Genomic DNA, 43,264 nt, shown 5'->3' on the forward strand with positions numbered 1-43,264 from the left:
GCGGGGGATAAAGCCCATGCCTGTGTCACGAATGGTCACGAGATCCACACCTGAAATCAGATTCGCTTCACTATAGAAATGTAAAATGAGTCCCTCTGCATTCCCGTACCAGCTGACATCAAAACCACGAAAGCGCTTCAGCAACTCCAACGCCAGTCGGTTTTCCTTAGGTATGTGCGGATTCACCGGAAAAACGACGTTAGCTTCGGGCATCTTCGGCGTCAGTCGATAACGCAGCTGAGCCTCACTATAGTCATACATAGTGACACCACTAGGACAAACCAGCACTTGACCACCGTTGCCAACTTCCTGCCAGTCGCTAAGTGCCAGCGCTTGAGTTACCGGGAAAACCAATAACAAAGGCATCAGCACAAAAAATCTCAGGTATATCATGTTATTCCTCCGTTTCCACATTGTGAGTCAATGGGAACAATTGAATGTTCAACGAATAAACTTCTGTGCATTTGCCAGTGTTCCCCAAACGACGGGCGACTTTGCGGCGAAACGCCGTGATCATCTTTTTAACCTCAGGCAACAGGGCTGGATTGGCCGGCATCGTAATAGCGCTGATATCGCGTATGCTCACAGGATCCTTCTTCAGACTCTTCAAGGCCAGACCGATTCTCTGGGTGTGAGACTGACGAATCACTTCCGACGGAATATCTTGCGTGGTCGTGATGTTGCCTTCAAGACTGGAGAGCTTACCTGCGCTTCGTTTGATTAGACCTGCCTGCTCAAGCTGGTTTAGAATCTGGCTGACTCGGGACCTGGAAATCTCAAGACGTTCAGCAATCCATTGTTCGTCGGCCCTGAAGCCTTTGGTTTTCATCAGAGAGACCAAAGCAAAGTGCTCCCAATCCGCAACAATCGAAAATTGCTCGGGCTCCAATACAACAGGAAGCTTGCGCTGAACTTTGCGTTTTTTCGAGTCCGCTGCCGCTTCGATGAAACGATCAACATCGACACCATTCAGCCCCAGCTTTCTTATCAACTGTGTCATGGTCGTTTTATTGGGCAGACGCTTGTCACTCAGAAGCTCGGAAAGATGCCCAGAAGAAAGCCCCAAATCTCTGGCGAAAGCCCTTTGGGAATAGCGGGGATTCTGCGTGCGTCTTTTGTTGTAAATTTGCATTAGAAGCTGAGAAACTGATTTTTCTGACATAGGTTTATTTAAGATAATAAATACTGAAATTCAGCAGTTTTTAAACCTTCAGACAGGAAAGATGCTCCGGAGAGTTCTAGAGGAGCAAGCTCCTTAGCAGTTTTTAGCCAGCCTTACAGCGCCAGCTCCACAGCTCCACCTAATGCTGTGTTTTACGAGAGAAGAACATGAGTTATAGTCACTTTGTGCTCCTGATTAAGTTGTCACGAGCACTATGTCGCCCGACCGAATAAAGATGCCTCTCGCATTTACCGATCAAGCTGATATGAAGTCATCATTTATATGCCTACTGTTCGTTATTGTGTTTACAGGCTTAAAGTCCTGGGGGGCTCCTGACTCTTTCACCTATCAAGGGCGCATCCTAAAGGTGGATGGAACTCCGCTGGAATACAATAATGTCAGCTTTGCCTTTTCAATCACAAATCAATCCGGCAATTGCACATTCTATCAGGAGCAGCGCAACGGCGTTAATATGCAGGGATCTGGCGGGGTCTTTGATGTACCTATCGGCACAGGCACTCGCAGCTTCCCGACGGGCCCCACTGCGAGCATTCAGGATGCTTTCAAGAACTCTATCGACCTTCCCTGCGCTGCGGGTGGAACTTACAAACCGGCTGAAAATGAAACACGCATCTTAAAAGTTCAATTCCATGATGGCTCCGGCTGGAAAGCCATCACCCCGCCGTCTGAAATTCGTTCAGTTCCCTTTGCATCATTCTCTTATTCCGCAGCACGCCTTGGCGACAGCCTGCCCACTGATTTTGTTTTGAAAGACAACCTGGCTTCATGTGCCGTGGGTCAGTATTTGACCTACAACGGAACAGCCTTTACCTGTCAAAATGATTCCGGTGGTGCTGGCACCATCAGTGATATCAATGTGTCGGCTCCTCTCGTTAAAGGCGGTACCGCTTCCATTCCCACTTTGAGTATCACTGTAGGGACAGGAGCAGGTAGTGTGGCTGCCGGAAATGATGCGCGCTTCGGCGATGCTACCAAGATCCAGAACGTGGCGGTGGATGCGACAGCTCCGACGGCGAATCAAGTTCTTAAATACAATGGGACAAGTTCTTGGGTCCCAAGCTCCCTGGCCATTGCTGATGTCGCCGGTCTTTCGACACAGCTGACGAACAAAGTCGATGCAACCATGTTCCCAACCAGCTGTACGGCAGGTCAGTCTTTGGTGTTTGTCACACCAGCCAATAAATTTGACTGCTACAATATTCAGATCACGGAAAGCCAGATAACCGGCACCATCGCGGGCGCCAAGATCAATGGCAATATCGCAGGCAATGCTGCGGGATTCACCGGAGCACTGACTGGTGACGTTAGCGGCACTCAAGCCGCAACCGTAGTGGACAAGATCAAAGGCGTTGCAATCGATGCCACCGCACCAACAACAGGTCAGGTTCTAAAGTTTGATGGCACTAAATGGGCGCCTGCCGCGGACACCACCAATTCCGGCACCATCACGAATGTGATTGCTGGTACCGGGTTAACCGGTGGAGGTACTTCTGGTGCAGTGACACTTAATGTGGATGGTTCTGCAGTTACGAACTTAAATCCGGCCAATCTTTCTGCTGCTGTTCCTGTGAATAAAGGCGGTACCGGACAAACTACAGCGGCTGCGGGCTTTAATGCTCTAAGTCCTTTGACGACTAAAGGTGATATCCTTGCTCGCGATGGCACTAGTTCCACCCGCCTGGGCGTTGGCAGCAATGGACAGATCCTTGCCGCTGACAGTGCTGAAACTACGGGACTTAAATGGATCACCCCGAACGCCGGGACAGTCACCACTGTATCAGCAACAGCTCCGCTAAGTGTGGCTACAGGTTCCAGCACTCCTGCAATTTCAATTTCTGCAGGGACAATCAATGGACAAACACTGCGCTGGGACACTGGTGCGTGGACCGCGAATAAGCTTTTTTATACTGACTTGTTGAATGTGAATTCATTGAGCCCTTGGCCCACCACCGACTGTACTGCCGGCCAAGCCCTTATTTGGCTGTCAGGATCTGATTCGTTCGCTTGTTCTACCATCACAGTTTCTGGCAGCAACTTTGCTGTGCAATCCGCAAACACATTCTTTGCTGGCCCGACCACGGGTTCTGCGGCACCAGCTTTCCGTGCGATTGCATCTTCAGACCTTCCTGTCACTGGCGCCGGTGGCATTTACACCAATGGCGGTAACAGCTTCGGTGTAGCGGCCTCTCTGGGCACAAATGACAACCAAAGCCTGACACTTAAAACCAACAACTCTGCAAAGATGACAATACTGCCAAACGGGTCCGTCGGCATTGGAACACCCACACCAGACACCAAGCTTGTTTTGGATCTTGGCAGCACTCCACTGGACGGTGATCAATCTGTATTAAAAATGAAAGTTGCCGGTGACTTTGGCGTTATCGGTGGAAATGTCGAAACCTCTCAGGCACAGATTGGATTCTTGGGGATTGATGACTTCGGAGGCATCGGAACTGGCGCTGCAATGTACTTCAAGCATACGACGCCTGCAGATCTAAGTTCAGCGGGCTTGCCTTCAGGCGGGCACTATATTTTCCGAGGAACAGCGACCAACAAAGATATCGTTCTTATGAATGGAAAGGTCGGCATAGGCAAAATCTATCCAAATGCATCCTTGGATGTTAATGGAAACCTGATGTTGGGTGACGAAAACGTGGCTTGCAGCAGCACCAATGTCGGCGCCATTCGCCGTAATGCCAGCACATCAATAATAGAGACCTGCCGGGCCAATCGCTGGATCGCCATGGAAAACAGCAGCGCGATTCCTCAGGGCACAACAGCGGTTATGACCTCTTGCCCGACGGGTTGGACCCAAGTCGGTATGTTCACTTTGACAACGACGGCCACTTCATACGTTTGTCAAGCCGACGCAGCTGGTGCTAATATTCCTGCCGGGACTGAGGTCTTCATGGAGTCCTGCCCGACTGGTTGGACTGCAACTGGATCTGCAGGGATCAAATTCAATGCCGTTAGCTCCTATACATTTTTCCGTGGGCGCATTGCGTATCAAAAGTGTTCGACGTCTGTCACCGCAACAATCCCAGCCAGTGCTAGAATCATCTCTCAGGCCACTTGTCCCGCCACGATGTCTCAGTTGCCCGGGTTTTTGGGGTACATAGTAGGTACCACTTACGGCAAACTGGACACCGCATGCGCTGGTGCAGCGTGTGTGATTTGTAGCGGCAATAACCAAGTTGGAGTCAACTCAATTGAGGGTGGCTATGTTGGTGACAGTTCTAACGGTTTAAATACATACGTCTCAGGCGGCTTAGGCGGCAGAACTTCCGGTTCAGGCGGAATAGCATATATTTATGGTGGCCATCCCACAGAGGGACATGGAGGAAGCGTATCAATTGAAGGTGCCCCTGGTATCACAGCATCAGCCACTGCAAGAAACGGCGGAGCGGTCAGCATTAAAGGCGGCGCAAGTGCCGCTGGTGGTAGCGCTGGAGCCGTCAACATTAATGGTGGCACCGGCAACTCCTCGTCTGGTGGTAATGTCATGATTACTTCGGGAAGCGGCACCGCCGGCGCCGGCTACGTGGTCATCAATGCAGGACAGAATACCACAGATTCAACTTATGGACATGTCCTGCTAAATACGTCTCCACTTGGTGGTGGTGTTGCTATCGGCATCAATGATCCACTGACTTATCGTCTGCGTGTCAATGGCAGTACCCGCGTTGAAGGAACTCTATCAGCGACAGGAGTTACAGATTTCCCGTCTGGGATCAGAGTTATGGGCGGAAATGTTTCTATCGGCACCACCTCCCCCAGCGCCAACTTCCATGTTATCGGCAGCACTCTATTTCAGGGAGGTACTTTTGAAATAATCGGAAACCCCAACATTGCAGGTGACGTTAATGTTACTGGAAATATTACGGCGACAGGCAGTATCACGCCTTCCGACTTACGTTTAAAAAGAAACATCTCCTCTCTATCACATCCACTGGCAAAAATTATGCAGCTTCGCGGGGTCACCTACGACTGGCGAAGCGAAGAGTTCCCAGAACGTCACTTCACCGACTCCCGCCAACTGGGGGTGATCGCACAAGAGGTCGAGGTGCAATTCCCCGAAGCCGTAGTGACTCGCCCTGATGGATTTAAAGGTGTTAACTATTCCCTTCTGGTGGCACCACTGATTGAGGCTGTCAAAGAGCTCTATGCTCAGTTCAATCAGGAAACCGCAAACCTCAAGGCTGAAAATCTGCGCCTTCGTCAGGAAAACGAAGACATCAAAGCACGTCTGGACAGAATTGAAAAACAACTGAACGGAGCCAAATAAAAAAAGGCCCGCTTTGAGCGAGCCTTCTAAAACCTATTTTGGAACAACATTGGTGAGGCTCTCTGCCTCACCTTTTGTGATCAGGATGTCATCTTCCAGACGAACCCCGCCAAAGGACTTCCACTTTTCAGCCTCAGACCACTGGATGTGGTCCTTGTACTTTTCGCGGATTTCTTTGTCTTCGATAAAGGCGCGGGCGAAATAACACCCTGGTTCCACCGTGATCAGGTAATTTTCCTTTAATTCCAGATCCACACGCAGACGAGCTCCGTAATAGCGTTGTGGATTCACGTTTTCCGGATTGCCGGTGTCACGCACTTTCAAGCCCACCAAGTGGCCTACGCCGTGCGGATAGAACACAGAGATCGCGCCGGATTCCAAAGCCGCATCGACGGAACTTTTCCAAATGCCCCACTGCTGCAAACCTTCTGCTATTACGCGAGCGGACTTCATATGCACTTCACGCCATTGCACTCCGGGACGGCACATGGCCACAGAAGATTTGTAAGCTTCGTGAACCAGATCATAGACGTCTTTTTGTTGCTGCGTGAATTTGCCATCCACCGCGTACACACGAGTGATGTCGACACAATAATCCTCAACATCGGCACCGGCATCGACCAAAACCAATTCGCCAGAACCAACTTTCTTTTTTGTTGGTACTGCATGCAGGATCGCCGCATTTTCACCACTACCCACAATTGATCCATAAGGCATCTTGTCAGCGCCCGCCATCAACACGGCGTTTTCATAATGCAACTGCAGTTCACGCTCGGTGATTCCCGGTCTTAATGCATTTTGCAACGCCTGATAACCTTTATTGGCCATCGCAGCGATCTGACGAATCAACTGAACTTCGTGCGAATCCTTGCAACGACGAACCTGATCCAGCTTGATCGAAAGTTCGCGGGTTTCAGCTTCGAATGTTCGTTCTGAAGTCTGTCCCAGATGGAACACCCGCTTGTACGCCCCGCCCTGCAGTTTCTTTTGCAGATCCACCAGAGTGTGTTCGCACTCAAAGTTTCCTTCAGCGCCTTCCCAAACGATGTCCACGGGACTGAGTGGGCGTTGATGTTCAATCCAGCCTTCGCTCACAGAATAAGCCATGACACCTTCGTCACGGCGATGTCCGGTCAGCCAGAAATAAGAAGGATGAGGCAGGAAATCATATGTTTGATCCAAGCCACCTGGCTTTTGCACGGCCTCACCACTGTGAACCAGGACCAGATCCTGGGGACCTAACAGGCCTTTCCAGGCGTCGGCCACTTTCCCCTGACGGGTCTTATAAACACTTTCAGCAAACAACATAGCGACCACCTATAAAACAAAGGCAGCTCGGGGCTGCCTTCGTCGTTTGAATTTTCAATTTCTTAGTGACTTGATGCCAGTTCGACAACCCGGTTGAACACCAGCGCCCCTGGCTTGGAGTCCTTACTGTCCAGGCAGAAGTAACCCACACGTTCAAACTGGTAACGGTTTTCAAGTTTCGCATCCTTCAAACCTTTTTCCAGCTTCGCATTCTTGATCACCTTCAAAGAGTCCGGATTCAGGTTCACTTTAAAGTCCTGACCATCCGGAACATTCTCCGGATCCGCCACTTTGAACAGACGCCCGTACACACGCACTTCCGCATCCACACAATCCGTTGCAGAAACCCAGTGAACGATACCTTTCACTTTGCGGCCATCGGCTGTCGGCTTACCACCCAAAGTTACTGGATCGTATTCGCAACGCAGTTCAACCACTTTGCCGGAAGCATCTTTGATCACGTCCTTGCACTTGATCACATAAGCATTGCGCAGACGAACTTCCTTGCCCGGAGACAGACGGAAGTAATCGTCGGGCGGATTTTCCATGAAGTCTGCCGCATCGATGTACACTTCTTTGGTGAACGGCAAAGAACGGTTCCCCAACTCTGTGTTTTTCGGATGCACAGAAGTTTCAATCAGCTCTTTATGACCATCCGGCAGATTTTCGATCACAACCTTGATTGGATCCAAAACTGCCATCGCACGATGAGCTGTTTCATCCAGATGATCACGCACACAGCTTTCCAGGATATCGTATTCGATAATGCTTTCCGATTTCGCAACACCAATGCGTTTTGCAAAACGACGGATGGATTCCGGAGTGTAACCACGACGGCGAACACCGGAAATGGTTGGCATGCGCGGATCATCCCATCCGGAAACCAGCTTTTCTTTTACCAGTTGCAAAAGCTTGCGCTTGCTCATCACCAGGTACGTCATGTTCATGCGCGCAAACTCATACTGATGAGGTTCTGCCGGCACCGGAACATTCTGAACGCACCAGTCATAGAAAGGACGGTGATCCTGGAACTCCAAAGTACAGATGGAATGCGTGATGTGCTCCATCGCATCAGACAAGGGGTGAGCATAATCGTACATCGGATAGATGCACCACTTGTCACCCGTGCGGTGGTGATGCGCTTTGCGGATACGGTACAACAACGGATCACGCATGTTCATGTTCGGAGACTGCATGTCGATTTTCGCACGCAGAATGTGCTGACCTTCCTCAAATTCCCCAGCACGCATACGACGGAACAAATCCAGGTTCTCTTCAACAGAACGATTGCGGTAGGGAGAGTCCTTGCCCGGAGTCGTGAAGTCACCACGGTTCTTGCGCACTTCTTCTTCATTCTGGGAGTCAACATAGGCCTTGCCGTCTTTGATCAGCTGCTCAGCCCACTGATAGATCTGCTCGAAGTAATCAGACGCGTAATACAGGTGTTGGCCCCAGTCATAGCCCAGCCACTTGACGTCTTCCTGGATGGATTCAACGTATTCGGTTTCTTCCGTCTCAGGATTGGTGTCGTCAAAACGCAGATGGCAGCGACCCTGGTATTCCTGAGCCAGACCAAAATTCAAACAGATCGACTTGGCGTGCCCCAAGTGCAGGTATCCGTTCGGCTCTGGAGGGAAGCGTGTGACCACTTCGCCTTTGACTTTGCCAGTCTCAAGGTCTTTTTCGATGATTTGTTTCAGGAAATTAGGCGCATCTACAGGTGTTTTATTGGGCTTGCTCATAGTGTACCAGTACACTCCTCGCCCTGATTTCTGTCAAGTCTGGGAGGGCCTTATCTGGCTCTGAAAAAGCCGGAAAGACCCCCTGCTGCTATGCGCAAGTTAGCGCTTTTTTTGTCCCATGGATTTTGAGTATCCGGACTTGCCCTTGGCGTCTTTAAAACGTGTCGTGGAGCCGACCCGAGGCTTGCCCAAATGATCAGTCTTTTTCTCCAATGACGGTGGCTTATTGCCTTCCAAAGCCGCAATCAGACGACCATCACGTTCCGTGACCAGATTCACTACCAATCCCGAACGACCAGCCCGTGCAGTACGACCGGCCCGGTGCAGATAGTTTTCCATCTCTTTCGGCAGATGATAGTTGATCACGCGTGCGATATTGGACACATCCAAACCCCGCCCCGCCAGATCGGTGGCTACCAGCAGACTCACCTGACCGTCACGGAACTTCTTCAGATTCGTGCGACGCTCATTTTTGTCCATTTCTCCGCGATAGACCACGCAAGCATGGCCCTTGTCCGTCAATTCCTTGGCGATCTTGTCACATTGTTCACGGGTATTGGCAAAAACGATGGTGCCCCCGTCCACTTTCTGCGCCAGAACTTTTTCAAACAATGGCCAGCGTTTGCCGTCTTCCACCGTCAGATTTTTGGTTTTCAAAGTGGACACCACTTTACCGCTGTTCTTGCTGCGAATGACTTCGGCTTTCGCGAATAAATCATTCATCAGTTTTTCAACCGTTTTGGATACCGTGGCTGAAAACAGCGCCAGATTCACGTCTTCGGGGCAGCAATCAACAATGCGATTCGTGTCAGGCAAGAAACCCTGATCCAGCATTTGATCGGCTTCATCAAAAACCAGAAAGCGCACATCACGCAAACTGATCAGATCCTTGTTCAACATCTGCACCAGGCGGCCCGGAGTCGCCAACAGAACCTCAAAAGCGCCAGAGGTGTTACGACGGGCTTGCTCCAGGCTCATCCCGCCCAATGCCGGACGCACACGCAGTCTTGTATCGTGAGTCATGGACTTAAACACCTTGGCCACTTGTTCGCCCAGTTCACGGGAAGGCACCATGACAACAGCACGAGGTGCATTTTCTTCTTTTACCGGGTCGCCTGCGTCTTCCAAAGACTTTAGATAATTCAAAATCGGCAGCACGTACGCCAAAGTTTTGCCACTGCCCGTTTCAGAAACTCCGACCACGGCCTGATGACTCATGATCAACGGAATGGCCTGCTTTTGAATCTCAGTGGGCTTGGAAATTTTCAAAGTCTTGAGGGTTTTCAAAAGAGAAGGCAACAGCTCAAAATCAGCAAAGGTATTCATACGGGCTCCCGGATAATGCGAGGGCCCACTATAGCTTATTTCGCCCCGGAAGGACACCAGAATGGCAGAAGTCCCCCTGCCGCCCTTCCGGCACCCACCGATCCCCCGGCAATAAGGTCTGCCGGGAACCCGGCAGGGACTGGCTCAGCTCAAAATTAGCGCCTCTAGAGGCCCATTTCCCCTCGGCACGGCTGATGCTTTTATATTCAGGCATAACAATCAAACTGGAGTTAACAATGAAAAAATCCACCCTGCTTTCCCTGCTGATCCTGATGTCAAACACCGGCGCTATGGCGAATGTTCTTCATGTCACCACCGGCAAGGACTCGGTCCCGGGTTCTTTGCGATCTGTGGTTTCTGAAGCCCAATCCGGCGACACCATTGAAATCGATGAAAATGTGCCCCTGTTGACTTTGGACGAAGGCGAAATCGTGATTCAAAAAAATCTGACCCTGCAAGGGATGAATAAAACTTCCCGCCCCGTTGTCGATGCTCAGAACAAAAGCCGCATTTTCATGATCCACGGTTTGAATTTGAACGTGAACATTTCAAACATGAACTTCACCCATGGAAATTCCAACAAGGCCACCCTGACGAACTACCCTGCTGGCGGAGCGATCAACATCCTCAGTGAAGGCTCCAGAATTGGGATCACCAATGTGGACTTCTATGAAAACAACTCTATGTCTCATGGTGGTGCTATTGAAGCTACAGGCCCTGCGGCTCCACACTACAGCATGCTGACTTTGAATCATGTGAATTTCCACGACAACAGATCCTTGCATGGTGGTGCAGCTTTGTTCCACTGGGGCACTTCCGTAAAAGCCACTGACACCGTGTTTGAACACAACACTTCCTTAGAAGGCGATGGTGCTATCTGGTCCTCGACCGGTTGTCTGGATCTGAATCATGTATCGATCACTGAAAATCAAAGCCAGATCCAGAGTGGCATCAATTCATCTTCCTTCATGAAGCTGGTCGACGTATTGGTGGATCACAATACCTCTGTGGAAAATGCGGCGGCTGTCGAGGGCGGATTCATCCTGAAAATGCAAGACAGCCAGATCCAAAGCCTGGCAAAACCACTTTCTTTGCGCAGTGAAGGAAACAATGTGATCGGTGAATTCACGCCCTCCCGAAACAAACCGCTTTCTTCTGTCGTTTTCCATCCCAGTGATAAAGTGGGGAACACAGAAAAAGTCACAAGTCTTAACGTCAACGTACCCCACCAGCCAACCTACGGCCCATGTGTATGGGAGATGATGAATTAAACGCAACGCTGCCGGACTTCCCTGGCAACAATTTTTTATTTACCCTGAAACCCACGTTTCAACCAAGGAGCACTTATGAAATACAATTTTAAACCCGGCCCACGCAACAGCATCACCGACATCGACTCTATCCGTGTCGGCCAGGCTGAAGATCCCAACGTCTGGACCGGTGTTTCTGTGATGCTTCTGGATAACGGCGCCGTCGCCGGTGTTGATGTGCGTGGCGGAGCCCCTGGCACGCGCGACACTGATGCCTTGAATCCCAGCTGTCTGGTGGATCGCATTGATGCCATTGTTCTAAGTGGGGGCTCGGTATTTGGATTGGGAGCCTCTTCTGCCGTGACAGACATTCTGGCTTCACGTGGCATCGGCTTTCCGATCGGGCCGGCACGTGCACCGATTGTTCCCAGCGCAGTTCTGTTTGACCTGCTAAATGGCGGCGACAAAAACTGGGGCGACAAATCCCCTTACTGGGAACTGGGACGCACGGCTTTAAACAATGCTTCTTTGGATTTCAAACTGGGGAATGCCGGTGCTGGCTTTGGCGCTAAAGCCGGTCCGTTAAAAGGCGGCCTGGGCACAGCTTCTTCAGTTTCCGGTGATGGTCTGCAAATTGGTGCGTTGGTTGCCGTGAACTGCGTGGGAAGCCCGATCATGCCAGGTCAGTCCGCATTCTGGGCTTGGCCTTTTGAGCAAAACAACGAAATGGGTGGCCAGCCCATTCCAAGTTCTGCCATTGATTTTAATTCTGCTCAGGAAGCCTGGACGGGGTCACCTCTGGACAGTCTGATCCCCCGGGCGGGCGAAAACACCACCATTGGAGTTGTGGCGACCAATGCCCGTTTGACCAAGGCAGAAGCACAGCGCATTGCGATCATGGCCCAAGATGGCTATGCCCGATCCATTCGCCCGGTGCACACGCCGTTTGACGGCGACACCGTGTTTGCCGTTGCAACCGGCACTTGGGGGCTGGATATCGAAAACCGCGCGGATCTGGTGAATCGAATTGGCTTGGTGGCGGCTGACGTTCTGGCTCGCGCGGTGGCCCGCGGGGTCTATGAAGCCTCTGCCCTTGGCGCACTTCCCGCCTATAAGGAAGTCCACGGAAAGAATTTGCGCAAAAAATAAAAAAAGGCCCGTCACCACGACGGGCCTTTTTCATTTTTGCAATCTAGCGATAGATGCGGAACAAAGTACCACTCTCAGAAAGAATGATGAGGTACTTCATCATGATCTCTGCCGGATAGTTTGCGGCATCGTTGTATTTTGCCTGATACTCCACGATCAGCTCATAGCGCTGGTCACTGGTCATCGTTTTCACTTCACGAGTCAGTGCAGCTTCTGCCACGGTATAAGCCGATGCGCTCATATCCTGGTGAGTCGTTTTGAGGAAGTTGTCCGGTTTGCTTGTCGTCACAAGTTTATGGTACTTGTGGCCTTCAGCATCTGCCTGACGGAACGTCAGGTTTTTTGCCGCAAGCTCTTTGCGGTACTGATTCGGGATCAGTTTACCAACGCCCAATACGAACACTTCGTAAAGTTTACGGGCACGGCTGTCAGGCTTGTTGCCTTCCAGACGTTTTTGGAAGTCCGTCGCAATTTTGATCATGCCCTCACTGCCAATGTTATAGCAGGTCTGATCACTTTGCAGTGCCAGCAAAAATGCATTGAACGTTTCCATCGCCATATTTTTATAAGCAACATCCGCCGCACTTTCCGCACGAGCGGTATTGTGGCGCTCAGCGAAGAAATTCAGCAGCGTCACTGTGTATTCGGTGGAGGCAAACGCAGTTTTATCCGATTTCAGAACCGAGATAAACTCGTTCACATAGCGGTTGAATTCTTTCGTGGCATATTTTTCCTGGATGGACCCTGGGGCACTGACTTCAGCACGACCGGCCCAAACCTGAACCACTTCCAGATGTTCTTTCAGCGTGGCATCAATATTCTTTTTACAAGCCACTTCCTCGACACGCAGATTCAGTTTCGGAATTTCGCTGTTAGAGATGGCATTGATATCCAGGGCCGCTTTACCACCCATGGCTTCCGCCTGCACTTCGATCACAGAAATCGGCGCTGGACTATTCAAAAGCTCGGATGCCAAAGGCTGATCCGTGCTGGCAATGACAACATTGTTATACGCCTTGACCGGAATGCGATCACCCTTGTCAGTCACCAGTGTCACCGCAACGATTTTCACTTTACCTGCGCTGGGTTTTGCCTTCAGACTGGTCAGCGGAAGCGCTTTAACCAGATCCAGCTTATACGTACTGCCACCCGTCTGACGGGTAACATCGCCAATACGGCCAATACCTTCAAACGGCGGTTTGTTCTGAGTTTCATTAAACAAATCCGCACCATTGGTGTAGGCCGGGATTTGGACTTCCGCATGCGCAACGGCGGCAAACTGCAGCGCCAGAACCGAAGCAACTATTCGTTGAGACCAATAACGTTCCATTGAGATTCCTTTCTCTCGTTTTTTTGGAGTGTGACTTTAGCCCGAATTGAGATTCTGAATCGAGGCAGACGAAAGCACGACTAATAAAAAAGACAGCTGCATAAATGCATGGTGACGCAAACACACTTCACGGCGAGTGACAGTGTGTTGCGAGATGGAAATTAAGATCAATGACTAATGCTTGTCAGATGGACCGCTCAAATACTTCTGAAGCTTGTCAAAAGATTGGGACCAACCCTGAATACAGTCGGCCTGCAGTTCGTTGGGGATACCCTCTTGAGAAAGCTTAAATCCGCTGCGCTCTTTGCCGTGGGATTCAAACTCGAAAGTGATGTAACCTTTTTCCGGCCACTCCCCGGGCATATTGGCTTCTTTGGCGGATATCGGCTGCCCCCGTTCATTGGCAAACTGATCGGTCATGACGATGCGTTCGTTTTTGACGACCTCTTCAATTGATCCGGCCATGCCGCTGCCGCCCTGGTCGTACCCCTTCATGTTGATATAGTACCTGCCACCGTTGCGAAATTCCCATTCGACATGATCGGTATATATACCCTCCGGCCACCACCATTGTTTCAAGGCTTCAGGACTTGAGAAGGCGGCGAACAGTTTTTCCAATGGGACATCATACTGCCGATCGATCACCAGCAGCTTCGAGTGCGGAGATGAACCTTTGTGTTTGGCAGATTGTTGGCTGCCGCTTTTAATTGGCTCCATAAAAACTCCTTTTTTTGGGTTTAGCCCACCTTGAGTCTATAGGATCAAATTCGGTATTTAAGATTAATGGGTATTCAATGTTAAAAATGTACTTGCCTGTCTTTCAAAAAACATCATGACAAATCTATTCTATGCCGCCTTTTTAATAGGAGTACGGCCATTTGCGACCCAGTTCAAAAACTCGTTTAAGTCAGCTGATTTTCTCGAACCGGACTTTTCATATAAAGCTTTACTAAACAAACAGTAAAATCTGGATCTAGCCCGGGTAATGGATACATTTAGCCTTCTAGCATCCGCCAAAAAACTCAGATCTCCAGAAGAATTTGCAGATGTTCCAAACGACAGGAATATCGCTTCTCGCTCCTGTCCTTGAAATCGCTCGACCGTATCTACAAGCACTTTGGAGGCTTCTCCAACTCCCAATTTATCTTGAAGAGCAGCATTTATTTTACCTGCCTGTGCTCGGTAGGGGCATATGACTCCAACCGTTCTAAGATCTTCTTTGTTTCTCACCATCCGAGCAACCTTCTCTGCAATGAAATTAGCTTCGTCCTGCGAGACCTTGCCGTACGAATCAGAATCGAACCGCTTAGAAACCACTGCGCTGTCAGTAAAATACGTCGGACTGCAAGAGAAGTAGTCCCGATTCGCTACTGAAACATGTGGGCGTAACTTCCCTCGATAAAACTTTTCAGATGACCAACCCTGAATCTCTCTTCTCATTCGATATTGAGTTTCGAGCATTGGGGTATCTCTATTAACAAATAGAGAAAACAGGTTATCAAAAGGCAGGTTCGAATGTTCAGCGGTTAAAACCGGGGGCAACTGAAATTGATCACCAACCAAAACCAGTCTTTTTGTAATTCGCTGAATAAATGGCCAGAAGTAAACCGGCACCTGTCCCGCCTCATCAACGACCAATAAGTCAAACATCTGCGAGGAACCACCGAAAGCAAGTTTATGAAGAGTTGATCCTATTAACTTAGCTTCGCTTACATCCCCAAATGTGGGTGCCCTAAAACCGCCAAATTCCACATGACTGCGATAGAACTCTTTCCTAACCCTGTCCGAATTACCTACTCTAACCCAAGGATAAGGAAACTCGTCACCGACGATTTTACCAAGTAAATTGTCAACGGCTGAATGAGTAAAAGAAGTTACACACACACGCATGTTAGAACTTAAAGCCAAAGCAACAACTGCCTGCAGCAAATGAGTCTTTCCAGTGCCGGGAGGTCCCTGAATCGCCCCACTAAGATTATTACCAACCAGATCATGCAGAGCGCTCTTTTGTGTGTCATTAAGTTGATCGTAATGTACTTTGAATTCCGGTTCATCTACGGACAATACAAACTTTTCGGTGCCCAAAACCAAAGACTCAAAACTTGAAGGCAATCTTTGTATCTGGGAAATCAGAAAATTACTAAACACCTCGGTAGAACTCTTAAAAAGAAAAACCTCGATAGCCCGGTCATCATCAAGCGGTTTAACCCCACAAATGACAACTTCAATTTCCCCTGGAACTGGATATCTCACTGACTCCACCAACCAGCCATCACTGAAGCGTTCCGAAATATCTGAACCGTTTTTGTTAACTCTCAACTCAACTCTTTCTCCCGGTCTAAATCGAGAAAAAAAGGCACGTCCCGTTAACTTCCAACGTGCAACACCAAGCTTTGCATTCAGAACCAAAGGTCCAAGAGCATCACCACTATCACAGATATGACTTAGCGGAGACTCGGTCTCGTGCAAATACTGATGGTATTGAGCTCGCCTCTCAGCCTGTATCATTTTGATAAGCGGAGCTCGATCAAGTTTAGTATTAGGTTTCATCCGATAAACATTTCGGAGTTTTCATAAGAACCTTAATACCAAAGACGAGTTCCGGCTAAATTTCAGCCCACTCCACTGCATTCTGGCTGTCGATGAATGTGCGCATAAAGATAATTTTACCGTTACGGACAATAAAGCCATCGGCGATGTTGCCTTCGATCCAATCCGATCGGTCTTTCAAGCGTACGTGGACTTTGACGAAGACCACGTACTTGTCACCGGCATTCAGGATCTTTTCCGGCTTGCAGGTGCCTTCGGCCCAGGTGGCACGCGCAGTGGCGAAGTGCTTCATCATCGCATCGATGCCCTTGTAGGTTCCGGACATAGGAAAGCCTTCGGGCTCAATTCGTTCCACCTCGGGGTCAAAATACTGGCGAAGGGCGGGGATGTCGTCACTGTTAAGCAGTGCATAGACTTCGCGAACAATGGATTCGTCCGTCATTTTTTCTTTTCCTTTTTATACTTCGGGAAAAGAGACAAATACTTGCCATATCCTTTGGCTTCCATTTCTTCGACCGGGATAAAATTCAGCGCGGCAGAATTGATGCAATAGCGTTTGCCGCCCTTGTCCGCCGGGCCATCGTCAAATAAATGCCCCAGATGGGAATCGGCTTTTTTAGAACGCAGCTCGATGCGCTCCACCGACATTTCATAATCAGGTTTTGTTACCAATGAACCGTCATCAATAGGTTTGGTGAAGCTGGGCCAGCCGGTTCCTGAGTCGTATTTGTCTGTGGAGCTGAACAAAGGTTCGCCGCTGACAATATCAACATAGATGCCTTCCCTTTTATTGTTCCAATAAAGGTTGTCGAAAGGCTTTTCCGTAGCTGACTGCTGTGTGCATTGATACTGCATCGGCGTCAGCTTTTTCTTCAGCTCCGCATCCGAAGGTTTCTTGTAATCACTGGTCTTGGCCAACAGAACACCGGCAAATAGAAAACTGAGAATAAAAATCCCGAACCTCATAAGAGACTCCCTTATATTTGCATTTATTCTTTCATCTTCCTCTTATCCCCTGCCGTCATCAAGTCCAGCGAGGGGGGCCTCCATAAGATTCGTAGCCAAAGTCATTTTTCTGTTTTGACAACAGTTTTCCCTTTCCAGTGCCTCCTAACAGGTTCATACTGGCGACACTCCCATGGAGTGAGTCTTGTCATGAACACAAATTCTCTGAAATCCTGGCTTCCCACCGTCAGCATCAGTCTGGCTAGTTTTATCTTCGTGACCAGCGAATTTATCCCTGTTGGTTTGCTGCCAGAGATTTCGGCAGGGCTTGGTAAAAGCGAGGCCTTCACCGGCCTGTTGATGACCATCTATGCGTGGATTGTCGCGACGATGTCTTTGCCGATGACGGTGGTGAGTTCTCACTGGGATCGCCGTCGCCTGATGCTGATCCTGCTGGGCACGTTTGTCGTGGCAAACCTTGCCTCGGGCCTGGCGGCAAGTTTCGGTATGCTGCTGGTATGCCGGATCATCGTGGCCTTTGCTCACGCGGTGTTTTGGTCTATCGCAATTCCATTAGCAATTCGCCTGGGTCCTGCGGGGGGCCGCGCCAAAGCCCTTTCGATTATTGCGATGGGGGCTTCACTGGGTAATATCCTAGGGATCCCTTTTGGTACATTCCTGGGTCAAAGCTTTGGCTGGCGTATGGCTTTTTCCGTGATCGCCCTTGTGGCCTTCGTCATTTACATTATTCTGTGTCGTATGCTGCCCGCTTTACCAAGTCAGAGTGTGACCACATTTAAGAATGTGCCTTCGTTGTTCAAACGAAAATCCCTGGTGCTGGTTTACCTAATGACCGCGCTGACCGTCACTGGACACTTCACCGCGTTTACTTATATTAAACCGTTCCTGCTGGCCGTTGGTGGGATTTCAACTGATTTCGTTGTCGTGTTGCTGTTGGTCTTTGGCGCTTCCGGTATTTTTGGCAGCATTCTGGGCAGCAAGATAATCTACAAGCACCCGAAGAATTCGCTCTGGATTGCCTTGGGGATCGTCCTAGGAAGTTTGATGTTGATGGCGCTGGCTGTGCATTCGCAGATCTGGCTCATGCTGCTGGCATTTATCTGGGGCACGGCATTGACCGTCCTCTGCCTGATCTTCCAGTCTGCAGTTTTGAAGGAAGCTCCTGATGTGCAGGACGTGGCGATGTCGCTCTATTCCGGTATTTTCAATATTGGTATTGGCGGAGGCGCTTTGCTGGGCAGTATTTCATCCACGAACCATATTGGTTCCGTCGGCTATGTCGGGGCGGTTTTTGTCCTGGTGTCGCTGATTGTATCAACCCAGTTCCAGATTTCAGAGCTGAAGCAAACTGAAGGGGCTGTCGGCCACTAAGTCACAACCAAAAAAAAAAGCCCCGAACTCCGGGGCTTTTCTTTTTCAGCACTTAAACGTAAGAACCCAGTTCCTTGCTCATAAAACGCTTGCGCATTTTGATGGTGCTTTTTGTCTCCAAAACACCCAGTCTGCGTGCGATCAATTGTTTGCTGGACACTTTTTTCGTCAGAACTTCCGTGGAAGCAAACAGTTCTACACCGCTTTCCAGAGTTTCATAAAGTTCAAACACATCACAAGCCTTCAAGTATTCAGTGCGTACCGCCTGGCCTTCGAAGTTTGTGTAAGTGTACTGGCTGTATTCTTTGGCATCTTTTTCAGCCGCTTTCACCGCTGCATTTGCATTGGCGGCCTGGAACAACACCACACGCTCTTCAAGCAGTTCCGCGAAGGTCTGTTTACCTTTGGCGCTGGATTTACCCACAGCACGAGTTACATAAAGGGTCTTAACGGCGAACCATTTTTTATTTTTCATTACCAAATCCTATACATGAAGTGTTCAGAGCTGATCCCCAGCTCCCCGCAGAAACTATACTGAAAAGATTGAAGAAGCGTCAATAGAAAGGACCTTGGGGCCGAGGGATCGGGCCACGCCCATAGAATCAACAGTCGATTGCCCAAAAATGTTAGGGCTGCATAAAAAAGTGATCAAATTAAAATAAAGGACCTCTTATTTGGTTCTGTCATTGCATTGACACCTCTTAGGAAGAGGTGTCCCCCATGCGAAGCCTGGTAGTTTCAGCCTTCATGATCCTGCTAGCATTGCCTGCAGCCGCGCAAATTGCGTGTGGCGGTGCTTTCCTGGACACCCGCACGTCTCACTTTGAGTCACTTTGGCGTCAATCACGAGTCACGGAAACTCAAGTCTATCAAGCTGCCAAATCCGATGTTCTGGGGGACCGCAACTTATCCACGAAAGCCAAAATGGCTGCGGCTGAGTTCTTTAACATTTTTCAGCTAAATAAAGACTATCGACAAGAACTGACCATTGAAATCCAGCGCCGCGACTACAAACGCGCCTTGGAAAAAATGGGTGTCCAAGTCAAGTTGGACCCGATGACACTTCTGCGCCACAATGCTCACTACTTCCGCCTTTTGTTTTCTCTTGGGGCCAATGCCGGTCTTAATTACCTCAGCTATCAGTATCTCGGGTCTGCCGGGTTTATTGTATCTGTCCCGCACTTCAAATTCTTCCGCCCAGAAAAAATTCCTGATGCGGTCCTTGTGGAAATCCTGACCCAGCCCGAAGGCGGTCCGTTGACAAAGGCCTATGTCAGTTCCCGGGTTCGCCACGGGGCCGACGTTGTCGTTTCCAGTCTGAATAAGTATATATTCGTAGGCCTGCTTTCCTGGCTGACCGTCTTTCATCATCAAGTCATTACTGATCCCACTGCTTACATCGAGAATCAGGCACTCATGTCCGCCTCAATCATGACCAAAGCAGTTTACGAACAAAACATAAAAACCATTGCTGGTCTTGAGTTCAAGCTTCACGAGTTCCAGACAACCGGCCAAAGCGAAAAGGCCGAAAAAGCTCTGCTGCTGATCGAAAATATAAAGAAACAAAATTTTGAAATTTTAAATATAAAGTAAAAAAGGAGATTAAGATGAGAAAAGCAATGTTGATGGTTCTGGCCAGTGCGATGATGGCTCAATCCGTTCAAGCTCAGGCCTACGCGGCGACGCCCCAGAGAAGTATCGCCTCTGAGGAAGCCATGAGCCCTCAGGCACTTGCCGCCGTGAAAGCAATTAAAAGCCAATCGCTGACACTTCTGCAGTCCGGCAAGTCAGAAGTGTCCCCTGAAGACCTGCAGGCCCTTTCAGCAGCGACGGCTGGATTAACCGCTGAACAGCGTCTGGAAGTTCTTCAGGCAGCCCTCGTGCAGCTGCAACGACTTCACTACTATCTGTCTATACAGGCAGGAGAAGGCAACGAATCCACGATTGGAGGCGCGCTGGTGTTGAACACCGTGATCTCGGGATGCCTGACTGCGATCATGTTTGTCAATGACGATGCAGCCAAGCCCAGCATGCTAAAGTGGATTGGTGTCGTCGTTGCTGCAGCCAGCGTCGGTGGTCTTGTCACAATGATAGTCAAAGGCAACCCAGAGCTGGATCGTCTGGAAAATATGACAAAAGAACTGACCAATGCACTGATGCAGGCAAGCAGATCCACGATGATGCAAATCGATGCCGAAGCCTTGAACTAACAGAAAATTATTTGTTGCAAGAGGGTTGGCGCTCCTGAGCCCAACCCTCAAGGCCTCTACTGAGAAACAAAAAGGAGCCCGGCTCATTTTTGTCGAAATTTCCAAGTTCCTGTCGGTAAAAGCAGCCAACGTTACCAATATGTATTCAAGGGTCGTTCATAGTATACCGAAATATACATCATGATTACCCTGGTACGTGTCTCACTCTGGAACGCCATACTTATACTGGTATCTCTCGTGATAACGGGCTGCACGCTTGATTTGCAGCTTGTCCCTACCAGCATCGCATTGCCGTCAGAGGCTCCTCCGATCAACCCGTCTCCAACTCCGACTGGCCCTTCTTTAAGTGTCACAGCCCCCCCTGAAACTAATGGCACCGTTGCAACAAGCTTTGTCTATACAGTCACCTATTCAGACGCCACAGCTGTCGATCTAAAGAACACTGACATCACTCTGAATGGGCCCGAGACCGCGGGCTGCGGTGTGGTTGTAACCAACGGAACTACGATGACACCGACTGTGACCATCAGTGGTTGCAGCGGCGATGGACCTCTGAATATCTCCATCGCTGCCGGCACAGCTGAAGATGGCGACGGGACTCTGGCTCCGGCATTTGGCCCCTCAACCAATGTTTTTATTAAAAACTCTTTCATCATGACAATCGATACCAGCAAAGGGAATGGCGCAAATTCGATGGAGCTGCCCCTGAATGGCTGGTCCGGATACGATTTCATGGTTTATTGGGGTGACGGCAGTTCAGATCCTGTTGATTCAGCCACATGGAATCCAATGGACCCGCCGATTTCACATAACTACTCAGCCGGCGGTGTTTACGACATCAAAATCAAAGGTGAGATGCCTTGGTTCCGCTTTGCCGGTGGCGGTGACTATCTGAAAGTCATCGATGTGAAGCAATGGGGCATCAATCAGTGGGGTTCGATGCAGATGATGTTTGCTGGATGTGAGAATCTGCAGATTACCGCCACAGACAAACCGGATCTGACGAACGTGACCGACATGCGTGGTTTATTTATGATGGCAACAAACTTCAACAGCCCGATCAACCACTGGGAAACAGGTACTGTTGAAGACATGAGCAATATGTTCATGGGTGCCGAGTCCTTCAATCAGCCCATCGGAAACTGGGACACATCCAGCGTGATCACAATGAACAGCATGTTCAGCGATGCCCTGGCCTTCAATCAGAACATCAGTAACTGGAATACTGCCAACGTCACAGACATGGCTAGAATGTTTATGGGGGCCCTGACCTTCAATCAGCCTCTGACTAAATCTGGAAGTTATTGGGATACGTCCAAAGTCACGGATATGACATCCATGTTCCAAAATGCGGATGCCTTCAATCAGCCATTGGCAAGCTGGGTCTTTGCAACGCCAGGCTTGACGACAATGGAGCAGATGTTCTTCGGAGCGGATTCTTTCAATCAGGATATCAGCGGGTGGGTCCTGCCTGCGGGCGTGAACAACACCCTCTTCGATCACCAATCCAATCCAGCCTGGGACGGCAGTAAAAAGCCGACATTCCCTTAACTAATTGGCGTAAGGGACCAAGGACTTAGCCAGCTCCACGATCATGCCAAATTGCTTCTGAACGCTGATATAAATACCCTCGTCGGTGCAGCGTTCAGTGTCAGCCGTCGCGGATTCTGACGATCGTGTTGTTTTCGAAGCGATCCCCACCACATAGGTCTGCCCCTTGATACGGGCAAAGGCCGGCCCTCCGGAATCCCCCTGACAAAAACCTTTGCCCTGAGACTGCAGTACCCGGAAACGGTTTTCATTCTTTGCAAATGCCGACACCGTCAATTGAACCGACCTCAGTGTGTTCCCGCCATCACCATTAATGTCAGACCAAACACCATTGGTGCGCCCATAGCCGGCCGCAAGTACAGACCGTAAATCCGCCAGAGAGTGATCCATCAGGGGGGTGATAATGATGTCCTGGGGCAGCTGCTTTTTAAGCTTCAAAATCCCAAAGTCATAATCCTGATCTCCGGTTTTGTACGGTTCCGCCACAACAAAAGTTTCTTCGGCATAGGCCAGATGCTCTCCGGCTTTGGTTTTAAATTCAACCGTGCGTAAATATCCATCGGGAGTCTTCAGACAATGAGCGGCCGTCAAAACCAGCTGTCGACTAAGTGGAATCCCCGTGCACTGAAACACGTCATTCATTTCCACCTTCTGCCCGTTTATAACCTCGATCCGGGTGTTATAGTAAGTGCGCACACTGACAACCATCTGGGACAGGTCACTTTGAAAAGAAGCCGAAGTCCCACCGATTATACCCTGCCCTGGTTCTGATTCCACGACGGACGCCTGAAAGCTTTCCGGGCTTTCCTGGCAGTTGATTAAAAGAAGTGAAAGAAGCATTAACAGTTTTTTCATAGGTTGCCTTCGTGAGGCTTATAACATCCTTGCCAGTCTCGTGCCCGCGCGCCCGGATCTTAGAAGAACTATAAGCCGCTTTTGGCAACCCCTGGCTGTCCAGCAACTGAGCGAGGCACCAGAAGTGTCACCGCCTGACAGATTTATGTGAAGATATTTCTCAAATAGCCTCTAAATCACATTCAGTTCTATTCCTGCGTTGGCAGAGTTCTTGTACTACCCGTTGCCACGAGGTGAATGGAAATGGATACACAACCTGTTCGCATATTCCTTGCGATCACATCCTTGATTTTGGCAGGCGGGCTTTCGACGGCAAAGGCGCAAAGTCCTCCTTATTCTGGAGCGATGCCGACACAAGGCCCAAGTACGCTTGATTATTTAACGGCAGTCGACAGCCTTAGTGCGGCTTCCATCCGTGAAGCTCTGCTAACCGTTTGGCAGCATGGGCTGAATCCATCTGTCTATTGGAGCAATGAACTGGAGCAATCCTTCCTGCGAGGAACTCTGGATGCGGACTTCGACCGCCGTCAGATTCTGGCCGTCTATGTAAAGGCCCTGCGTGACGTTTATGCCGGTTCGGTCAACCCAACAGGCCTGGCTTCAGATATTAAAGTCAAAAAGAAGGACTTCCTGACAGCCGAGCAGGTTCGTCTTGTTGTTTTGAGCAGCCAGAGCAATGCAAGACTGGCCCTTGATAAATTGGCTCCGCAGTTTTCAGTCTATCAGTCCCTGAAGATGGCGATGCAAAAGCTGTATCCGTTGATGGAAGCCGGTTTGTGGGAATCCATCACTCCGGCCAGGAAGCCGTTGTCCCTGGGCAAAAAAGATCCCGTCATTATCAAACTGAAAGAACGTCTGCGTCAGTTGGGTTATCGCATCGACAGCATGAACGACACTTTTGATCAGGACATGCTGATAGCGATCAATGACATTCAACTCAATCTGAAAATGAAACCCGACGGAGTGATTTCACCCGGCGGCCGCACCTGGAAGTTCTTCAGCGTTTCCCTGCCGGACCGCCTCAGGCAGTTGCAGGCGGACATGGAACAACTTCGCTGGTTCCCGCAGCATCTTGAAGACCGTCATATTTTTGTAAATACGGCGTTTTCACACTTCATGATGACCGACAAAAAGAACAATATCTCGATGAGCTTCAAAGCGATCAACGGAACCGCGGAACGAAAAACTCCAACGCTTCGGGATCGTATCACCTTCCTGGTTATGAACCCGACGTGGACCATTCCACCCACAGTGTTCCTGAATGACAAGGTTGAAATCCTGAAGAAACTCGACACCAAAGGCATTCGCAAGTATTTCACTGATAACAGATTTGAGGTGTACACGGCTGACTTCAGTCGAACCATTGACCCGACCAGCATTGACTGGAAGTCGATCAAGTCCTCGAGCGTGAACTTCTATATCAGGCAGAAACCGAGCTACAACAATGCTCTGGGTGTTGTGAAATTCATGATGACCAACCCCTATGCGATTTATCTGCACGACACCAATCAGCGCGACTTGTTCGGCGAAGCCCAGCGCCTGCGCAGCTCAGGGTGTGTGCGCTTGGAAAAACCGCTGGATCTGGCCGAATATCTGCTTGCAGGAACGCAATGGTCGCGGCCGCAGATTGAAAACTTCGTGGTTAAAGAAGGTCAATTGGTCGATCAAGAAACCCGTGTGGATCTTAAAGAGCCCATGCCGGTTTATTTAGTACCTGTAACTTCCCAAATGAACTCGGACGGTGTTATCCGTTTTGTGGAAGATGTTTACGGACACAATCAGTTAATTCTATCTCAAGTAAAAGGATTAGGACGGTAATTATGGCAAAATTTCTTTTCATCGCGAGTCTATTTGTAGCTTTCAATGTTGTGACGTCACAAGCAAGCGCCACTGTCAGCGCCGGCGCGGCCTCGCAACTGTACGTTACTGGAGTGGTTGAACACGTCGAAGCCATTGAAAATGAGGCCATGGTAAAACTGGTGGGCCTGCCAAAGCTTCTGATCATCAAGAATCTGATGAGTTTTCCTGAAGCAAAGCTGCACCTGTTGACGGAATCTCAAGAAACCCGCGTGCCTTTGAAGCTTAAAATCAACGGCAACAACCAGATTCTTGACGTTATCAATCCATAACGGAGGACCTGATGAAGACCATTTATTTCACAGCGGCCAGCTTGGATGGGTATATTGCTGATCCCAACGACTCTCTGGAATGGCTCTTCAAAAACGGCCCCACGGACATCAGTTTCATCGACACTTTTGTAAATACGGTGGGCGCCCTGGCCATGGGCACATCAACGTACAAGTGGATGCAACAGCATGCCGACGAGTGGCCTTATAAAGTCCCCTGCTTTGTCTTTACCCATCAGAATCTTAAACCTTTCCCCAACGCTGACATCCGTTTTGTTCAAGGGGATGTCGCCAGCCACCACAAAGAAATGCAGAAATTAGCGAATGGAAAAAACATCTGGGTTGTGGGCGGTGGAGATCTGGCCGGACAATTTTACGACCACGGACTTTTGAACGAGATGCACATACAAACTGTAGCCGTCTTTTTGAATGCGGGAAAAAAGCTTTTCGCTCGCCAGACGGACACAGCATTTAAGATCAAAGAAATACGCCAGCACGGAGACACTTGTGTCGAGGTCATTTACTCTGTGATACCTTAAAAACCAATCGGTTAAGAGGGGCCTCCGCCAGCCTCAGCCTCGGAGACAGACAGCTTCTCAGATTCCACGACAGTTCCATCCTGCCTTACCTCGCGAATCACTGCCGCATCAGAACCCTGCGTGGTCACGACCCCGTGAAGATTGCCATTGTATTTAAAGAGGCCCACAGCTTTAGTGCCGGCCTGGCTGCTTAGAAGCTTCGTTTCAAACGTCATATCCGGCTTAAGCTCGGCGTAAGAAGCTTTATCACTGCCTGAATCCCAGACCGAGAAATAGATTTTACCACCGGACTCCACCACTCCAGAGACACTTTCGTAATCTCCTGGATCCTCAGGCAGCGGTGTTCCGATCAAAGTTCCCTGATGATCCAGCACAGCGAAATCCCAGTACTCACTGCCCTCGTGACTGATCACGAAGTAGCCACCGATATAGATTCCACTCTGATTGACGTATAAGGTGTAAATGTCGTCATTGCCAATATCAACAACGACCTCGTTGGAAAGCACCGAATCCAGCAAACCGGTATTTAAATCCAGAGCCACCAGTTTTGACGCAGAACTGACCGACATGGGCTCTATATCTCCCGCCCCGCCATCTTCGGCATCTTCGCCAACGACGAGATTATTGCCGATCATGTACAGCTTATTGTTATAAAGGCTCAGGCCCGAGACATTTCCCGAAACCGCAACCGGCAAGGCCAATGATTTAAATTCATCATTGATATCAAGAACAACAAGGCCTTGTTGTTGAACTCCGTTGACCTTCCCAAAGAAGCCCCCTGCATAAAGCTTATTTCCATGAACGGCCAATCCGCGAATACTAACTATGTCATTGGGGCCATCACTCTCACCGTCAAGGCTTAACACAGTCGAGATTTCAAGTTCCTGTCGGGTTGCCATTGACTCGGCATAAAGACCGCTATGAGCCGCCGACCCAGCGACTCCGTTGCCCGCAGCACCTAAAGCGAAGAATCCATCTGAAACGGCGGCCAACGTTTCCGAGCTAAGAACGCTCTGATAATACGTTTCCGTTAAATCACTACGTTTCAGCTCCAAGAACTGCGAACCCACCGCCAAAGCGATTCTTTCCTCGTTCACCGCCCAACCAATCTGGCTCGGTGGGATTCGATCGGTGTCCCAAGGCATAACTCTGGTCACCTGATTGGTGGAAAGATCATAGGAACAGATGTTCACCAAATTATTCTCGAATTCCACTAAGGCCAGGAGGTAAAGCATATTGCCATAGGCCTTCACATTGGGTGACCCAAGAACACCGCAGGCCGAGATATCAAATGCCCGAGGGGTTAAAACGCCACTATTGATTGTATACAGCTCAGAAGACTCTGAACCCATGTGATATGCCAGAGGCTGGCCTGCACCATCCACCAACAAGCTGGCTGGAGAGTCAAAACCCGTTGGCTCAACAAAGACTGTCTGATTCACATAATCCAAATCCACAACAATACGTTCAGTGCCATCCTTGGTTCCAACCAGGACAACCTTGGTACCCGCCACGATGACATCATCCACGGACAGCAGATCCAATCCATCTGCAACAATACTAGCCGGCAACAATGAGCCATTCTCCAAATTCAGAATCGCAACATTTCTGCCATCTTCCATGGCCATTGGGACGCCACCTTCTTCTTCTTCTTCTTCTTCGGAAGGCTGTGTGTAATAGAGGGGACCAGCTAAAATCAGCTTGTCATTTTTAATGTGCAACCAAGCGATCTGCCGTTTTTGTTCAAGAAGGGAAGGATCATAGTAAAACGCAGGCGCAACAAAGGAATTATCCAAAGCCCAGTCAGTCGTAAATCTTTTGATATGCATTTCACCAGAATTAGCCACCGTCATAGCGACATAGAAACGTCCAGCAGAATCCTGCACCAGGGCGTGGGCCTCTTTCAACGAGACGGGCAAAGAGACCGCCTGACCACGAGGATCCGAAGACAAGTTCGTCACGCCACTCTGACAGGGGCCTACCTTAGTAAAGTCACCGCCGTAATAGCGAATTCCGTCCGCTTCAAGAACAGTGCGAATGGCACCGCCCTCGAAACAAAGCTTTCCATCAAAGGACTGGATGGGATTCTCAGTGTCCGGCGAGTTCGGCAACAAAGAAGGATGTTGAGTTAAATTCAGGTCAAGACTGCAACCGGATAGAAGTGCCGCTAGAAGAAATACAAAAGATGAGTACACATACGTTCTGATCATGAAGAACTGTTCGGCATTTCAGTAGGCCTACTAAATCCCCCATGAAGGCTATTATATGAAACATGCCGATTACTCATGTTCCAAACGGAATGACAAGGGTCCGCTTTGCGCTATTGTCCTGTGGCTAGCGCGACAGCCACAAATTCACAGCTTATTCAGCGTATAAAACGCTATAACCCACAAGGTTGCAGTCTAAATCCAATGCAAAGGCTTCCTGAAACCAGCCGCTGTGCAGGGAACCGCTGTTAACATAAAGATAGGCATCCTTGGAAAATGGACCAATTTGCCCTTGTGCTCCCCGACGAGCATCCCCTGCCTGCAGAGTACCTACCAGAACCGGAGACGAGGGACGATCGCTCGGGTGTCCGTGCTGGGCTGCGATCTCAGAAATTTGTAAATCACAGTTGGCCGTAGCAGCCTGAGATGCCAGGACCAGAGAGAAAGACAAAAAAGCAAAAGCGACTTTGTTCATCATGTTCTTACCTTTGTTAAGGAGCTATTAGCCTCTGGATTTAACTGACTTTCGGGCACCCCTCAAGTCAGGAGATTGTTCAGAGACTTCTGCCTATAAGAAGTTCAGGGGACCGGCTTTTTAAAATACATATCTTTAGCCAGGTTCTCCAACCCCGCTGGAGATTCCTGCCAGACTTTGAACATCGCCTGACCTATCTTGTCCGGAACAATATCCAAAACCTCTTTTTCGACATGGGCCAAGATACTGTCTGCAACCTCGGCCGGAGAGGTCATATCCATCTCGGCACCTTTATTCATGTCCGTATCGATGGCACCCGGATTCACAGCATGAACGGCAATACCGTACGGACTAAGTTCGATACGAGCCGCCTGAGTCATCGAATAAAGTGCCGCTTTGGAAGCCGAATATCCCGCGATAAAGGGAAAATTCACGAACTTGGCTATCGACACGATGTTCACGATGCGACCGTCGCTGTTGCGCTTAAGCACAGGAACGAAGGCCGTCATCACATCCATCGTCGAGAAATAATTCACCTGCATGTCACGGAGGAAGCCGTCCCTATTCCCTTCCAAAAAACTTCCGGCATGAAGAGTGCCGGCATTGTTAATCAGGATCTGCACGTCGGCGGCGGCAGACACGGCTTCGTTTATTTGCTCCCGGTTGGTGATATCCAGTTGAACGGGAACGACACGCGGGTCATCGTTTTTCGGTAATTTGTTTTTATCTCTGGCGGCTGCGTAAACCTTGGCGACACCCCGACGGAGGCAGGCCTTGACTAAAGCGGCACCGATTCCGCGGTTGGCTCCGGTGATAAAAACATTCTTTCCTTTGAAATCCATAAAACCTCCTGGTAGATCCAAGGCAGGCTAGGATATTTCAACTTAAAATACTGGCCATTTACGGACATTGTCGTCCTTCTGTTCGGACCAGAACTACTTCCCGGTGGACACGACGTAATAGATGCCGCACAAAGTGATCAGCACCGGCAATATGAAGGTCAATCCTATCACCCAAAGGGTTTTACGACGTACTTCTCTTTCTGCGATTTCGGAATCTTGAGGCGTGTCCATATCAGTCCTTTACAAAAGACAGGTCTAATTTCGGGGAATTGTAACGACACCATTATCGGAAGACAAATAAAAAGCCCCCGCTCCTTAACCTGATCCAAGTGTACAAAATGTTGCTGTCACTCAGCAGGAGCCTTGAGTTCGGCTCGTATTTCCTTGGAAGGCGCAATAAACAGTTCATCAGCAACTCAGCAATCGTAAAGGAATAAACGATGAAACAGCTTATATCTTCAATAGCGATTATTTCAATGACAGCTCTGACGGCCTTCGCCGGGGAAAGCCAGCAAGTCACCATTGGCAGTGTGTTTACCAATCTAACCACGGAGTGTGTTGAAGTCAGCGCGGCAAACCAACAATCCCCGATTGATTTCTATAATGCCGAATGCAAGGGCTTTGGCGGGTATCAATTAAACATCTCTGGGGGCGACCTTCGCTATCATCCGGAACTGACTTACGGCGGCCAGCAAATTGCCCTTAAAAACCCGTACTCGTTCCATGACGTGGCTTCAACTGAGGTGGAATGGATGTACCGCAAAACGAATTCCTTAGAGGACGGCAGCGGATCGTTGCAGTGGATTGGCTTTATCTATCGCCTGTCTGAAGCCACTGAAGATGGAATGTCGGATGTGGAAGTGGTGTATGCGGTTCGTTTGGATGGGGCGGACACCTGCTCGATTGGCACCGCCGCCACTGAAGAACAAGCACGGGCGCTTGTTCTGAGCTCAAAGGCTCGCTGCAAATAGTCTGACTCTTATTTTGTATTGTCGTGAACGCAAAAGGCCGGAAGCTTATCAAGGGGTCGATCCTGATAGTCGACGGCCCCTAGCTCTTTCAGTTCTTTGAGGGTTGTTTCTCTGACGACTCCGTCGCCGCCGCGAATTCTAAGTACCAGATGAGTATCAACGTTCGCTGAATTTTCTTTGTCGATTTTGATCTTTTTCTTGTTATCCCAAGCTACGATAGCTGTATCAACAGAGCCATCTTTCTTTTTAATCTGCACCATCATGCTGTCCAATTGCGGTTTACCAAATGCAGCAACCTGAATAACCTCTTCAAGGTCCGCCAGCTTCATGTTCAAGCCAAGTTGTTTTCCCAGAGTATAACAGAAGGAACCGGCCTCAGCTCGTTTACTGAATTTAACTTTTGAAACAGCGACAGAGTGCTCTCCGACACTGACATCCTGAGTGAATGGCAGCAGGTTCGCATGGGCGTGGAAAGCAGAGAAGTTCAAAATTAAGACAGTTGCCAACAAGACTCTTTTCATAGGGCACCTCTGCCCATTTACACTGCGAGAGTCATTCCAGCGTCAACTGCAATAAAGCTTGTTTATACAAAGCAAGCACTGTCGAAGGCGCCAAAAGGCGCCTTCCAAATTTGTTATGTCTTAAATTGAAATACGAAGCTTCTGTTGCAAAGTGAGACGCGGGTATTAAGGATTGTCTCGAGCTTTAGCTGGCAATGAGGCCACATACGCCTCTGGCAAACCCGAAGCCCGGGCTCCTCTTATCAAGGCCTCGAGATAACGTTCACTGACAGGACCATCAAGACTGCGACGACTCGGTGACGTCACAAAGGCCGTCGCCTCAAACTCTTGCCCGTCGACGGAAACACGCAGAATCGTCTCAACTGACATCCCAGTCACGACACCTTCTTTGTGCTGAATAATGGGCCATTCTTTTTCCGGAATCTCAAATAACCTTCCAAAGACAGACGAGTCTTCTTTGGCGACCAACCCGGCAACACGCCCACCCCACCAACGCGAAGGAAAATCAAAAATCAAATCGACATTTTTTGCTTCAGCCACCAGCCCCTCGGGCAGTACGAAAAACTGGTAGCTATGCTCTTCCGCCCAAACCTCGAAGGCCTGGCGATCCAAAACCCCCGAGTATGCAAAATACAATTTGCTTCCGGTTCCTTGAATTTGATTTCTTGCTTGCATCACTTTTCCGTAATGGGCGTCCATATTTGATTTCCTTCTGCTTCTAAGTATCAGGTCTTGGCTCAAAGCTCTTGCAGTGTATCCCGGATCCAAGTCATTTGGCTTTTAATATCGCCTGATTTTGGCCCATTCTTGAAAAAAATGGCGGCCCGGAGACGAGTTCAAAACGCCTTTGTGACAACAACATTCTGTTGTTTATCGCAATCAAATGTCTAAAAAAAAAGACGTGGTATCCTTCAAATTAAACCTTGCGACATCTCAACTGTCTAATAAACTTGGAGTATGAAAACGAAGCTGCTGTACTTCCTATCTTTTTTTATCTTGGCACATTCAGCGCAGGCAAAAACGGAGACTGAATTTCGCGCCGCAATTCCTGCGGGTCTGGCACCACCTCTTTTGATTGAAAAAGAAGGAAAAGTGGACGGCCTTATCGTCGACTATGTCAATGCTTTGGCAGAGGCTATGGGACGTACCGTAAGCTTCAGTGTCGTGACTCGTTATCGACTCAACAGATACATGCTGACAGGCCAGATGGATGTCCTCTGCTATACAAGCAAAATCTGGGATGACGGAGTTAAAAAATTAGATTTCTCTGAAGTTCTTTTTAACAAAAAAGAAGTTATTATTGGCCCGGCACCGATGCCAAAAAAAATAAGCGATCTGCAAGGCAAAAAAATCGGAACGATGCTTCAGTACGTTTACCCCAAGCTCGATCCCTACTTTGCGTCCGGCAAAATTCTACGCGAAGACAGCTTATCCGAAGAAGGAAATCTGAAAAAACTGCTCAATGGCCGTATCCAGTACGTCGTCACAGATCAAATTTTTTTCGATTATTTCCGTCTTGAAAATCCCGGCATTGCAAAAAACCGCGAAGCACTTTTTCTGAGAGACTACCCCATTGTCTGTTCAATCAGTCGCAAAGGGCGAATCACGAAGAAGGAAGTAGACAAAGCCATCGCTGATATTAAAAGTTCGGGAAAAATGAAGGCCTTGTTTAAAAAATACGGCAGCACGTATGTTGATTGATTTTGGGCATAAAAAAACCGAAGACTCAGCTTCGGTGATTTTGGCCATGTTTTCGGAGAAAAAATGGCGGGGTGGACGGGACTCGAACCCGCGGCCTTCCGCGTGACAGGCGGACGTTATAACCAACTTAACTACCACCCCAGTGGCGTTTCGGAGAATCTTTTATAGCCAAGTCGGACACCCCTGACAACATTATTTTTAAAAAAACTTAATATCATGGTGTCCTATGCCCTCTTTTTGGGCAAATAAAGCCCTAGCCTGCCGGTTTTGACGGGTATAATGTCTTTGCACCATCAAGGAGACCCCAAAATGAAGAATCTTTTGGCTGTAACTGCCCTGCTACTGTCCCAAACGGCCCTGGCTGAAACCATCACCTATGACGTTGAAGGCATGCATTGCGCTTCCTGCGCGAAATCCATCAAGGCTCAGGTGTGCAAAATGGACGGCCTGGAAAAATGCGATGTTACTGTCGGCAAAGTGATTGTCTCACCTAAAGCCGGTTCAACGATTTCTCAAGATCAGATTCAAGCGGCGATTTCAAAAGCCGGTGAATACAAGATCATCAACTCTTCAAAGTCCAAGTAAGATTGTGGAATCATCGAATCCCCTGATCAGGGGGTTCGATTAAAAAAAATTGACCATAGAGCGCGATGACCTGGCCGCACTTCTTTGGCATAATGATCCCATGATTAACACAGTTTCCGCATCCCCTAAGGGTCGCCTGCTTATTATCGATGATGAATTTGAACTTCTGGAAGTCCTGGCGGCCATCCTTGAAGGCAGCACCTCTGAAATCCACCGCGCCAACAACGGCATCGAAGGCATTGATCTGCTGAAAACTCGACAATTCGACGCGGTTCTTTCTGATGAAAAGATGCCAAAGAAATCCGGCCTGGAAGTTCTGAAGTGGATGCGTGAAAACGGCTTGCAGATCCCTTTTATCATTCACACCGGCTATGGTCAGAAGGACATGGTGCTGGAAGCTCAAAGATTGGGCGTGTATGCCTTTATTGACAAGCCGTGGGATGAAAACTCCCTCATTTCCACCGTGGAACGTGCCCTAAAAACTGGGATGGAGCAAAAGAAGGCCTAAAGGCCTTGTCTCCCCCACCCAAATCCCTCATCATAGAGAGCATCCGGGCCTGTGGCGCCCTAGAATAGGAACTCTCATGAACAAGCTCTTTTGGATCGACATGGAGATGACCGGTCTTGATGTCGAGAAGGAAGTGATCATCGAAGTGGCGGCCATCGTCACGGATCTGAACTTCAAGGAACTCGAAACATTTGAAACCGTGGTGAAGCAGCCCCAGAAATATCTGGACAGCATGGACGCCTGGAACACGGAACATCACAGGAAATCCGGCCTGACCGCTAAGGTGCCTAACGGAATGGATCCGGATCAGGTGGAAGCCAAACTTGTGGACATGGTGAAGAAGCACTTCCCGGATCCGAAGGACAAGCCGGTACTTGCGGGGAATTCCATCATGCAAGACCGCCTTTTCATCAACAAGTACATGCCGGAATTTGCCGGTCGCCTGCACTACCGCATGGTGGATGTGTCTTCCTGGAAGGTCATCATCAACAATAAGTTCAAATACGTGTACCAGAAGGCCAATAAGCACCGTGCCCTGGAAGACATCCGCGAAAGCATCCAGGAACTGCGCCACTATACCGATAAAATGCACTTCACGAAATAACGCCCAAACATGCGTCCACTGCGGATCTTAAGGCAGCGGACGCATGCTCATTTCTTTTGACTCGAAAATCAAAGGCCCCTACTTTCTTGTGCAGGAGCTGAATGATGCGCAAAAGTCTGCTGTTTTTGCTATGTCTGTTTCTTCCTCTGGCCAGCATTGCGGCCGAGATGGTTTACATTTACCATCCGCCGGAATCTGAAATGGATCGTCGTTACGCCTACCACTGGGATCTCTTAAAGGCGGCGTTGGAAATCACCAAGGATAAATATGGGCCCTATGTTTTAAAGCCCAGCGTGCGCATGACGGAAGACCGTCAGATGCGCGAGCTTTTGTCGAACTCGCAAAAGCTGACTGTCATGATCCGCGAAACATCCATCAAGCGCGAGCATCAGCTTGAGACCGTGCGGATCCCCATCGACAAAAGCCTGATTTCTTATCGCGTTTTGCTGATCAATAAAAAAGACAAGGCCACTTTTGCCAAGATCACCACACTGGATCAGCTAAAAAAAATCCCCATGCGCCAGGGCGAAGGATGGGGGGACAATGCCATTCTTGAAAGCGCCGGATTCCGCGTGCTGGAAGAAGTCTACTATGATCGTATCTTTGAAAATCTGGTGTTCAGCGCTCACACCACGGCCTTTCCCCGCGGCGTAACTGAGGTGCTCGAAGAATACCATGCACGCAAAGAACGCCTGCCTCAGTTGATGATCGAAGAAAATCTTTTGTTGTATTATCCCCTGCCGACTTATTTCTGGTTTCCGCAGACAGCAGAGGGAAAAAAGCTCGCCCTCCGAACCAAAGAGGGTTTGGAAAAGCTGATCCAGACCGGTGAATTTGACCGGATGTTCAACAAAGCCTATGGCAAAGTTATTGCCGATCTGAATCTTAAGAACAGAAAACTGTTCAGAATCGACAATCCCATGTTGCCAACAACGGTTCCCTTCGACGATAAGAAGCTGTGGTTTGATCCGACCAAATAAATTCGGATCAGACGGAAGGGCTGCCTTATGCCGCAGAAGAAAACCGCTGAAAACGAATCGGCCTTTAAAAACTGGATCAACGAAGCACTGGTGCGCCGTATGGCTGAACACCTGCAATATCACCACTCTGATTTCGACAGCAAAAGCTTTCAAAAGCTCAGCCGCGAACTTTCTGCGCTTGAGATGAAACCCCGTGTTCAGCTGATCCGCGGGCGCTTGCAGTCTCATCTTCCCGAAGACTACACCAAAGCCTTAAATATTTTACTCAAAGCTGTAACGAAGCCCAAACCCGGCGTTGAGCCGCTGTCAGGCTTTGACCTTTGGGCTTTCACTGAATTTGTCCAAGCTTACGGCCTGGAACATTTTGATGAATCCATGAAGGGTCTGCACACGCTGACCCAGAAATTCACCGCCGAATGGGCTGTGCGCCCGTTCCTGATCCACCGTCAGGAAGAAACACTGAAACAGCTGATGGCCTGGACACAGGATGAAAGCCATCACGTACGCCGTTGGGTTTCAGAAGGCTCCCGTCCCCGTCTGCCGTGGGGCGAACTGCTGCGCGAATTTATCAAAGACCCGGCACCGACATTAAAACTGTTGGAAAAACTGAAATACGATGAAGAGCTTTACGTGCGCAAGTCCGTGGCCAATCATCTGAATGACATCACCAAAACCCATCCAGATGTGGTGATCAAAACCCTGAAGCGCTGGCAGAAAGAGGCTCCGAAAGAGCATAAAACCAAAATTGACTGGATCACACGCCACGCTCTGAGAACGCAAGTAAAGGCCGGAAACCCGGAGGCCTTAAAGCTTTTGGGTTATCATACCGAAGCCACAGTGAAGCTGCATGATCTGACGTTGAAGCCAAAGACCGTGAAAACCGGCGGCCACCTTGAAATGTCGTTTGCTCTTACCAGCCCGAAGGATGCGACGGTTGTGGTGGACTATGCGATTCACTATAAAAAAGCCAACGGCACAAATTCAGCCAAGGTGTTCAAGCTTGCCAATAAAGAGCTGAAAGCCAAAAAGCGGATGGAGTTCACGAAAAAGCATTCCTTCCGCCCGGTGACCACGCGAGTCCTTTACCCGGGCTCGCATGTTGTCGAGATCTTTGTGAATGGAAAGAGCTTGGGGAAGGCCACTTTCCTTTTGAAGGATTAAAGGTCTTTCTTCAACTGCTCCAGGGATTTTAGAACTTCCTTGAAGCGTTCCTCTTTCACTTCCGGATGAGCCAAAGCGATCTCAATGGTCTTTTTGGCTTCATCCTTTTGTTTTAGTTCTTTCTGGATCTCGGCCAAAGTTTGCAGGTTATGAAGACGAAGGTCTTCACCCAACTCCACTGCCAGCTTGGCCTGCGGCAGGGCTTTTTCATAAGACTTGTTACGCACATAGTAGTTTGCAAGCTTCATGTGTGGCACGTAGCTGTTGGGATCAGCCTTTTCAAGCTTCAGCAGCCAGGATTCTTCAATTTCAGGAAGTCCGGCCTGACGGAAGTAATACAACGTCGCCATCACTTCGCCCGGTCGTGTTTCTGAAAGTTTCAAAGAACGCACTTCTTCCTGCAGTTCCTTTTGGATTTTTGCGACTTCCTCTTTTTGCCCCAAAGCTTCGGCAGATGTTTTCCACATGGAAAGGGCTTCCGCCCGCTCTACCGGCGCCATTGGACTGACATCCCACGCCGCCACCCATTTGACGGTGTCAGCTTTGGATTTGGTCAGGTTCTGCAGGAACTCGCAGTTGGCCTTCAGGCGTTCTTTCAAATCAGCCGGAAGTTCTTTCTTTTCATTTAGCAGGAACTCGGCCCATTCGTTGGTGGCTGTCACGCCGGTGAAACTTTGCGGCTTCAGGTCGGCCCATTTTTTCAGGATGGTAAAATACTCGTCCGTTTTTTTGTCGGCACGGGCCTTTTTTGCAGCCATTGAAGTTTCAGCCGAAGCAAAACGATCGGACTTGGAATCAATCTGACGATACCACTTTACCGAACTTTCCATATCCAGAGCATTGTAGGCATTTTCGGCCAGGGTTTCGATGGCCTTTGGATCTCCGGCCTGCGCCAGCTTTTCAAGATCCGCAGCCGACTGAAGATTCTTTTTCGCGTCTTTGATGCGTTTGGCGTAAACATCAGCGGGCGCAAAATCCAGCGCACGATAAAGCTCGGTGCCGTCGGGTTTTAAGATCAACACTGTGGGAATAGCTTTAATATTGTACTGCTTCCCGAAGGATTTATTGACGGTCATGTCAGCATTCAAAGCGACAAGCACGAAATCTTTCGTGACGTTTTTAAAGGCCTTGGTGCCAAACACCTCGGTTTCAAGACGAACACAGGCTGGACACCAAGGGGCGCCGTAATCAACCAGCAGATTCTTTTTGGACTTAGCCGCCAAAACTTTGGCAGCTTCCAGATCATTTTCGATAAAGCCGTGGTGGTTCTTGTGAACTTTGCCCGCGGAAGCTTTCACTTCCGGCTTGGCAAGGTCGACTTTTTTGACTTCACTAGCTGACTTTAATTTTCCCCCGGAAAGCACGTAAGTGATTTTATGCTCTTCACAGACGGTTTTCTTGTCGTCGCAGACATAGAAGCCAAGTTCGAATGGCTCATTTTCTTTTGCCGGCATTGCAAAGATCAGCTGAGACTCTTCTTTAACCAAAGGAGCGATCTCCGCGCCTTTCATGGCAAAAGCCGCCGGAGCTTCTTTGTTGAAATGAAAGCCTTTTTGAATGGCGCCGACAATTTTTCCGTCTTTCACGGTGAATGTGGCTTTGCCGTCCGAAAGACGACCGAATGCGGATGCCACGATGAACAGGGTTAAGATAAAACCAAGAACCTTCATAAGTCCTCCTGAATATCTTAAAACCCTATCACGGCGAAGGCAGATAACAACGCCTACACCGCCGATGCTGCGGCGTAGATGTAAAAAGTCACCAGGCACCTTTTTTAGAAGCCTTCGGTGGTTCCTACTTTGCCCCAGTCGTCCATGGAATCGGTTGCGGGGGCTTTGCGTGGAGCTGCGGCGACCGGTGCCGGGCGTTTCTTGGCGGACTTGATGTCGATGGTCTTGGCCTTTTCCTGCACACTGCTCACAGCGGCTGCAATTTCACGGCGCACGCCTTTGATGGTGTAGGTCAACAGGTCCACGACTTTATCCAGCTGCTGGGCTTGCGCTGACAGCTCTTGTGAAGCGGCGGCAGCTTCTTCCGAAGTCGCTGCGTTCACTTGAGTCACCTGATCCAATTGGTTCATGGCCTTACTGATCTGAGCAACCCCGTTGGACTGCTCTTCACTGGCACTGGCAATTTCAGCGTTCAGGCTGGAAACCTTCTGGGCTGACTGCACAATTTCACCCAGCACTTTACCACTTTGCTGCGCCTGATTGGCACCACGGTCGATTTTCTCGACACTGCCTTTGATAAGCTCGGTGATATCCTTGGCCGCTGAAGAACTGCGCTGAGCCAGATTGCGAACCGCTTCCGCCACAACCGCAAAGCCTTTCCCCTGCTCGCCCGCACGCGCCGCTTCGACTGCCGCGTTCAGCGCCAGCAAATTCGTCTGGAAGGCGATGTCGTCGATCACATTGATGATCTCTTCAATACGTTTGGAATCCTGGGAAATCGCCTGCATGGAGTCCATCAGGGAATGAATCTCTTTGTCGCCCCGGCTGGCAACCTGACTGGTTTCGCCAGACAAACGCGCGGCCTCACGTGCATTGTCCGCGTTGATTTTGATCATGGATGTCAGCTCTTCCAGTGTTGCCACGGTTTCTTCCAAAGACGCCGCCTGTTCGGATGAAGCTTCCGCCAATTGCTCTGAAGAAACCGAAATCTGCTGGGACGCCCCGGACACTTGTGTGGAGTTTTCAGTCAGATCCGAAATCACACGGTTGATACTCACACTCAAAGCACGCAGCACCACGAACGCACAAGCAATCCCAAACAACAATGCACCCAGCACCGTCCCCACAAGGATATTGCGGGATTGGACATAAGAAGCCGTGGACGCTTTTTGTTCAGCCTGCATGCGCTCGTTATTGCTTTTCACCATGCCGTCGACAATCTCAGTTCCACGCACACGAACATCACGGCCTTTGGTGACCAGGATGTTAAGAGCTTCCTTGTCGTGTCCCTGATCATAAAGTTCAGTGACTTGCTGGTTCAGTTCAGTCCATTCCTTATATACAGCTTCAAACTCAGCAATATGCTTTAGCCCCGCTTCATCCGCCAGTGCTTTACGCTCTTCAAGAATCCCGGCCATCTCTTTATGACGTTCACCAATAAACTTACGAGCCGCATCCCGAGCAGGACTGCCGGCCGGATTCAAAGCAAAGTTTCTTTCATTAATGACTTGAGTAAGGAAGACTTCCTTCATCATGTGATCCCGATCAATTCGAGGCACCGTGATGTTCGTAATATGAGTCAAAGTAGAATTCAGATTCCCAAGACTGCGCCAGCTCATCACCGCAATCAAAGCAGAACAAATCACAAGGATCCCAACAATCACAGACACTTTAAAATTCAAACTTCGTACGTTCATGATTTCCCCTTAATGGGGGAATGTATCGGGCCCGGATTAAATAAACCTAAGGAACAAACCCGTTAAATTATTTTGATTTCGATTCTGAAATCTCAAGATCTTCAATAAATTCCAATTTCAAAACACCACAAAAATTCTTAACAACACAAAAAAAATTCTACTCTACTCCCCCATCCCCACACAACCAAGCTGGTCACCAGCAAGGGAAGAGGGGCTGTCAGAGCCGGAAACCGAGTTCCACAGCGCATGTCAAAAATGCATATAAGAAGTAGATCGTAAGAGAACAAAAAAAAGGGAGCCATGATGGCTCCCTTTGCGCGAGGACTGTCTGAGCGTTTCCGGCTCTGACAGCCCCTCTTCCCTTGCGGGTTGATTAGTAACGGTAGTGCTCAGGCTTGAACGGGCCTTGAGGACTCATGTGCAGGTACTTGGCTTGTTTGGAGGAAAGTTTAGTCAACTTCACACCCAATTTATCCAAGTGCAATGCCGCCACTTTTTCGTCCAGGTGTTTAGGCAAGCGGTAAACTGCGATGTCCTGGTACTTGTCACGGTTCATGAACAATTCCATTTGCGCCAACACCTGATTGGTGAAGGAGTTGGACATAACGAAGCTTGGGTGGCCCGTAGCGCAACCCAAATTCACCAAACGGCCTTTAGCCAGGATGATGACTTGTTTGCCGTTTTTCAAAGTGTGGATGTCCACTTGAGGCTTCACTTCACGCATTTTGGAGTTCTTGTTCAACCAAGCCATGTCGATTTCGATATCGAAGTGACCGATGTTGCACACGATCGCGTTGTTTTTCATTTTCATGAAGTGCTTGTCAGTGATGATGTCGCAGCAGCCAGTCGCTGTTACGAAGATGTCACCCAATGGAGCTGCATCTTCCATAGTCGTCACTTCGAAACCTTCCATTGCCGCCTGAAGCGCGCAGATTGGATCGATTTCAGTCACAAGAACGCGGGCGCCCAGTCCACGCAAAGAGTGCGCAGAACCTTTACCCACATCGCCGTAACCTGCAACAACGCAGATCTTACCGGCAACCATCACGTCCGTTGCACGTTTAATACCGTCAGCCAAAGATTCGCGGCAACCGTACAGGTTGTCGAATTTGGATTTGGTTACAGAGTCATTGATGTTGATCGCTGGAACTTTCAGCTTACCTTGTTTTACAAGGACTTCCAGGTTGTGAACACCGGTGGTTGTCTCTTCAGAGATACCGATGATTTTCTTCATTTCTTTGGCGAAACGAGGCTCGTGCATCATGTTCGTCAAGTCACCACCATCGTCAAGGATCATGTTGTAGCCTTCTTTGCCCCAACCCACGATGGTTTGTTCGATACACCAGTTGAATTCTTCTTCAGTCAGACCTTTCCAGGCAAATACTGGAATACCCGCTGCCGCGATAGCCGCTGCTGCGTGATCCTGAGTAGAGAAGATGTTGCAAGAAGACCAGCGGATTTCCGCACCCAGCTCTACAAGCGTTTCGATCAGAACCGCTGTCTGGATAGTCATGTGAAGGCAACCAGCGATACGAGCGCCTTTCAAAGGCTGCTGTTTTTTGTACTCTTTACGAAGAGCCATCAAACCTGGCATTTCAGTTTCAGCAATCTTGATTTCTTCACGACCCCATTTAGCAAGCTTTGCGAAAACCTCTGGGTTTTCCATCGCTTCTTTGCAGACTCTGTAGTCAACAGCAGGAGTTTTAGCAGCAGTTTTAGCTGCAGCAGGAGCTTTCATTTTAGCATTTTTCTTCATAGCGGTTTTTCCGTTCGTCGTAGTCAATGACATTTGATTGAAGTCCTTGTCTTAGGTTTTAAAAATTATGGTAAAGTTAAGATTTCATATCCAGTATCCGTCACAAGAACTGTATGTTCAAATTGTGCGGACAGTAGACTATCTGCAGTATGATAGTACTTAATGCTGCTTCCTGGAATGTCGAATTCGATGATTTCGTCAGTCCCTTGGTTCACCATCGGTTCGACGGTGATACAGTGGAACGGCACCAGGCGCTCGCCCTTGCCCTTTTTGCCATAGGACGGAACAAACGGCTCTTCATGGAACTTGCGGCCCACACCGTGCCCGCCGATCTCTTTCACGGCCACATAACCCTTGCGGGTCACAAGCTTGTTGGTTTCAAAACCGATGTCCCCGGTATAACCGTTCGGTCGAATCGCTTCGATACCGATATCACGCGCCATACGGGCGGTTTCCACCAGGTCCTTGGCTTCTTCAGAAACGTTACCGATCATGTACATCTTGGAAGTGTCCCCAAAGAAACCATCAATCCAAGCAGTCACGTCGACATTGATAATGTCCCCATCTTTCAAGATAGTTTTGTCATCAGGAACGCCATGGCAGACAACTTCGTTGATGGAAGTACAAGTGTACTTAGGATAGCCGTGATACCCCAGACATGCGGACTTGGCACCTTTGGTCGCCATAAAATCGAAGCAAAGCTGATCGATCTCGTTCGTGGTCATACCAATTTTGATATATTTATCCAGGTAAGTGAGCGTGTCGGCCGCAATACGGCAGGCAACAGTCATCTTTTTGATTTCTTCCAAAGAAAGCGGATTAATTCCCATAGAGGATGGTATAGCACAGCCCCCCACCCTTGAACAGACCAAAACCCCAACTCCCAGCAGGGAAAATCCAAGCCCACCTTGGATAAAATCAGCCGTTTCCCCTCTAAATTCGAGCTAATAACCCACCCCCACCAAGGCGACGGCGAAAGCCCAGCCAAAAGCGAACCCGCAAAGCGGAAGCAATACCCGCAACGACAAAGTCGAGCCCAAAAGGCGACCCCGCGAAGCGGAAGCCCACAGTACACGACGGGACGAGGGGCTGGTCAAAAAGGTCCATATACAAGGCGGAGGGCTGCCCTCGCAGCGGAGGCGTACCCATGGTACGTCGGAGCGAGAAGGCAGTCCGACAACGCAGGAGATGGGCCTTTTTCACCAGCCCCGAAAAGAAGGCAAAAAAAAAGCCTAGGTTTTACCTAGGCTTTTTTCCCCGTTTTAAACGACCTACTACTTAAGGTGTTTAGAAACTAGTTTAGTCATGTCGAACATAGAAACTTGAGTTTTGCCGCCGAAAACTTCTTTCAGTTTTGCATCAGCATTGATGTTTCTTTTGTTCTTAGTGTCTTGAAGGTTGTTCTTCTTGATGTAAGCCCAAAGTTTTTTAACAACTTCAGTACGTGGAAGTGGAGAAGCACCAACAACTGCTGCCAAAGCTGCAGATGGAGTCAACGCTTTCATGAAAGCTGCGTTTGGTTTACGAGCAGTTTTTGCTTTTTTAGGAGCTGCTGCTTTTTTTGGAGCTGCTTTTTTAGCTGCTGCTTTAGGAGCGGCTTTTTTAGCTGCTTTTGGAGCTGCTTTTTTTGCTGCTGCTTTTTTAGGAGCTGCTTTCTTAGTTGTAGCTTTTTTTGTAGCTTTTGCTTTTGCCATTCGAAATTCCTCCGTTAGGTTTTTAGTCTTGTTTATCTCGAATGAGCTTAGTGTGTATCCAAGTCCAGTCGTTTGTCTAAAGAAAAATGCAGGGGAAATCATTTTTTTTTCGCACAGGAAGCGGAAAAGACCCCGTTTTCCCCTCTAAGAC

Annotated in this window: 39 protein-coding genes and 1 tRNA gene (1 of these 40 only partly in view); 17 read left to right on the forward strand and 23 right to left on the reverse strand. The window is 49.2% G+C overall.

Going from position 1 to position 43,264, the window contains the following annotated elements; translation table 11 throughout:
- Together ACNQKP_RS12615 and ACNQKP_RS12620 are read right to left on the reverse strand one after the other, a co-directional pair.
- A protein-coding gene (locus tag ACNQKP_RS12615) for a hypothetical protein (RefSeq protein WP_374032499.1) crosses the window boundary here: on the reverse strand, positions 1–393 show its 5' portion. Its footprint begins 279 nt before the window's first position; the window shows 393 of its 672 coding nt (coding positions 1–393); the start codon lies at positions 391–393; its stop codon lies off the left edge, out of view.
- A 1-nt stretch (position 394) separates the two neighbouring features.
- Positions 395–1,162: a TIGR02147 family protein gene (locus tag ACNQKP_RS12620; protein ID WP_374032498.1), complete on the reverse strand. Its 768-nt coding sequence runs from the start codon at positions 1,160–1,162 to the stop codon at positions 395–397.
- A 265-nt stretch (positions 1,163–1,427) separates the two neighbouring features.
- Between ACNQKP_RS12620 and ACNQKP_RS12625 the strand changes: the two genes are divergently transcribed.
- The gene (locus tag ACNQKP_RS12625; protein WP_417865033.1) at positions 1,428–5,468 is read left to right on the forward strand and encodes a tail fiber domain-containing protein; all 4,041 of its coding nucleotides are present in this window, start codon (positions 1,428–1,430) and stop codon (positions 5,466–5,468) included.
- A gap of 33 nt (positions 5,469–5,501) precedes the next feature.
- Here the strand turns inward: ACNQKP_RS12625 and ACNQKP_RS12630 are convergent, their stop codons facing one another.
- From ACNQKP_RS12630 to ACNQKP_RS12640, 3 genes are all read right to left on the reverse strand, one after another.
- Complete coding sequence (locus tag ACNQKP_RS12630; protein ID WP_417865034.1) at positions 5,502–6,776, reverse strand: aminopeptidase P family protein; 1,275 nt, start codon at positions 6,774–6,776, stop codon at positions 5,502–5,504.
- A 62-nt stretch (positions 6,777–6,838) separates the two neighbouring features.
- On the reverse strand, positions 6,839–8,518 hold the full coding sequence (locus tag ACNQKP_RS12635) for a glutamine--tRNA ligase/YqeY domain fusion protein (RefSeq protein ID WP_417865035.1): 1,680 nt from the start codon (positions 8,516–8,518) through the stop codon (positions 6,839–6,841).
- A gap of 99 nt (positions 8,519–8,617) precedes the next feature.
- The gene (locus tag ACNQKP_RS12640) at positions 8,618–9,844 is read right to left on the reverse strand and encodes a DEAD/DEAH box helicase (RefSeq protein WP_417865036.1); all 1,227 of its coding nucleotides are present in this window, start codon (positions 9,842–9,844) and stop codon (positions 8,618–8,620) included.
- A gap of 236 nt (positions 9,845–10,080) precedes the next feature.
- Here ACNQKP_RS12640 and ACNQKP_RS12645 point away from each other — a divergent pair, with 236 nt between their 5' ends.
- Positions 10,081–11,115, forward strand: a complete 1,035-nt coding sequence (locus ACNQKP_RS12645; protein WP_417865037.1) for a hypothetical protein — start codon at positions 10,081–10,083, stop codon at positions 11,113–11,115.
- Between the two features lie 75 nt (positions 11,116–11,190).
- Positions 11,191–12,243 carry a P1 family peptidase gene (locus ACNQKP_RS12650; RefSeq protein WP_417865038.1) on the forward strand — a complete coding sequence of 351 codons (1,053 nt, stop codon included), beginning with the start codon at positions 11,191–11,193 and terminating at the stop codon, positions 12,241–12,243.
- 43 nt (positions 12,244–12,286) lie between these two features.
- Here the strand turns inward: ACNQKP_RS12650 and ACNQKP_RS12655 are convergent, their stop codons facing one another.
- The 5 genes from ACNQKP_RS12655 to msrB all read right to left on the reverse strand — a co-directional run bounded on the left by ACNQKP_RS12655 (position 12,287) and on the right by msrB (position 17,089).
- Positions 12,287–13,573: a beta-sandwich domain-containing protein gene (locus tag ACNQKP_RS12655; RefSeq protein ID WP_417865039.1), complete on the reverse strand. Its 1,287-nt coding sequence runs from the start codon at positions 13,571–13,573 to the stop codon at positions 12,287–12,289.
- 174 nt (positions 13,574–13,747) lie between these two features.
- The gene (locus ACNQKP_RS12660; protein WP_417865040.1) at positions 13,748–14,290 is read right to left on the reverse strand and encodes an SRPBCC family protein; all 543 of its coding nucleotides are present in this window, start codon (positions 14,288–14,290) and stop codon (positions 13,748–13,750) included.
- A 129-nt stretch (positions 14,291–14,419) separates the two neighbouring features.
- Positions 14,420–16,123, reverse strand: coding sequence for a DEAD/DEAH box helicase (locus tag ACNQKP_RS12665; protein ID WP_417865041.1), 1,704 nt, complete (start codon positions 16,121–16,123; stop codon positions 14,420–14,422).
- 55 nt (positions 16,124–16,178) lie between these two features.
- Entirely contained in the window at positions 16,179–16,565 is a 387-nt protein-coding gene (locus ACNQKP_RS12670) for a nuclear transport factor 2 family protein (RefSeq protein ID WP_417865042.1), read from the reverse strand.
- Positions 16,562–17,089 carry a peptide-methionine (R)-S-oxide reductase MsrB gene (msrB, locus tag ACNQKP_RS12675; RefSeq protein WP_417865043.1) on the reverse strand — a complete coding sequence of 176 codons (528 nt, stop codon included), beginning with the start codon at positions 17,087–17,089 and terminating at the stop codon, positions 16,562–16,564. Before msrB ends, ACNQKP_RS12670 begins: the two co-directional genes overlap by 4 nt.
- Positions 17,090–17,278: 189 nt before the next feature.
- Here msrB and ACNQKP_RS12680 point away from each other — a divergent pair, with 189 nt between their 5' ends.
- The gene (locus tag ACNQKP_RS12680; RefSeq protein ID WP_417865044.1) at positions 17,279–18,460 is read left to right on the forward strand and encodes a sugar transporter; all 1,182 of its coding nucleotides are present in this window, start codon (positions 17,279–17,281) and stop codon (positions 18,458–18,460) included.
- 52 nt (positions 18,461–18,512) lie between these two features.
- On the opposite strand, the gene ACNQKP_RS12685 is transcribed toward ACNQKP_RS12680, so the two are convergent.
- A complete protein-coding gene (locus tag ACNQKP_RS12685) occupies positions 18,513–18,935 on the reverse strand; it encodes a DUF4288 domain-containing protein (protein WP_417865046.1) in 423 nt (140 codons plus the stop codon).
- Positions 18,936–19,180: 245 nt separating this feature from the next.
- Here ACNQKP_RS12685 and ACNQKP_RS12690 point away from each other — a divergent pair, with 245 nt between their 5' ends.
- The 3 genes from ACNQKP_RS12690 (at position 19,181) to ACNQKP_RS12700 (ending at position 22,221) form a co-directional block, all read left to right on the forward strand.
- A complete protein-coding gene (locus tag ACNQKP_RS12690; protein WP_417865047.1) occupies positions 19,181–20,053 on the forward strand; it encodes a hypothetical protein in 873 nt (290 codons plus the stop codon).
- A 14-nt stretch (positions 20,054–20,067) separates the two neighbouring features.
- Positions 20,068–20,670 carry a hypothetical protein gene (locus tag ACNQKP_RS12695; RefSeq protein ID WP_417865048.1) on the forward strand — a complete coding sequence of 201 codons (603 nt, stop codon included), beginning with the start codon at positions 20,068–20,070 and terminating at the stop codon, positions 20,668–20,670.
- A 237-nt stretch (positions 20,671–20,907) separates the two neighbouring features.
- Positions 20,908–22,221, forward strand: coding sequence for a BspA family leucine-rich repeat surface protein (locus ACNQKP_RS12700; RefSeq protein WP_417865049.1), 1,314 nt, complete (start codon positions 20,908–20,910; stop codon positions 22,219–22,221).
- Here the strand turns inward: ACNQKP_RS12700 and ACNQKP_RS12705 are convergent, their stop codons facing one another.
- Positions 22,222–23,076, reverse strand: a complete 855-nt coding sequence (locus ACNQKP_RS12705; protein WP_417865050.1) for a trypsin-like serine protease — start codon at positions 23,074–23,076, stop codon at positions 22,222–22,224. It abuts the gene before it with no gap.
- Between the two features lie 243 nt (positions 23,077–23,319).
- Here ACNQKP_RS12705 and ACNQKP_RS12710 point away from each other — a divergent pair, with 243 nt between their 5' ends.
- From ACNQKP_RS12710 to ACNQKP_RS12720, 3 genes are read left to right on the forward strand one after another with little or no spacing between them, the layout of a single operon-like run.
- Entirely contained in the window at positions 23,320–24,894 is a 1,575-nt protein-coding gene (locus ACNQKP_RS12710; protein WP_417865051.1) for a L,D-transpeptidase family protein, read from the forward strand.
- A gap of 2 nt (positions 24,895–24,896) precedes the next feature.
- On the forward strand, positions 24,897–25,205 hold the full coding sequence (locus ACNQKP_RS12715) for a hypothetical protein (protein ID WP_417865052.1): 309 nt from the start codon (positions 24,897–24,899) through the stop codon (positions 25,203–25,205).
- A gap of 11 nt (positions 25,206–25,216) precedes the next feature.
- Positions 25,217–25,741, forward strand: coding sequence for a dihydrofolate reductase family protein (locus ACNQKP_RS12720; RefSeq protein WP_417865053.1), 525 nt, complete (start codon positions 25,217–25,219; stop codon positions 25,739–25,741).
- Between the two features lie 11 nt (positions 25,742–25,752).
- Here ACNQKP_RS12720 and ACNQKP_RS12725 read toward each other — a convergent pair whose 3' ends face one another.
- From ACNQKP_RS12725 to ACNQKP_RS12735, 3 genes are all read right to left on the reverse strand, one after another.
- Positions 25,753–27,951, reverse strand: coding sequence for a hypothetical protein (locus ACNQKP_RS12725; protein ID WP_417865054.1), 2,199 nt, complete (start codon positions 27,949–27,951; stop codon positions 25,753–25,755).
- 151 nt (positions 27,952–28,102) lie between these two features.
- Positions 28,103–28,426: a hypothetical protein gene (locus ACNQKP_RS12730; protein ID WP_416481004.1), complete on the reverse strand. Its 324-nt coding sequence runs from the start codon at positions 28,424–28,426 to the stop codon at positions 28,103–28,105.
- A 101-nt stretch (positions 28,427–28,527) separates the two neighbouring features.
- A complete protein-coding gene (locus tag ACNQKP_RS12735; RefSeq protein WP_417865055.1) occupies positions 28,528–29,265 on the reverse strand; it encodes an SDR family oxidoreductase in 738 nt (245 codons plus the stop codon).
- A 440-nt stretch (positions 29,266–29,705) separates the two neighbouring features.
- On the opposite strand from ACNQKP_RS12735, the gene ACNQKP_RS12740 reads away from it, so the two are divergent.
- Positions 29,706–30,236 (forward strand): hypothetical protein, encoded by a 531-nt coding sequence (locus tag ACNQKP_RS12740; RefSeq protein ID WP_417865056.1) that lies wholly within the window; start codon positions 29,706–29,708, stop codon positions 30,234–30,236.
- Between the two features lie 8 nt (positions 30,237–30,244).
- Here the strand turns inward: ACNQKP_RS12740 and ACNQKP_RS12745 are convergent, their stop codons facing one another.
- Positions 30,245–30,757, reverse strand: coding sequence for a hypothetical protein (locus ACNQKP_RS12745; RefSeq protein WP_417865057.1), 513 nt, complete (start codon positions 30,755–30,757; stop codon positions 30,245–30,247).
- A 165-nt stretch (positions 30,758–30,922) separates the two neighbouring features.
- Positions 30,923–31,456 carry a gamma-glutamylcyclotransferase gene (locus ACNQKP_RS12750; protein ID WP_417865058.1) on the reverse strand — a complete coding sequence of 178 codons (534 nt, stop codon included), beginning with the start codon at positions 31,454–31,456 and terminating at the stop codon, positions 30,923–30,925.
- A 258-nt stretch (positions 31,457–31,714) separates the two neighbouring features.
- Here ACNQKP_RS12750 and ACNQKP_RS12755 point away from each other — a divergent pair, with 258 nt between their 5' ends.
- Positions 31,715–32,458, forward strand: a complete 744-nt coding sequence (locus tag ACNQKP_RS12755) for a substrate-binding periplasmic protein (RefSeq protein ID WP_417865059.1) — start codon at positions 31,715–31,717, stop codon at positions 32,456–32,458.
- 64 nt (positions 32,459–32,522) lie between these two features.
- Here the strand turns inward: ACNQKP_RS12755 and ACNQKP_RS12760 are convergent.
- Positions 32,523–32,599: transfer RNA gene (locus ACNQKP_RS12760), tRNA-Asp, on the reverse strand.
- 168 nt (positions 32,600–32,767) lie between these two features.
- Here ACNQKP_RS12760 and ACNQKP_RS12765 point away from each other — a divergent pair.
- The 5 genes from ACNQKP_RS12765 (at position 32,768) to ACNQKP_RS12785 (ending at position 36,296) form a co-directional block, all read left to right on the forward strand.
- The gene (locus tag ACNQKP_RS12765; protein ID WP_417865060.1) at positions 32,768–33,043 is read left to right on the forward strand and encodes a heavy-metal-associated domain-containing protein; all 276 of its coding nucleotides are present in this window, start codon (positions 32,768–32,770) and stop codon (positions 33,041–33,043) included.
- A gap of 100 nt (positions 33,044–33,143) precedes the next feature.
- Positions 33,144–33,551, forward strand: a complete 408-nt coding sequence (locus tag ACNQKP_RS12770) for a response regulator (RefSeq protein WP_417865061.1) — start codon at positions 33,144–33,146, stop codon at positions 33,549–33,551.
- A 76-nt stretch (positions 33,552–33,627) separates the two neighbouring features.
- Complete coding sequence (orn, locus tag ACNQKP_RS12775; protein ID WP_374028132.1) at positions 33,628–34,155, forward strand: oligoribonuclease; 528 nt, start codon at positions 33,628–33,630, stop codon at positions 34,153–34,155.
- Between the two features lie 101 nt (positions 34,156–34,256).
- Entirely contained in the window at positions 34,257–35,135 is an 879-nt protein-coding gene (locus ACNQKP_RS12780; protein WP_417865062.1) for a hypothetical protein, read from the forward strand.
- Between the two features lie 27 nt (positions 35,136–35,162).
- Complete coding sequence (locus ACNQKP_RS12785; protein WP_417865063.1) at positions 35,163–36,296, forward strand: DNA alkylation repair protein; 1,134 nt, start codon at positions 35,163–35,165, stop codon at positions 36,294–36,296.
- Here the strand turns inward: ACNQKP_RS12785 and ACNQKP_RS12790 are convergent.
- The 5 genes from ACNQKP_RS12790 to ACNQKP_RS12810 form a co-directional block, all read right to left on the reverse strand.
- Positions 36,293–37,966 carry a thioredoxin family protein gene (locus tag ACNQKP_RS12790; RefSeq protein WP_417865064.1) on the reverse strand — a complete coding sequence of 558 codons (1,674 nt, stop codon included), beginning with the start codon at positions 37,964–37,966 and terminating at the stop codon, positions 36,293–36,295. The genes ACNQKP_RS12785 and ACNQKP_RS12790 overlap by 4 nt on opposite strands.
- A gap of 104 nt (positions 37,967–38,070) precedes the next feature.
- A complete protein-coding gene (locus tag ACNQKP_RS12795; RefSeq protein ID WP_417865065.1) occupies positions 38,071–39,663 on the reverse strand; it encodes a methyl-accepting chemotaxis protein in 1,593 nt (530 codons plus the stop codon).
- A gap of 373 nt (positions 39,664–40,036) precedes the next feature.
- Positions 40,037–41,419 carry an adenosylhomocysteinase gene (gene ahcY / locus ACNQKP_RS12800; protein ID WP_417865066.1) on the reverse strand — a complete coding sequence of 461 codons (1,383 nt, stop codon included), beginning with the start codon at positions 41,417–41,419 and terminating at the stop codon, positions 40,037–40,039.
- Positions 41,420–41,484: 65 nt separating this feature from the next.
- Positions 41,485–42,249 carry a type I methionyl aminopeptidase gene (gene map / locus ACNQKP_RS12805; RefSeq protein ID WP_417865067.1) on the reverse strand — a complete coding sequence of 255 codons (765 nt, stop codon included), beginning with the start codon at positions 42,247–42,249 and terminating at the stop codon, positions 41,485–41,487.
- A gap of 444 nt (positions 42,250–42,693) precedes the next feature.
- The gene (locus ACNQKP_RS12810) at positions 42,694–43,113 is read right to left on the reverse strand and encodes an SWIB/MDM2 domain-containing protein (RefSeq protein ID WP_088565741.1); all 420 of its coding nucleotides are present in this window, start codon (positions 43,111–43,113) and stop codon (positions 42,694–42,696) included.
- Positions 43,114–43,264: the final 151 nt, after the last annotated feature.

The sequence above is a fragment of the Bdellovibrio bacteriovorus genome (genome assembly GCF_048286975.1).
GTDB lineage: Bacteria > Bdellovibrionota > Bdellovibrionia > Bdellovibrionales > Bdellovibrionaceae > Bdellovibrio > Bdellovibrio bacteriovorus_H.

Bases quoted from the DNA above. Each gene is read 5' to 3' on its own strand.
- ACNQKP_RS12620 (WP_374032498.1), bottom strand. From the start codon at position 1,162: ATGTCAGAAAAATCAGTTTCTCAGCTTCTAATGCAAATTTACAACAAA.
- ACNQKP_RS12625 (WP_417865033.1), top strand. From the start codon at position 1,428: ATGAAGTCATCATTTATATGCCTACTGTTCGTTATTGTGTTTACAGGC.
- ACNQKP_RS12630 (WP_417865034.1), bottom strand. From the start codon at position 6,776: ATGTTGTTTGCTGAAAGTGTTTATAAGACCCGTCAGGGGAAAGTGGCC.
- ACNQKP_RS12635 (WP_417865035.1), bottom strand. From the start codon at position 8,518: ATGAGCAAGCCCAATAAAACACCTGTAGATGCGCCTAATTTCCTGAAA.
- ACNQKP_RS12640 (WP_417865036.1), bottom strand. From the start codon at position 9,844: ATGAATACCTTTGCTGATTTTGAGCTGTTGCCTTCTCTTTTGAAAACC.
- ACNQKP_RS12645 (WP_417865037.1), top strand. From the start codon at position 10,081: ATGAAAAAATCCACCCTGCTTTCCCTGCTGATCCTGATGTCAAACACC.
- ACNQKP_RS12650 (WP_417865038.1), top strand. From the start codon at position 11,191: ATGAAATACAATTTTAAACCCGGCCCACGCAACAGCATCACCGACATC.
- ACNQKP_RS12655 (WP_417865039.1), bottom strand. From the start codon at position 13,573: ATGGAACGTTATTGGTCTCAACGAATAGTTGCTTCGGTTCTGGCGCTG.
- ACNQKP_RS12660 (WP_417865040.1), bottom strand. From the start codon at position 14,290: ATGGAGCCAATTAAAAGCGGCAGCCAACAATCTGCCAAACACAAAGGT.
- ACNQKP_RS12665 (WP_417865041.1), bottom strand. From the start codon at position 16,123: ATGAAACCTAATACTAAACTTGATCGAGCTCCGCTTATCAAAATGATA.
- ACNQKP_RS12670 (WP_417865042.1), bottom strand. From the start codon at position 16,565: ATGACGGACGAATCCATTGTTCGCGAAGTCTATGCACTGCTTAACAGT.
- msrB (WP_417865043.1), bottom strand. From the start codon at position 17,089: ATGAGGTTCGGGATTTTTATTCTCAGTTTTCTATTTGCCGGTGTTCTG.
- ACNQKP_RS12680 (WP_417865044.1), top strand. From the start codon at position 17,279: ATGAACACAAATTCTCTGAAATCCTGGCTTCCCACCGTCAGCATCAGT.
- ACNQKP_RS12685 (WP_417865046.1), bottom strand. From the start codon at position 18,935: ATGAAAAATAAAAAATGGTTCGCCGTTAAGACCCTTTATGTAACTCGT.
- ACNQKP_RS12690 (WP_417865047.1), top strand. From the start codon at position 19,181: ATGCGAAGCCTGGTAGTTTCAGCCTTCATGATCCTGCTAGCATTGCCT.
- ACNQKP_RS12695 (WP_417865048.1), top strand. From the start codon at position 20,068: ATGAGAAAAGCAATGTTGATGGTTCTGGCCAGTGCGATGATGGCTCAA.
- ACNQKP_RS12705 (WP_417865050.1), bottom strand. From the start codon at position 23,076: ATGAAAAAACTGTTAATGCTTCTTTCACTTCTTTTAATCAACTGCCAG.
- ACNQKP_RS12710 (WP_417865051.1), top strand. From the start codon at position 23,320: ATGGATACACAACCTGTTCGCATATTCCTTGCGATCACATCCTTGATT.
- ACNQKP_RS12715 (WP_417865052.1), top strand. From the start codon at position 24,897: ATGGCAAAATTTCTTTTCATCGCGAGTCTATTTGTAGCTTTCAATGTT.
- ACNQKP_RS12720 (WP_417865053.1), top strand. From the start codon at position 25,217: ATGAAGACCATTTATTTCACAGCGGCCAGCTTGGATGGGTATATTGCT.
- ACNQKP_RS12725 (WP_417865054.1), bottom strand. From the start codon at position 27,951: ATGATCAGAACGTATGTGTACTCATCTTTTGTATTTCTTCTAGCGGCA.
- ACNQKP_RS12730 (WP_416481004.1), bottom strand. From the start codon at position 28,426: ATGATGAACAAAGTCGCTTTTGCTTTTTTGTCTTTCTCTCTGGTCCTG.
- ACNQKP_RS12735 (WP_417865055.1), bottom strand. From the start codon at position 29,265: ATGGATTTCAAAGGAAAGAATGTTTTTATCACCGGAGCCAACCGCGGA.
- ACNQKP_RS12740 (WP_417865056.1), top strand. From the start codon at position 29,706: ATGAAACAGCTTATATCTTCAATAGCGATTATTTCAATGACAGCTCTG.
- ACNQKP_RS12745 (WP_417865057.1), bottom strand. From the start codon at position 30,757: ATGAAAAGAGTCTTGTTGGCAACTGTCTTAATTTTGAACTTCTCTGCT.
- ACNQKP_RS12750 (WP_417865058.1), bottom strand. From the start codon at position 31,456: ATGGACGCCCATTACGGAAAAGTGATGCAAGCAAGAAATCAAATTCAA.
- ACNQKP_RS12755 (WP_417865059.1), top strand. From the start codon at position 31,715: ATGAAAACGAAGCTGCTGTACTTCCTATCTTTTTTTATCTTGGCACAT.
- ACNQKP_RS12765 (WP_417865060.1), top strand. From the start codon at position 32,768: ATGAAGAATCTTTTGGCTGTAACTGCCCTGCTACTGTCCCAAACGGCC.
- ACNQKP_RS12770 (WP_417865061.1), top strand. From the start codon at position 33,144: ATGATTAACACAGTTTCCGCATCCCCTAAGGGTCGCCTGCTTATTATC.
- orn (WP_374028132.1), top strand. From the start codon at position 33,628: ATGAACAAGCTCTTTTGGATCGACATGGAGATGACCGGTCTTGATGTC.
- ACNQKP_RS12780 (WP_417865062.1), top strand. From the start codon at position 34,257: ATGATGCGCAAAAGTCTGCTGTTTTTGCTATGTCTGTTTCTTCCTCTG.
- ACNQKP_RS12785 (WP_417865063.1), top strand. From the start codon at position 35,163: ATGCCGCAGAAGAAAACCGCTGAAAACGAATCGGCCTTTAAAAACTGG.
- ACNQKP_RS12790 (WP_417865064.1), bottom strand. From the start codon at position 37,966: ATGAAGGTTCTTGGTTTTATCTTAACCCTGTTCATCGTGGCATCCGCA.
- ACNQKP_RS12795 (WP_417865065.1), bottom strand. From the start codon at position 39,663: ATGAACGTACGAAGTTTGAATTTTAAAGTGTCTGTGATTGTTGGGATC.
- ahcY (WP_417865066.1), bottom strand. From the start codon at position 41,419: ATGAAGAAAAATGCTAAAATGAAAGCTCCTGCTGCAGCTAAAACTGCT.
- map (WP_417865067.1), bottom strand. From the start codon at position 42,249: ATGGGAATTAATCCGCTTTCTTTGGAAGAAATCAAAAAGATGACTGTT.
- ACNQKP_RS12810 (WP_088565741.1), bottom strand. From the start codon at position 43,113: ATGGCAAAAGCAAAAGCTACAAAAAAAGCTACAACTAAGAAAGCAGCT.